Below are 56,569 nucleotides of genomic sequence, written 5' to 3'. Positions count from 1 at the left end.
ATGCCGGCCGCTTCGTCTTCGCCGGCAAGATCGTCAATTGCCACGGCCGCTCGATCTTCGATCTCGAGCCGCCGTCGGAGGATTGGGAGGTTGCGCTGCTCGGGTTCGGCTGGCTGCGCCATTTGCGCGCCGCCGACACCGCGCTGACGCGCGCCAATGCGCGCTCGCTGATCGAGGACTGGATCGGCAACCCTGCCAGCAAGCGCCGTCCCGTCGCGCGACGCGCCGACGTGCTGGCGCGACGCGTGATCTCCCTGCTGTCGCAGGCGCCGCTGGTGCTCAACGATACCGACAACAAATTCTACCGCCGCTATCTGCGCGCGCTGGCACGTGAAATCCGCTTGCTGCGCTACACCATGGTCAACATTCCCGACGGAGTGCCGAAGCTCCAGGTGCTGATCGCGCTGTGCTATGCGGCGCTGTGCCTCGCCAACCAGGCAAGTCACATCCGCAGCACCTCGAAAAAGCTCTCGGATGAATTGCAGCGGCAGATCCTGCCCGACGGCGGGCATGTCTCGCGCAACCCGGGCGCGCTGATCGAGCTCTTGATCGACCTGTTGCCGCTGCGGCAGACCTTTGCCGCGCGCAACATCGCGCCGCCGCCCGCGCTGCTCAACGCGATCGATCGCATGATGCCGATGCTCCGGTTCTTCCGCCACGGCGACGGCAATTTCGCGCTGTTCAACGGCATGAGCGCGACGCCCTCGGACCTGCTCGCGACGCTGCTTGCCTATGACGACACCCACGGCGCGCCGATGTCGAACATGCCGCATACCGGCTTCCAGCGCCTCGATGCCGGCCAGACCACGCTGATCATCGACACCGGTCCGCCGCCGGCGGCCGGCGTCAGCCACGACGCCCATGCCGGCTGCCTGTCGTTCGAACTATCCTCCGGCATCAGCCGCATCGTCACCAATTGCGGCATGCCGACCACGGGCCGCGACAATTGGCGGCCGTTCGCACGCGGCACGGCGGCGCATTCGACGCTGACCTATCACGACACCTCGTCATGCCAGTTCGTGGAGATGTCGGCGATGAAGCGGCTCTTGCACGGTGCTCCGGTCACCAGCGGCCCCGTCGAGGTCGAGAGCTATCGCGAAATCGTGCAGAACGGCACGCTGCTCACGACGTCGCATGACGGTTACCTGACAAAATTCGGCGCGATCCACCGCCGCGTGCTGATGATCGCCAATGACGGCGCACGCATCGACGGCGAGGACACGCTGTCGCCGCCGCAAGGCGGACGCTTCAAGGGTCCGGATGCCGACTTCGCGCTCCGATTCCATCTGCACCCGGCGGTGAAGGCGAGCCGGCTGTCCGATGCCCGCGGGGTCATGCTGGTGCTGCCGAACCGCGACGTCTGGACCTTCGAGGCGCTCGACGACAAGGTCGAGCTCGAGGACAGCGTATCCCTGGCCGGCAATGACGGCCCGCGCCGCACCGCGCAGATCGTGATCCGTCAGGATGCGCGGCAGGCGCCCTCGATCCGCTGGAGTTTTGTCCGCTCCACCGCCTCGCCGGCGATCACGAATGCCCGCAGAAATGCGCGGCGGGAGCCGGAACTTCCGCTGTAGACGCATGTGATTCGGCCCGATCTGAACGTTGTGAAAGCGATCGAAAACTGCTATCGAGCCCTCGCTCGCGCGACTGGCGACCTTGGATGGAGCACCATCGGGAAGCGCGAGACTGAGAAGCCGCGCGCCTGGGCATAGACACTCCTTCAGACAGAGGATCTTGCTCATGACTGACCATCCCCGCCGCGTCACTCGCGCCCTTCTCTCCGTTTCCGACAAGACCGGCCTGATCGAATTCGCGAAGGCACTTGCCGCGCACGATGTCGAGCTGGTCTCGACCGGCGGCACCGCGAAGGCGATCGCCGCGGCCGGCCTCGAGGTGAAGGACGTCTCCGAACTGACCGGCTTCCCGGAAATGATGGATGGCCGCGTCAAGACGCTGCATCCGAAGGTGCATGGCGGCCTGCTCGCGATCCGCGACAACAAGGACCATGCGGACGCGATGACGGCGCATGGCATCGCGCCGATCGATCTGCTCGTCGTCAATCTCTATCCGTTCGAGGCGACCGTCGACAAAGGCGCGGGCTTCGAGGATTGCATCGAGAACATCGATATCGGCGGCCCCGCGATGATCCGCGCCGCCGCGAAGAACCATGACGACGTCGCCGTCGTGGTCGAGGCGCACGACTATCAGGCCGTGCTCGACGAGCTCGCCGCCAACAAAGGTGCGACCACGCTGAAGTTGCGTCGGCGCCTTGCCGCCAAGGCTTACGCGCGCACTGCCGCCTATGACGCCGCGATCTCGAACTGGTTCAACCGCCAGCTCGAGATCGACGCGCCCGATTTCCGCGCCTTCGGCGGCCGGCTGCTCCAGTCGCTGCGCTATGGCGAGAATCCGCACCAGACCGCGGCGTTCTATGCGACCCCCGACAAGCGGCCGGGCGTCTCGACCGCGCGGCAGCTCCAGGGCAAGGAGCTCTCCTACAACAACATCAACGACACCGATGCCGCCTATGAATGCATCGGCGAGTTCGACGCCAAGCGCACCGCGGCCTGCGTCATCGTCAAGCATGCCAATCCCTGCGGCGTCGCGGAGGGCTCCGACCTCGTCAGCGCCTACCGCAAGGCGCTGGCCTGCGATTCCACCTCGGCGTTCGGCGGCATCATCGCGATGAACCGCGCACTCGATGCCGACACCGCGCGCGAGATCACGAAGATCTTCACCGAGGTGATCATCGCGCCCGACGCAAGCGAGGAAGCGATCGCCATCATCGGCGCGCGGAAGAACCTTCGGCTTCTGCTCGCCGGCAGCCTGCCCGATCCGCGCGCGCCCGGCCTCACCGCCAAGACGGTGGCGGGCGGTCTCCTCGTGCAGAGCCGCGACAACGCCGTGGTCGACGACATGACGTTCAAGGTCGTGACCAAGCGTGCGCCGACGGACGCGGAGATGCGCGACCTGAAGTTTGCTTTCCGTGTTGCAAAACACGTCAAGTCCAACACCATCATCTACGCCAAGGATCTCGCCACCGTCGGCATCGGCGCCGGCCAGATGAGCCGGGTCGATTCAGCGCGGATTGCGGCACGCAAGGCTCAGGATGCGGCCGCCGAGCTGAAGCTCGCCGAACCGCTCACCAAGGGCTCGGTGGTGGCGTCGGATGCGTTCTTCCCGTTTGCCGACGGCATGCTCGCCTGCATCGAGGCCGGCGCCACCGCCGTGGTGCAGCCCGGCGGCTCCATGCGCGACGACGAGGTCATCAAGGCCGCCGACGAGCACGGCATCGCCATGGTGTTCACGGGCACGCGGCACTTCAGGCATTGATTGATTGGCGGTAGCCCGGATGGAGCGGAAGCGAAATCCGGGTTCTCGCCTCTCGGAGAGACTTTCCCGGATTGCGCTTCGCTCCATCCGGGCTACGAAATTACTCCCGCACCCGCATCAACAACGCCAGCCCCGCGACGAAGAAGACCACCAGCACGGCCATACCGGCCTTCTGGCTTGCCGTCACCGCGGTGATCACGCCGATCAGCAGCGGGCCGATGAAGGACGTCACTTTCCCCGTCAGTGCGAACAGACCGAAATACTGCGCGATGCGGTCCTTCGGTGCGAGACGGATCAGGAGCGTACGTGAGGCGGCTTGCAGCGGACCGCCGGCTGCACCGATCAGGCAACCCAGCACCAGATAAGCGCGCTCTGACGCAGCGGCGAACATTGCCCCGCCGGGCGCGGGCGGCGCGACCTTGATGAAGAAGATCGAATCCTTGTCGACCAGCAGGATCGCCGCCAGCGCCAGCAGCAGGATGAGCATGCTGCCGGCGATCACGCGCTTCGGCCCGAAGCGATCGTCCAGCTTGCCGCCAAACCACGCGCCAAACGCGCCGGCGATCGCGAGCATGATGCCAAACGTGCCGATCTGGATCGTGTGCCAGCCGAACGTACCGGCAGCATAGATGCCGCCGAAGGCAAACAGCGACACCAGACCGTCGGTATAGATCATGTTGGCGAGCAGAAATGCCGCGAGCGATTTCTGCTGCGGCAGCCCCTTGATAGATTGCTTCAGCTCCGACAGGCCTTCGCGCAGCGCCTCGCGCACCGGACGCTTCGCCGGATAGTCCGGCGTGAACAGGAACATCGGCGTCACGAAAATGATGAACCAAAGTCCGGTCAACGGTCCGGCGGCGCGATCGCCCTGATGGCTGACCGGATCGAGCCCGAACAGAGGCGTGAGACCGAGCAACGTGCGGCCGGTCTCGGGATTCGCGGCGAGCAGGCCGAGCACGATGATCAAGCTGACGATGCCGCCGACATAGCCCGTTGCCCAGCCGGTGCCGGAGAGCCGCCCGATGCGCTCCGGCGGCACCAGCGTCGGCATCATCGCATTGTTGAAGAGAGTGGCGAATTCCGCGCCGACGCTGGCGAGCGCGACCGCGGTGAGCAGCGGCGGAATGATCGAGGGATCGCCGGGCTTGCCGATCCACAGCGTGCAGGATGCCAGCACCAGCACTGCGCCGAATCCGGCGATCCATGGCTTCCTGCGGCCCGAAGCATCGGCGATAGCCCCCAGCACCGGCGACATCAGCGCGATCGCGAGGCCCGCGGCAGCCATCGCAAAGCCCCACAGCGATTGCCCGGTCGCGGGATTCGGCGCAATGCCGGTGGCGAAATAGGGCGCGAACACGAAGGTCGTGATCAGGGTGAAATAAGGCTGCGCGGCCCAGTCGAAGAAGATCCAGCTGACGACGGCGCTGCGCGGCGGATAGGTCCGCTGCGCGCCGGCGATGCGCGCATCCGGGGCGATCGTCGTCACTGCACAATCCTCATCACGAACAGTTTTGCCTCTGTCAGGGCAAACCGTATAGCATTGCAGCGCTGCATGTGAACTGCCCATGGCCATTGCGGAAGTTTGATGATGTCGTCTTTCTCGACACGGCGGACATTTTTCGCCTTCCTTGCCACTCTGGCGGTCGGACTTCCGGCCGCGACCGCGCAGGATGCGCGGCGGGCCTATGTGCCGCCCGCGCTCGACACGGTGCATGCCGTTCCCGCCGAGCACGGCATGGTGGTGGCGCAGGAGAAAATCTCCGCGCAGGTCGGCGCCGACATCCTGCGGCGCGGCGGCAATGCCGTTGACGCCGCGGTCGCGACCGGCTTTGCGATGGCCGTGACCTATCCGCGCGCCGGCAATATCGGCGGTGGCGGCTTCATGGTGATTCATTCCACGGAGCGCAACGAAGACATCACGATCGACTATCGCGAGACCGCGCCGGCTGCGACCACGCCGCAGATTTTCCTCGGCGCCGACGGCAAGCCCGACGCGGCGAAGTCGCGGGATTCCGCGCTCGGCGTCGGCGTCCCCGGCACTGTCGCGGGACTTGCGCTGGCGCTGGAAAAATATGGCTCGGGCCGGTTCACGCTGGCGCAACTGCTCGAGCCCGCGATCGCGCTCGCCCATGATGGCTTCCTCGTCGGCGACGACATCGCCGACACGCTGCCGGGCTGGCACAAGCGGCTGGTGCGTTGGCCCTCCTCGGCCAGGATCTTCTCGCGGCCCGATGGCACGCCGCTCGGCGAAGGCGACAGGCTGGTGCAGAGCGATCTCGCCGAAACGTTGTCGGCTGTCGCCGCACAGGGCCCGCGCGGTTTCTATGAGGGGCCGGTCGCGGAAAAACTCGCCAAGGCCGTGACTGACGCGGGCGGCATCATGACGCCGGCCGATCTGAAATCCTATCAGGCGGTCATCCGCGCGCCGGTGCGCGGCACCTATCGCGGCTATGACATCGTGTCGATGCCGCTGCCGTCATCGGGCGGCGTGGTGCTGGTGGAGACGCTCAATATCCTCGAAGGTTTTCAGCTCGCCGAGCTGAAGCAGGGATCGCCGGCCTCGCTGCATCTGCTGATCGAGGCCATGAAGCGCGCTTATGCGGACCGGGCGCGCTATCTCGGCGATCCCGCCTTCGTCAACGCGCCGATCGGGACGCTCACCGCCAAAGACTACGCCGCGAAGCTGCGGGCAACCATCTCTGCCGATCGCGCCACGCCGTCGAAACAGCTCGTTTCCACCGCGACCTCACCGCATGAGGGCAGCAACACCACGCATTTTTCCGTCGTCGACGGCAGCGGCAACGCGGTGAGCAACACCTATACGCTGAACTTCAGCTACGGCCTCGGCCTCGTCGCCGACGGCACCGGCGTGCTGCTCAACAACGAGCTTGACGATTTCACAGCGGCGGTCGGCGCTTCCAATGCCTATGGCCTTGTCGGCTTCGAGGCCAATTTGCCCGGGCCTGGCAAGCGGCCGCTGTCCTCGATGTCGCCGACCATCGTCCTGAAGGACGGCAAGCCGGTGCTGGTGACGGGCTCGCCCGGCGGCAGCCGGATCATCTCGACCGTGCTCCAGGTGATCGTCAACGTCCTCGATTACAAGATGGACGTCGCGGCTGCCGTGGCCGCACCGCGGCTGCATCACCAATGGTTGCCCGACGAGGTCCGGGTCGAGGGCGGCTTCCCCGATCATGTGCTGCTCGAGCTGAAGGCGATGGATCATCTCATCGTCGCGCCGATGGGGCAGACATCGGCGAATTCGATCGCGGTGACCGCCAACGGTCCGCTTGGGGCGCCCGATCCGCGTAGCCGGGGTGCGGAAGCAGCGGGGCAGTAACTCTGTCCTTGCATGGCGCGAAGGCCGGCGGCCGGCTTGCGCGCGCCACCGCGCGTGCTACCACCGCGAGGCCAGAAGAAACTGCCAAAGAAAACACTGTCGGGAAACGCACATGACCACAGTTGATCCGAACCAGCGCATCGAGCGCGCCGAGATCGAGGACACCAGCCTTCTTGCCTTCTATCGCGACATGAACGCGCCGGAGCGGCGGACGTTCTGGGCCTGCGCCGCGGGTTGGGCGCTCGACGGCATGGACTTCATGATCTATCCGCTGGTGATCGGCACCATCATCGCGCTGTGGAAAGTCGATGCGGGATCGGCCGGACTCGCCGGCACCGTGACGCTGCTGGCTTCCGCGATCGGCGGCTGGCTCGGCGGCTATCTCTCGGACCATATCGGCCGGGTCAGAACGCTCCAGATCACCATCATCTGGTTCTCGTTCTTCTCACTGGTCTGCGCGGTCGTGCAGAATTTCGAACAGCTCCTGATCGCACGCGCGGTGCTGGGCCTCGGCTTCGGCGGAGAGTGGGCGGCGGGCGCCGTGCTGATGGGTGAAGCGATCCGGCCGCAATATCGCGGGCGTGCGGTCGGCTCGGTGCAGTCGGGCTGGGCGGTCGGCTGGGGCCTCGCGGTGCTGTCGCAGGCGATCCTGTTCTCGGCGTTGCCCGCGGAGACAGCGTGGCGCTGGATGTTCGTGATCGGCGCGCTGCCGGCGCTGCTGGTGTTCTACATCCGCCGCTCCGTGACCGAGCCGGAGATCGCGGCTGAGGCCCGCGCCAAGCAGGCCGCGAGCGGCAATCGCCCGGCGCTCTGGGAAATCTTTTCAGGCCGGATCCTGAAGACCACGATCCTGGCATCGCTGATGGCGACGGGCTGCCAGGGCGGCTACTACGCCGTCACCTTCTGGGTGCCGCAGTTTTTGACCAAGGAGCGGCATCTGTCGATCGTCGGCTCGACCGGCTATCTCTCGACGCTGATCATCGGCTCCTTCATCGGCTATCTCACCGGCGCCTGGCTCGCCGACCGGATCGGACGGCGCAATCTCTTTCTGACCTTCTCGATCGGCGCGATCGCGGTTGTGCTGCTTTACACACAGCTGCCGCTCACCAACGAAATCCTGTGGGTGCTCGGCTTCCCGCTCGGCTTTTTCGCCTCGGGCTATTTCTCCGGCGTCGGCGCGTTCCTGACCGAGCTTTATCCAACGCGACTGCGCGGCTCCGGCCAAGGGTTCTGCTACAATTTCGGCCGCGGCATCGGCGCGCTGTTTCCGTTCCTGGTCGGAGCGCTGTCGGCGACGACGTCGCTTGCGAATGCGATCGCGATGTTCGCGGTGGCGGCTTACGCGCTGTTCTTCATCGCCGCCTTCGCGCTGCCGGAGACGCGCGGGCGCGTGCTGCACGCGGACTGATGCAGGCTAGCTACCGTCCGACCTGATACGGCCCGCCCTTTTCGAGGGCGCGGCTGTACGCCGGCCGCGCGTGAATGCGCTCCAGGAACGCCATCGCCTTGGGATGGCCGAGCTCGAGCCCGCCGCGCGCCTGGGCTGCTTCGAGCGGAAAGCTCATCTGGATGTCGGCGGCGGTGAACTCGTTGCCGGCGAACCACTCGCTCTTCGCAAGCTCGCCTTCCCAATAATCCATGTGCTGCTTGAGCTGCGGATTGACCAGCGCGGTGAGCGCCTGGTTCGAAACCTTGCGCACCAGCGGGCGCAGCAACGCCGGGGCACGCTTCGGCATCAGCGTGAACAGCAGCTTGAGCAGCAGCGGCTGCATCGCCGAGCCCTCCGCATAGTGCAGCCAATAGGTGAAGCGCAGCCGTTCCGGCGTGTTCGGCGGCGGGACCAGCCGGCCGTTGCCGTAGGTGGCGATGAGATATTCGATGATCGCGCCTGACTCGGCGATGGCGTTGCCGTTGTCGGTGATGACGGGCGACTTGCCGAGCGGATGGATGGCGCGGAGCTCCTTCGGCGCGCGCATGTCCGGCTGGCGCTGATAGCGCACGATCTCGTAGGGCACGCCCAACTCCTCGAGCAGCCACAGCACGCGCTGCGAGCGGGAATTGTTGAGGTGATGAACGGTCAGCATCGCGTGGTCCCCGGGGCTAGGCATGGTCGATCGGCCGCGCGTTCGTGCCAGCCCGGGAACGCAATGTCGAGCCGTCCGGTCGGATATTTTCATCCGGGTATATTGACCTTTGTAATTCACCCGGGTATTAAAGTCGCCACCGTGACCAATATGGCAATGATTCCAATGCAGAAGACTTTCACCGCTTTCCAAGGGCATCGCCGCCTGGTCTCCGGGCCTGCCGGAGAGGTCGCGCTGGTCATCAAGCGGATGGCGGAGCGGCCGGACGAACCCATCGTCATCTTCGAGGACGCTACAGGCCGGTCGATCGACTTCGATCTGCGCGGCGGAGACCGCGAGGTGCTGGCGCGGCTGGCGAAGCTTGTGCCGCCCCCGGTTGAGGAGACCGCATCGCCGAGCGAGCCGCGCGGCCGCGGCCGGCCGAAGCTCGGCGTGGTCGCGCGCGAGGTGACGCTGCTGCCGCGGCACTGGGAGTGGCTCAGCGCGCAGCCAGGCGGCGCCTCGGTCGCGCTGCGGAAACTTGTCGAAGAGGCGCGGCGCGCCAGCGGCGACAAGGACCGCGAGCGGCAGGCGCGCGATGCGGCCTATCACTTCATGTCGACCATGGCCGGCAATCTGCCGCAGTTCGAGGAAGCTTCGCGCGCGTTGTTTGCGGATGACCGGCGGCGTTTCACCGGACTGATCGCAGACTGGCCCGCCGACATCCGCGACCACATCGTCAAGCTCGCCTACAGCGACCGCGCTTAGGCGCGCGCCTTCTCACAACCTATCGACGGCCGGGCCGCGCGCGCTTCGCGTGGCGACGGTTTCGCACGCCCTGATGAAAGGCCGATCCATGTCCGCCGCCAAGCCGCTCTGGAAGACTTTTCTGCGCTTCCTCGCACCGTTGATGCTGAGCAACGCGCTGCAATCGTTGTTCGGCACCGTCAGCAACGTCTATCTCGGCCAGATGATCGGGATCGACGCGCTCGCATCGGTCTCGGTTTTCTTTCCGGTGATGTTCTTCCTGTTCGCCTTCGTCATGGGCCTGAGCACCGGCTCCACGGTGCTGATCGGCCAGGCCTATGGTGCTGGCGAGCAGGGCCGGATCAAGCTCATTGTGGGCACGACGCTCGCGATCGGCCTGCTGCTCTCGATTCCAATTGCACTGACCGGCGGCATCTTTAGCCGGCAATTGATGATGATGCTCGCAACGCCCGCGGACATTCTCGACCAGGCCAGCGCCTATGCCCGCATCATGCTGCTCACCATGCCCCTCGGCTTCGTCTTCCTGCTGATGACGGCGATGATCCGCGGCGTCGGCGACGCGCTGACGCCGCTGCTGGCGCTGGCCTTGTCGACCGCGATCGGCTTGATCCTGACGCCGATGCTGATCCGCGGGTCGTTCGGATTTCCGGCGGCCGGCATCACCAGCCCGGCCTGGGCGGCGGCGATCGCCAACGCGCTGACGCTGGTCGCGCTGGCCGCCTATCTGCTGCGGAGAAAACATGCATTGGCACCGGACGCTGCACTGCTGCGTCATCTGCAGCTCAATCGTGTGGTACTGGGGCAAATTCTCGGCATTGGACTGCCGAGCGCAATCGGCATGGTGGTGATGGCGATCGCCGAGCTGGTGCTGCTCGGCCTCGTCAACGGCTTCGGCTCGAGCGCAACCGCAGCCTATGGCGCGGTCAACCAGGTGATGGGCTACACGCAGTTCACGGCGATGTCGATTTCAATCGCGGTCTCGATCCTCGGCGCGCAGGCGGTTGGCCGCGGCGACAGAACGGGGCTCGAGGGCATCGTGCGCACCGGACTTGCGTTCAACATCGTCCTGACGGGCGGGCTGGTGGCGCTGATCTATCTCGCGCCGCGCGCCGTGCTCGGTATCTTCATCACTGATGACGCCGTGCTCGATCTGGCGAAGGGCTTGATCAACATCGCACTGTGGAGCTCGGTGCCGTTCGGCCTGGCGACGGTGTTTTCCGGCGCAATGCGCGCCGCCGGCGTGGCACTGACGCCAATGCTGCTCGCGATCTTCGCCATTGGAGCAATCGAACTGCCGTCCGCGGTGATCCTGAGCCGCACGATCGGCCTTGAGGGTGTGTGGGCCGCCTATCCGATCGTGTTCTGCTCCATGTTCCTTTTGCAGATGGGCTATTACCTTCTGGTATGGCGCAAGCGAACGATCCGGCGTCTGACCTGACGACATCATCAAGAGATTATGACCGTCATTAAAAGGTGGACCCGCGGCGCGCGCTGCGCCACAATGCGAAAAAGCGACGTCAGGGAGGATGATTTTGACCCGCACAGCCCCGCAATTCCTGTTCGATTTCGGCAGTCCGAATGCCTATCTCAGTCATCTCGCGATTCCCGCGATCGAGCAGCGCATCGGCGTCAAGTTCGAGTACGTGCCGATCCTGCTCGGCGGCATCTTCAAGTCGACCAACAACAAGTCGCCGGCCGAGACGCTTGCCGGCGTCAAGAACAAGCGGGAATTCCAGGCGGTCGAGACCGAACGCTTCGTCAGGCGCTTCAAGGTGCAGCCCTATGTCTGGAATCCGTTCTTCCCGGTCAACACGCTGAACCTGATGCGCGCGGCGATCGCGGCGCAGCTCGAAGGCGTGTTCGAGACATACGTCGAGGCTGCCTTCCATCACATGTGGCGCGAGCCGAAGAAGATGGACGATCCGGAAATCGCGGCGAAGGCGCTGGCGTCCTCCGGCCTCGACGCGCAAAAGCTGTTCACCCGCGCCGGGGAACCCGAGGTGAAGGGCAGACTGATCAAGAACACCGAGGAGGCCGTTGCGCGCGGCGCGTTCGGCTCGCCGACCTTCTTCGTCGGTAACGAGATGTTCTTCGGCAAGGAGCAGTTGCGCGAGGTCGAGGAGATGGTATCGGGGAAGTGATTTTCGTATGATGGACGGATCGAGCCATCATCTCGGACGTCGTCCTGGCGAAAGCCAGGAGCCATAACCATCAAATCGCGTTTGGCGATAGGCTGGGGCTCCGACTTGTCCGACAAGAGGCAGTCGGGGTAATGGGTCCTGGCTTTCGCCAGGACGACGAAAAAGAACGAACAACAAGGACGATCCCATGCGTATCCTCGTGGTCGGCGCTGGCGCCATCGGCGGCTATTTTGGTGGCAGGCTGTTGCAGGCCGGTCGCGACGTCACCTTCCTGGTCCGGCCACGGCGCGCCAGCGAGCTCGCGAGCGCCGGCCTCGTCATCAAGAGCCCGAACGGCAACGTCACGCTGAAAAATCCGCCGACCGTCCAGGCCGACGCGCTCAAGGACAAGTTCGACGTCGTGCTGCTCAGCTGTAAGGCCTTCGACCTCGACGACGCCATCAAGTCGTTCGCGGCAGCAGTCGGGCCCGACACGGCGATAATCCCGATGCTCAACGGCATGAAGCATCTCGACATCCTCGACGACAAGTTCGGCAAGGAGCGCGTGCTCGGTGGCCTCTGCGCCATCGCCGCAACGCTCAACGAGAAGCGCGAGGTGGTGCAGCTCCAGCCGATGCAGTCGATCAATTACGGCGAGCGCGATGGCAAGCTGTCTGATCGGGTCAAGGCGATCGACGAGGCCTTCAAGAGCGGCATCAATGGGGCCACCGCCAGCCAGAACATCATGCAGGACATGTGGGAGAAGTGGGTGTTCCTGTCCTCGCTGGCGGCGTCCACCAGCCTGATGCGCACCTCTGTCGGCAACATCCTCGCCGCGCCCGGCGGCAGGGATTTCCTGCTCGGCATGCTGGACGAGACCAGCGCGATCGCCGCCGCCTCAGGCTACACGCCGGGCGGGCCGTTCTTCGAGCGCGTGAAGGGCAACCTCACCACCGAGGGTTCACCGATGACGGCCTCGATGTTCCGCGACGTCAAGGCGGGTCTGCCGGTCGAAGCCGATCACGTCATCGGCGACCTCATCGCCCGCGCCGACGCCGCCAAGGTGCCGGTCCCGAAGCTGCGCATCGCCTACACGCATTTGAAGGCGTATGAGAAGCAGCGGGCTAGCTGACGCAGCTTCCGCTATTTGAAATATGCGAGATAGTGCGAGACGGCGGTGATTTCCTCATCACTCATGTGATAGGCGACATCGGCCATCGCAGCGCCTCCACCGCCGACACGCTGGCTGCTCTTGTAGTCGTGCAGCGCCTTGACCAGGTATTCCTCGCGCTGGCCCGCGAGCCGCGCGACCGCCTTGGTACCGGCAAAATTATCCGTATGGCATGAGGCACAGCGGCGGCCGACGGCCACTTGCGCGCCTTTTTTCGACAGGTCCGGATCCTTGTCTTCCGCCGCCGTCGGCGGCGTCAGCGCAGCGAAATAGGCGCCGAGATTGCGGACGTCCTCGTTGGTGATTTCCTCGGCGATAGGCTGCATCTGGTCGTTCTTGCGCGAGCCGGCGCGGAAAAACACGAGCTGCCATTGCAGGAATTGATCGGGCTGGCCGGCGAGCGAAGGGATATTCTCGGTCTGCGAGATGCCGTTCTCGCCGTGACAGCCGGCGCAGACGGCGGCCTTCTCCTTGATCGCGGCATTGTCCGCGGCGCTTGTGGGGAGAGAACCGAGCGCGAGAAGCGCAACCGCGCTGATTGCGTGCGAGATGAACTGCCGGCGCATGATTGGAATTTCCGATCTGTCGAACGCTCATTCCGGGGCGGCGAAGCGCGTGCCCGGAGTTCGATAACCCCCGTTCGTCACTATGGGTTCCGGACTTCTACGTAAGCAGGAACGACAGCGTGCGAAATTGAAATGAGAAAGGCTGCGGCGCCCCTCGGCACCGCAGCCTCGTGTCGTCCTAGGCTACTTCTTGCTGTAGCTGATACGGTAGATCGCGCCGGCCCAATCGTCGGCGACGAGCATCGAGCCGTCCTTGGCGAGGATGATGTCGTCGGGACGGCCGAGATAGCCCTGGTCGCCCTCGATCCAGCCGGAGGCGAACACCTCCTGCTTGGCGTTCTTGCCGTCGGGACCGACGATCACGCGCATGATGCGGCCGCCCTGGTACTTGTGACGATTCCAGGAGCCGTGCTCGGCGATCAGGATGTTGTTCTTGTACTCGGCCGGGAATTGATCGCCGGTATAGAACTTCATGCCGAGCGGAGCGACGTGAGCGCCAAGGTTCAGCACGGGCGGCGTGAACTCGGAGCATTTGTGGCCCATCGCGAACTTGGTATCCGGCAGGTCACCCTGGTGGCAGTAGGGATAGCCGAAGTGCTCCCCGATCTTGCTGATCATGTTCAGCTTGTCCGAGGGCAGATCGTCGCTGATCCAGTCGCGGGCGTTCTCGGTGAACCAGAACTTGCCGGTGCGCGGATCGACGTCGCCGCCGACCGAGTTGCGAACGCCGAGCGCATAGATTTCCGCATTGCCGGTCTTGGGATCGACGCGGCGTATCTGCGAGACGCTGGTCGGGGGCACGCCGATGTTGAAGGGCGGTCCGAACGGAATGTAGAACCAGCCTTCCTTGTCGACCGCGATGTACTTCCAGCCATGCGCGGCATAGGACGGCATGTCGTCGTAGACCACCTTGCCCTCGCCGAGATTGTCGAGCTTGTTTTCGACGTCGTCGTAGCGGATCAGCTTGTCGACCGCGATGACGTAGAGCGCACCGTCCTTGACGGCCAGACCGGTGGGCATGTTGAGCCCCTTGAGGATGGTCTTGACCTCTTTCTTTCCGTTGTTGTCCTTGATGGCGTAGACATTGCCGAGGCCGAACGAGCCGACGAACAGGGTGCCCTTGTCACCCCAGGCCATCTGCCGCGCCGCCAGCACACCGGACGCGTAGACCTCCATCTTGAAGCCCGCCGGCAGCTTGACCTTCTTGACGATATTGGCGAGCTCGGAATCGGACGCGCCGGTCGGCGGCCCCGACGGCGGTGCCAGGCCCTTCTGCGCCTCGGTCTCGTCGCCGAGGAACCAGTCGTCCGGCGGATGGGTCCAGAACTCCTTGGTGCCGGATTCGTATTTCTTCAGCGGCTTGTTCTTGTCCTGCTGCTGCGCGTGACCGGCGCTTGTCCCCGCGAGAAGGGCAACCGCTGCAAGCGCCAGAACGGATTGAAAGACGGATCGATGGAATTTCATCGCGTCACTCCCCTAAGGCAGCCATCAGGGCTGCACATTTATTTTATTTTGCTATCGAGAGGCGAAGTTCGGACTGTCGAGAGGACAGGCGCGGAAGGTTAGCACATCTGCGAGCCGTGAGAAGCGCGCCGCGTGCGCTGCGATAGCGCTCAGTAAAAATTGAGACGGAAAGTCAATGATGGCGAATGCCGCGACGACAACGCTCTCGCTGCAGCGCGGAATCAAGATCACGCGCGGCTAATTTGCAGGCAGCGGGAGGTCCGGAACAAAAAAACGCGAAAACAACCCCATGCACAGTAGAAATGCTCTGGCCATCTTGCTGCCGGTGACGCCGGGTAGACATCTGACGTGTCGAGCGAATTAGCAAAGGTGGCGACTACGGGGCGACGGGGTAGGGACCGTCGTCGAAAATCGACTCATGATAGCCTTTCGAGCCGACAGCGCGCGCCAGCGTGCTGCGAAAATCGCGCTCATCGCGAAGACATTTCAGGACATGCGCGAAGTCGAATTCGGGCTGCCAGCCCAGTTCGCGCCGCGCACGCTCATTGACATAGACGCGGTCGATCGCGGGGAATAGCCGCCAGCCGCGCGCCGCATAGAGCTCCGCACAATCCGGATAGAGCTCGCGCACGACGCCGGCCGCGTCACGTGCCAGCGCCGCGAGATGGCGCTGCTCGAACGGGCTCGTGGCCGACACGATGTAGCGGGCAAACCGGATGTCCGGCGCGCGCTCGGCGGCGAGCAGATGGGCGCTCACCGCGTCCGCGATATCCAGCCGGCGATAGAGCAGCTCGTTGGCCTGCGCATTCTCCGGCGCGTAAGCCGACCGCATCGCCGGATCGTCATCGTCTTCCGGAAAGAAGCGCGAGGTCCTCAAGACCACGACAGGCAGGCCGCGCTCGCGATGGAACAGCTCGCAGAGAGTTTCGGCCATCAGCTTGGTCGTGCCGTAGACGTTCTTCGGAATCGGCGGCAGATCCTCGGTGACCCACACCGCGGCCTGTCCCGCCTCGGAGCGGAGTTGCGAGCCGAACGCGCTGGTGGTGCTGGTGAAGACAAAACTGCGCACGCCGGCGGCCATGGCTGCTTCAAGCAGGTTGAGCGTGCCGGTGACGTTGGTGTCGATGAAGGATTGCTTGCTGTGGGTCGCCACATGCGGCTTGTGCAGCGTCGCGGTGTGGATCACCGCGGTGACACCGTCCATCTGGCCCCGCACGAAATTTGGATCGACGATCGAGCCGACGGCATCGGTGAAGGGCGATGGCTTCAGGTCGATCCCACGCGCAGGCGACCCGCGCCCGCGGAGCGTGCGGAGAAGGGCTTCACCGAGATGGCCCGCGCTGCCTGTGACCAGAATTGTCATTCGCGACCCAATACAGCCGCCAGCCGCGTGGAAGACACGTGCCCGTCCGGTCCAGCTGGATGCTTTGGGAGAAAATTGGAGCGGGCGAAGGGGCTCGAACCCTCGACCCCGACCTTGGCAAGGTCGTGCTCTACCACTGAGCTACACCCGCATCCTGTGTCGGTCGCATGACTGCGCCGGCAACGGCTGTCGTATGCCAAAAGCGGGAGGGGAATGCAACAGCTACCGGCGGCATAGATTTGCAATCGGAGGCCCGATATCGACGCGAACGCGGCCAAATGACCCAAAAACGCCCCGGAACCGGCGAATCGGCCCGCATGGATTGAAATTCGGCCGTCCCGGCCCAATTTAGGGCCAACAGCGAAGCATATGAATTGGCGACGTGCTAAAGACCCGCCAATTCCAGACATCAGACGAGGGGATGCCGTGACGATCATCGACCAGGGTAACGGAGCAGCGGGCCCGGCTGCCGCCGATCTGATCAAGGACACGACCACCCAGACCTTCGTGAAGGACGTCATCGAGGAATCGAAGCGCCAGCCGGTGCTGATCGACTTCTGGGCGGAGTGGTGCGGCCCCTGCAAGCAGCTCACGCCCTTGCTGGAAAAAGCGGTCAAGGCCGCCAAGGGCAAGGTCAAGCTGGTCAAGATGAACATCGACCAGCACCCGGCGATCCCGGGCCAGATGGGCATCCAGTCGATTCCGGCGGTGATCGCCTTCGTCAACGGCCAGCCGGCCGATGGCTTCATGGGTGCGGTCCCGGAGAGCCAGCTCAACGCCTTCATCGAGAAGCTGACCAAGGGCGTGACCGCGCCGGGTGAGCCGAATATCGCGGAAATCCTCCAGGAGGCCGAGGCCGTGCTCGCCGAGGGCGATGCCCCCGCCGCCGCCCAGATCTACGCGGAAGTGCTGCAGCTCGAATCGACCAACATCGCAGCCCTTGCCGGGCTGGCGAAATGCTACGCCGTCTCCGGTGCGATGGAGCAGGCCAAGCAGACGCTCGCCATGGTCCCGGAATCCAAGCGCAACGACCCGGCCGTGAAAGCCGTGCAGACCGCGATCGATCTCGCCGAGCAGGCTGAGCAGCTCGGGCCCGTCGCCGAGCTGGAACAGAAAGTCGCCGCAAACCCGCTCGATCATCAGGCCCGATTCGACCTCGCGATCGCGCTCAACGCCCAAGGCAACCGGGCAGCGGCCACCGAGCAGCTGCTCGCGATCATCAAGCGCGACCGCAAATGGAACGACGACGGCGCCCGCAAGCAGCTGGTGCAGTTCTTCGAGGCCTGGGGCGGCACGGACGATGCAACCGTCGAGGGACGCAAGCGCTTGTCGATCATCCTGTTTTCCTGACGCGCGCTGGCAAGGCCAGGGGACCGGGCAGATGCCGATCAACATCGAATATCGCGGGCCCGCCGACCTTCCGGAGATCCTTCCGGTGTTTCCGTTGCCGGGCGCGCTGCTGCTGCCGCGCGGGCAGATGCCGCTCAACATCTTCGAGCCGCGCTACCTCGCGATGATCGACGATGCCTTCCGCGACGGCCATCGTCTGATCGGCATGATCCAGCCCGACATCGCGCATTCGGCCAAGAACTCCGACAAGCCCTCGCTGTTCAGCGTCGGCTGTGTCGGCCGCATCACCCAGCTCGCCGAATCCGGCGACGGCCGCTACATCCTCGAGCTCACCGGTGTCTCGCGCTTCAAAGTGCTCGAGGAGCTCGAAGTGCTCACCGCCTACCGCCAGTGCAAGGTGGATTTTTTCGCCTTCGTCGACGACTTCACGCCGCGCATGGGCGAGGACGAAGTCGATCGCGAGGCGCTGCTGACGGTGCTGGCGGATTTTTTGAAGGCCAATAACCTCAAGGTCGACTGGGAGGGCGTCGAGACCGCCCCCAACGAAGCGCTCGTCAACGCGCTGGCGATGATGTCGCCCTACGGCGTGGCCGAGAAGCAAGCGATGCTGGAAGCGCCCGACCTGAAAACCCGCGCCGAAATTTTGATCGCGGTCACCGAGATGGATCTCGCGAAGAAGCGCACCAGCGGCGATCCGCCGCTGCAGTGACAGGTGCCTGCACGCTCACGAATGACCGCGGATGCGCTTCCGTCCGGTAATCATCGCGCTGATCAGGTTCTCGCGCTGGAGACGCCCCATCATCAGCACGCCCAAGACGTGCAGCACGACCAGGACGATGACCGCGTCCGACGAATAGTGGTGGGTGTCCTCGACCCACCAGACGCCGAAAAAGGTCACCGTCACCGACATCGCGCCTGATATCGTCGAGACCGCGAGCGAGACCAGCAGCGCCACCAGCATCAACGTGCCGGCGGGATTGAGCCCGATATAGCGGCCGGTGATGCCGCGGCGCAGATTCCAGAGATAATTCGGCGCGGCCCGAAGCCTGACGCCGACCATGCGGAAGCGCGAATAGCGGCTTCCCCAAAGACCCCAGACCAGACGGAACGCAACAAGCCCGAGTACGGTATAACCGACGATGCGGTGAAGTCCGTCATAGACGGTCGGCGTGAACCACGCGGCCAGGACGCAAGCCGCGAGCGCCCAGTGCCACAGCCGCAGCGGAAGGTCCCAGACCGCGACTGTCCGCGAAGCGGTTCGATCCGCGGGGGTCCGGTTGGACTCCCCGCGTGCGTGCGGCACCGTTTCTTCGATCAAGCGAGGACCACCCTCAGGCATGACTTTGCGCAGACCATTTGCGCGCAGACCATCTGGCGCGGTCTACTTCGCAATCGTGTGCTTCAGGCTGAGATCTTCGGGGCTGTAGAACAGCTCGTAAAGCTTGCCTTCCTTGACGCCGTAGACCTCGTAGCACGAGCCTTCGATCTTTGAGCGCCGCACCTCGTAGCCGAGCGCCTTGGCCTTGGCTTCGGCGTCGCTCGCCGGCTTCCACGACGCCTTGTCGAGCTTGGTGCAGTCCTTGAAACCGTCGGCCAAGGCTGCCGATCCCATGCCAATTCCGATCGTCAATGCAACGGCAACAACACGAATAACCTTCACGAACGTCTCCTCTTCTGTCGTGGGCGCTACGCCCTGAGGCGAAGCGGGACCGAAGGAAGCAAAGCACATGATGAAGTCAATGCGGTTCGCGGCCGGCTCGCTTTAGAGTTATTCTAACGATCCGAAAAAGCTCAGCGCTCTCCGTATGCAGCGCGCATTTGAGACGACACTGCGGCCTTACGTCTCACGGTTTGATGGCAAGCTGATCGGGCGCGTCGCTCAGTAGCCGGCGATCGCCATGACGACGACGGCGCTGAGCGCCATCCATCCAAAATGCCGGCCGCGCGTGGCCCATGCGTTGGCGAGAGCGGAGAAGCCGAACACGCCGGCCATGGTGACGACGATCCAGTGGCGCGCCGGCTCCGATTGCATCCAGGGCGCCGCGATCAGGAGCACGCCCCCGCCGATCCAGGCGACGGTCGAGGCCTGCCAGACCAGGCGGATCAGGGTGCGGAGCCGTTCCGGCTCGATGCGGGCGCGGGCAAAGACCTTGGTCTCGCCGAGAATGCCATGAATGAGGGCCACGGCAATGGTCACGCCCCCGGCACACTGGAGCAAGAGATCACGCATCGTCAAAGCTCCTCGCAAATATGGTCCATACAGTTCTGTATGGGGAGATAGGCGCTGGCCTGTCGGCTGTCAATACACTAGTGTATGTTTGGAATCCGGAACCCCGACATGGCCGAACAGCTGACCGCCGACGACTGGATCAAGCAGGGCCTGAAGGCGCTCGCGAGAGACGGCTTCACCGCGCTGAAGGCCGATCCGCTGGCGAAAGCCATGGGGGTCTCGCGCGGCAGCTTCTATTGGCATTTCGTCGATCTCGGCGCGTTCCATGCTGCTCTCTTGAAGCGCTGGCGCGAGATCGCGGCCGAGCAGATCATCGCCGATGTCGAGACGGACAGCGACGAGCCCCTGAAAGCGCTGCTGCGCAGGACTTTTGGCGCGCGGCTCGACCTCGAGCGCGCGGTGCGGAACTGGGCGGCGTTCGATGCGGCGGCACAATCGGCGGTGCGTGCCATCGACCGGCGCAGGCTCGACTATATCGAGGAGCTGCTGAGGAAGCGCAGGTTCGAGGCGGCGACCGCGCGAGCCCGCGCGCAAATCCTGTACTGGACGTTTCTCGGCTTCGCCCTGTCGGGCCCGCCATCGCCGGCCGCGCGGCTCGAGGGCCTGCTCGACGAGATCCTGCGGATGGTTTCAGCTTAAGCGACGCGATGGGCTGCTACGATTTTCTATGCTAGAGGCAACCGACCGCCGGAGACCCCCATGAACGCGCCCACCGAACGCCCCGAAGCCAGCGTCGATCCCAAATTGCTGGAGATTCTGGTCTGCCCGCTGACCAAGGGTCCGCTGGAGTTCGATTCTGCAAAGCAGGAGCTGATCTCGCGCAGCGCCAGGCTGGCCTATCCGATCCGCGACGGCATCCCGATCATGCTGCCGGAAGAGGCCCGCAAGATCGATTGAGAGACTTGTGGCCCGTTGAGAGACTTGTAGCCCGGATGGAGCGCAGCGAAATCCGGGGTTCTTCGTGTGACGCAGCAGCCCCGGATTACGCTGCGCTCCATCCGGGCTACCGAAAATTCTACAACGCCTCGCCCTTCAACAACCGCGGGATCTCACCGGTCAGACCCGCGGCCTGGCGGATGAACAGGTTCTTCAGCGGCGGGGCGCGGTCGACCAGGCCGAGGCCGATGTCGCGGACCGTGCGCAGCAAGGTCGACTGATTGGAGAACAGGAAGTTCAGCGAGTTGGTGGCAACGCCCATTGCCATGGTGTCGAAGCGGCGCCAGCGCTGGTAGCGCTCGAGCACGTCCGCGGCGCCGAGATCCATGCCGAGCCGCGCGGCATCCACGACGACCTCGGCCAGTGCGGCGACGTCCTTCAGCCCCATGTTGAGACCCTGTCCCGCGATGGGGTGGATGACGTGGGCGGAATCGCCGACCAGCGCGAGGCGCTGGGCAATGAAGGAGCGTGCGACGAAATAGGACAGCGGAAACGCGCGCGGCTTGTCGAGCGCCTTCACCTCGCCGAGATGCAGGCCGAAGCGCTGCTCGAGCTCGCCGTGAAATTCCTCGTCGCTCAACGCAACGATACGCGCGGCTTCGCTGCGGCGCTCGGTCCACACCAGCGAGGAGCGCTTGCCTGAAAGCGGCAGGATCGCGAACGGGCCTGCCGGCAGAAAATGCTCTTCGGCGCGGCCCTCGTGATCGCGCTCATGCCCGACGGTGACGACGATGCCGGATTGATCATATTCCCAGCCATGGGTGGCGATGCCGGCGCGCTCGCGCAGTTTCGACTTCGCACCGTCAGCCGCAACCAGGAGGCTCGCTGCAATCACACTGCCATCACCGAGCGTCACGTCGATGCCTTCGGCCCGCGCGTCGTAAGACGACACGGTGGTCGCGCGGAGATCGATGCCCTCGGCCTCGGCGCGCACCACCAGCGCATCGATCAGGCGGCGGTTCTCGACCATATGCGCGAAGGGCTCGCCCGGCGCGACATTGCCGGCAAAGTTGAGGAACGCCGGGCGGGTGGCGTCTTCCAGCTTGGAATCGGTGACGACCATGTCGAGGATCGGCTGCGCCTCGCCCCTGACGTCGTCCCAGGCGCCGATCGCCTCGAACAGGCGGCGGCAGGCCGCCACGATCGCGGTGGCGCGCGGGTCCCGGCTCGGACGTGTGGAGAGCGCGGGGTCGGCGACGATGACGGGGATCTCGGGGCCGAGCCCCTGGCGCAGCGCCAGAGCTAGCGCCAGGCCCGCAAACGCGCCGCCACCGATGACAATGCTACCCTGTACCGACATACCCAATTCCCGGCTAAGTCTTCGCGTTTTCTTGGTCTTGCTACCAGACTTGAGGTGGGCGAAACAGTGCAGTGAAACAAGGGCGGAAAGCCCCCATTGTGTCATTCCGGAGCAGCGAAGCCGGGGCGGCAAGGCGAAAGCTGAATTCCATGTCCAAGAGCCTGATCGATCTCATCTCGGTCCTCGACCTCGAACAGCTCGAGGTGAATCTGTTCCGCGGCAACAGTCCGAAGACCAGTTGGCAGCGGGTGTTCGGCGGCCAGGTGATCGGGCAGGCGATGGTTGCAGCGTGCCGCACCGTCGAGGGCCGGCTGCCGCATTCGCTGCATTGCTATTTCATCCTGCCGGGCGATCCGCAGATTCCGATCATCTACCAGGTCGAGCGCCTGCGCGACGGCAAGAGCTACTCGACGCGCCGCGTCACCGCGATTCAGCACGGCAACGCGATCTTCTCGATCATGGTGTCGTTCCATACCGAGGAGGAGAGCGCGTTCGATCACCAGGACAAGATGCCCGACGTGCCGCCGCCGGAAAAGCTGACGGCGGAGGAGATGGCGAAGCAGCCGATGTTCAAGGAGATGCCGGAGTTCATCCGCCGCTACTATGAATCCGACCGTCCGATCGAGCTGCGCCCGGTCGAGCTCGGCCGCTATTTCGGTGAGAAGATCGAGGACGGCCGCATCCATGTCTGGATCAAGACCGCGGCAACGCTGCCGGACGATCCGGCGCTGCACATGTGCGCGCTGGCCTACGCGTCGGACTTTTCACTGCTCGATGCGATCATGGCGCGCTACGGCCGCACCCTGTTCGACAAGCGCATGATGCCCGCGAGCCTCGACCACGCGATGTGGTTTCACCGCCCGTTCCGCGCCGACGAATGGCTGCTCTACGCACAGGATTCGCCGAGTGCCCGAAGCGGCCGTGGCTTGACCCGTGGCTCGATCTTCAAGCCGGACGGCACGCTGGTGGCTTCCGTCGCGCAGGAAGGCTCGGTGCGCGAACGGAGAGCCTAGGAGGCATAAGCACGATCGATCGCGCGCTTATGCCTCTCGAGGTCATGCCCGGAGCGATCCTCGCGGAGCCAGGACGGTCTCCGACGCGAACCAGTTCATGATCCAGCGATACACCCACGGGATCGGGATGATGAAGCCGCACAGGAATGCGGCTACGATGCCCCGCCAGAGAATCCCGAGACCGCTGCCGTTGAAGACGATCTCCCGCCGCGTGCCTTCGATGCTGCGGCAGAACCAGCGCATCTGAGCCGCGGCGACCCAGGCCCAGCCGATGATGGTGATGATGGAGATCGCAAACAGCAGGCTATAGCCGACATAGGCCCAGACCGTGCCGGTGAAGCTCAGGCCGAGCGGCTGCCCGTTGGAGGCGAGGTTCGCGACCATCCATTTGATCAGGAGCCAGTAGAGAGCGATCTGGGCGAAGAACAGCAAATTGCTCAGCAAGGGGACGCCGATCAACCCGATCACGATCGCCAGAACGATGAAGCCGAAATACCAGGGCACCAGCGCCATCGCATTGCCGGTGAAGCTGAGATTGGGCCGCCCGGGGACCTTCACGCAGGACACGATCCATTTCGTGTACCAGACGAACACCCACGGCACCGGGATGATGAAGCACATGCCGATCAGCATCACGATGCTGCGCCAGGTGAACTCGAGGATGCCGAAATCGACCGCCAGCGATCCGCCGCCGCCTCCGCCGCCGTAACCTCCGGAGCCCATCATCGGCGGTCCGCCGGCGGGCATCATCGGGGGCGCACCGCCGCCGCCGATCAGGCCGGGGATTTCGGCGGCCTTCTGCCAGCCGGCCATGCCCTCCGACCACACCAGCGTATCCGGACGCACGACACCCTGGGCGACGAGGTCGCGGAATTGCCCTTCCTGATAGGGCCCCTGCTGCTTACCCTCGGATGCGTAGAACCAACTCGCCATGAAACGTCCCCCTCGAACATAGTTTTGTACCGGCCGCGACGCTTGGGTTCATCGCATCCATTCCAAAAACGCATTGTGGAGGATGAACGGCTGCCCTGTACAGAGGCGGTCGTTCACATCGCCCAACGATTTTCCGCTTCAATCTGCAACATTTTTATGCCATTTGCCCGGAAAGATGCCAGATTGACGCTGCGCCGGGGACATACGGCGCAGCGCATCCCCGGGGAATAGGCCTGACCATGAAACTCGTCGTCGCGATCATCAAACCCTTCAAGCTCGATGAAGTCCGCCAGGCGCTGACGGCGATCGGCGTCCACGGCATGACCGTGACCGAAGTGAAGGGCTATGGCCGCCAGAAGGGCCACACCGAGATCTATCGCGGCGCCGAATATGTCGTGAATTTCCTGCCGAAGCTGCGGATCGAGATCGCGGTTGCCTCCGATATCGCCGAGAAGGCCGTCGCCGTGATCACCGCGACCGCGCGCACCGGCCAGATCGGCGACGGCAAGATCTTCGTCACGCCGATCGACCACGCCACCCGCATTCGCACCGGCGAGACCGACAGCGACGCGCTCTAGATTTTTGCTTTGACGCGTTTTCCTTTCGCGAACCGGTATCCGCTTCGCTCGAAAACGCTCTTCTTCGATCGCACCGGGCAACGGCGCCACAGCGTGCGACGCAATCAATAGCTGGGGGAAACGACATGGCGGGATTGTTGCGCCGCGCGGCTGCTATCGCCGCGCCGATCGGGCTTGTGTCGATCATGGTCTCGCCGGCGCGCGCCGCGGGCTCGGAGATCAACACCGCCGACACCGCCTGGATGATCGTCGCCACCGCGCTGGTGCTGATGATGACGATCCCGGGGCTCGCGCTGTTCTATTCCGGCATGGTGCGCAAGAAGAACGTGCTCGCGACCATGGCGCAGAGCCTCGCCGCGGTGACGATCATCTCCATTCTCTGGGTCGCGTTCGGCTATTCGCTGTGCTTCGTCGGCGACGGCCCGTGGATCGGCACGCTCGATCGCTGGTTTCTCGCCGGCATGACCATGGACAGCGTCAACCCGGCGGCGAAGACGATCCCGGAAGCGCTGTTCATGCTGTACCAGATGACGTTTGCGATCATCACGGTGGCGCTGGTCGCGGGCGCGGTCGCCGATCGGATGCGGTTCTCCGCCTATCTCCTCTTCTCGGTCGCATGGTTCATCTTCGTCTACATTCCGCTGGCGCATTGGGTGTGGGGCGGCGGCTTCCTCGCCAGCATGGGCGTGCTGGATTTCGCCGGCGGCCTCGTGGTGCATCTGTCGGCCGGCACCGCCGGCCTCGTTGCGGCGAAGGTGATGGGACGCCGTCACGGCTACGGCACTGAAAATCTCTCGCCGTTCGATCTGTCGCTCGCGGTGATGGGCACCGGCCTGTTGTGGGTCGGCTGGTTCGGCTTCAACGGCGGCTCGGCGGGCGCAGCCAATTCGCGCGCGGTGCTGGCGATCATTGCGACCCATCTCGCAGCCTGCTCCGGCGCGCTGACCTGGGGTGCGATCGAATGGTCGACGCGGCGCAAGCCATCCGTGCTCGGCATGATCTCCGGCGCGGTCGCCGGCCTCGGCACCATCACGCCGGCCTCGGGTTTCGTGGCGCCCTGGCACGGTATCGTCATCGGCGTGATCGCAGGCCTTGTCTGCTACTGGGCCTGCACCTGGCTGAAGCACCGCTTCGACTATGACGATTCGCTCGACGTGTTCGGCGTCCACGGCATCGGCGGGATGACCGGGACCCTGCTGGCCGGCGTGTTCGCAACCAGCGCGATCGGCGGCACTGCCGGCCTGATCGAGGGCCATCCGCAGCAGCTTCTGATCCAGCTGTATGGGGTCGCCGTCACCTTCGCCTGGTCGGCCGGCGTGAGCTTCGTCCTGCTCAAGCTGGTCGGCCTGTTCGTACCGTTGCGCGTCTCCCGCGAGCACGAGCTCGAAGGACTGGATATTTCGCAGCACGGCGAGGCGCTGCAGTAATTGGGCTTGCGCAACACATAAGCACATGCTTATGTGTTGCCATGATCGAAGCCGACATCTTCAAGGCGCTGGCCGACCCGACCCGCCGCAAGGTCTTTGAGAAGCTTGCCGGCGGAAGCCTGAATGCCAGCGCCTTGCGCGACGGATTGGAGATCAGCCAACCGGCGATGTCGCAGCATCTTGCGGTGCTGCGCGGGGCGGGCCTGGTGCGCGAACAGCGGCAGGGCCGCTTTGTGAATTACGAGGTCGATCCCGAAGGAATCTCCGCCATCGGGACCTGGCTTGCGCGCTACCGCGCCTATTGGCCGAAACGCATGGATGCCCTCGCCGATCTCTTGAAGGAGATGGATCAATGAGTGACGCCGTGAAGCCTGATCCCTCCGACGCAGCGCTCGTGCTCGAATATGAATTCGATGCGCCGCCGGCCAAGGTCTGGCGCGCGGTGACCATTCCGGCTTTGCGCGAGCGCTGGCTGCCGGATTGCGATCTTGCGGGCGCCGAGCCGGAGACGTCGATCCCAGGCCAAGAGGTGCGCTACCGGCTTCGCGATTCCGAACCGCCGTTTCGCGAAAGCCATGTCATCTTCCGGATCGAGCCGAACGAAGACGGCGGCACCCGCTTCCGCATCATCCAGCAAGCCTGCGAGATCGGCATGAAGCTGCCGCAGCCGGCCAACAGCAATGGCTGCCTGATGCGCGCGGCCGCCTGACACCGACACCACTTCATCACCCCGCAGAAACGGAGGTCGCCGATGCGCGACATGCTTCAGCTCGTCCCCATGGTCGTCGAACAATCCGCCCGCGGCGAACGATCGTTCGACATCTATTCGCGCCTGCTGCGCGAGCGCATCATCTTCCTCAACGGCGAGGTCAATGATGCGATGTCAGGACTGGTCTGCGCGCAGCTATTGTTTCTGGAGGCGGAGAATCCGAACAAGCCGATCAATCTCTACATCAACTCCTATGGCGGCGTGGTCACCAGCGGCCTCGCGATGTACGACACCATGCAATTCATCAAGGCGCCGGTGCATACGCTGTGCATGGGCACCGCGCGCTCAATGGGCTCGTTCCTGCTGATGGCGGGCGAGCCCGGTCACCGCGCCGCCCTGCCCAATGCGAGCCTTCACGTGCATCAGCCGCTCGGCGGCTTTCAGGGCCAGGCGTCCGACATCCTGATCCATGCCACCGAGATGCAGGAAACCAAGCGCCGCATCATCCGGCTCTATGCCCAACATTGCGGGCGCCCCGAGCCGGACGTGGAACGGACCCTGGACCGCGACCACTTCATGACCGCGCAGCAGGCGGTCGACTGGGGGCTGATCGACCGGGTATTCGCGGAACGCAGCGCCGCCTGACGGTCTCTGCCTGCAACCATTCGGCGAGCCTCGCCCCGCTTAAGCTGTTTGGCCGGTTGCGCGCATTCCGTGAGCACACGAGGCAGAGGTCTGATATTTCGCCGCACGACAAGCCCTGCAATAGGCGTCCGCCGTACGGAAATACCATTCTGATGCCCGACGCATGAGCACCAATGTGTCGGCAGCTTGTCGTGCCTTTATTTTAATCAGGCATGGTCAGGTATTGAGCGCGACGTAATGGCGCACTGCACCGCAATACGCGTCAAACGCGAAAACACCCGTTTTCATAGTCCGTTAGGCAACACGCCCGATCTGGCACGGCATTTGATTCTATGGGTCCTGGCTGTGCCCGCGTAGTGAACTTTCTCCCTCGTGGCGAACCAGTCGAGAAACGCCCGGCCACGTCCGGACCGGGCCCAAGCGGGGATAGGACCCATGAAAATTGTTATGGCGATTATTAAGCCATTCAAGCTGGAAGAAGTCCGTGACGCCCTGACCGCCATCGGCGTTCACGGTCTCACGGTGACGGAAGTCAAGGGATATGGCCGCCAGAAGGGCCATACGGAAATCTATCGCGGCGCCGAATATGCCGTGAGCTTCCTGCCCAAGATCAAGATCGAGGTCGCTGTCGCCTCCGACCAGGTCGACAAGACCATCGACGCCATCACGACCGCCGCGAAAACCGGGCAGATCGGCGACGGCAAGATCTTCGTCATCAATCTCGACCATGCGGTTCGTATCCGCACCGGCGAGGCCGATGCTGCGGCCCTTTGATTTCGCGCTCAATCAAAATTCAATCAGGAGTAAATGAAATGACGTTTAAGCGTCCCTATGGCGCGGGATTGGCGGCTCTCGCAGTCGGCCTGTTCGCTGCGACCGCAGCCTACGCCGAGCCAACGGTCAACAAGGGAGACAACGCCTGGATGCTGACATCGACAGTGCTCGTGCTGTTGATGACGATCCCCGGCCTCGCGCTGTTCTACGGCGGCCTCGTCCGCTCCAAGAACATGCTCTCGGTCCTGATGCAGGTGTTCTACACCGTCTGCGTCGTCACCGTGATCTGGGCCGTGTACGGCTACAGCCTCACCTTCACCGGCGGCTCGGACTTCATCGGCGGCTTCTCCAAGGCCTTCATGATGGCCGTCACCACCGACTCGAAGGCCGCGACCTTCTCGGTCGACGCCAACATCTCGGAGCTCATCTATATGTGCTTCCAGATGACCTTCGCGGCGATCACGCCCGCCCTCATCGTCGGCGCCTTCGCCGAGCGCATGAAGTTCGCGGCGCTCGCGCTGTTCGTTCCGCTCTGGGTCACGCTGATCTACTTCCCGATCGCGCACATGGTCTGGTACTGGCCCGGCCCGGACATGATCCAGGACGCAGCCAAGGCTCTGGCTGCTGCGGCTGATGGCGCAGCGAAGACCGCGGCGCAGGCCAAGCTCGACGAGATCAACGCCGACGCAGGCTGGATCTTCAAGAAGGGCGCGATCGACTTCGCGGGCGGCACCGTGGTGCACATCAACGCCGGCATCGCAGGCCTCGTCGGCGCTCTGCTGATCGGCAAGCGCGTCGGTTACGGCAAGGAGCTGATGGCTCCGCACTCGCTGACGATGTCGATGATCGGCGCCTCGCTGCTCTGGGTCGGCTGGTTCGGCTTCAACGCCGGCTCCAACCTCGAAGCCAACGGCGGCGCAGCCCTGGCCATGACCAACTCCTTCGTCGCCACCGCAGCCGCCGCGCTGTCGTGGATGTTCGCGGAGTGGATCATCAAGGGTCACCCATCGGTGCTCGGCGTCATCTCCGGCGCTGTCGCGGGCCTCGTGGCCGTCACGCCTGCCGCCGGCTTCTCCGGCGTGATGGGTGCGATCGTCCTCGGTCTCGTGGTCGGCGTGGTCTGCCTGTTCTTCTGCACCGTCGTGAAGAACGCGCTCGGCTACGACGACAGCCTCGATGTGTTCGGCGTGCACTGCGTCGGCGGCATCATCGGCGCCCTCGGCACCGGCATCCTCGTCAATCCGGCGCTGGGTGGTGCGGGCATCATCGACTACACCGCGATCCCGCCGAAGGTTGCCGATTACGACTTCGCAGCGCAGATGATCTCCCAGATTTGGGGCGTCGGCACCACGCTGGTGTGGTCGGGTATCGGTTCGGCGATCCTCTACAAGGTCGTCGATGTGATCGTTGGCCTCCGCGCCAATGTCGAAAGCGAGCGTGAAGGCCTCGACATCACCGAGCACACCGAGCGCGCCTACAACATGTAAGTCTCCTCCCGGGCGTGGCCTCCTCGGAGGTCGCGCTCACAACTACGGTTTGGGGCACATACCCGGCAATGTCCCGACCGTTGAGGGGCTCCAGCGCAAGTTGGAGCCCCTTTCTTTTTGTCCGGCTAGACGGGAAGAAACGCGAAGAAAAGGATTGCCATTCCGGACAACCGGCGCAGAAATATCGACCACAACAAACAACAAAAGGGAGGTCGTCATGCGGTTGGAAGGCGGATGCTATTGCGGCGAGGTGCGCTATGTCGCCGAGGGCGACCCGATGATGCAGGCGCAGTGTCATTGCCGCGAGTGCCAGTACATCTCGGGCGGTGCGCCCAACACATTCATCGCGATGCCGGCGGCCGGCTTCAGCTACATCACCGGGCAGCCCAAGCAGTTCACGCGCAAGGACCTCGAACGCGCCGTCACGCGCGAATTCTGCGGCGAATGCGGCACCCATCTGGTGACCAAGGTTCCGGGACTGCCGGCCGCGATCCTGAAGGTCGGCACGCTGGACGAACCTGCGCAGTTCCATCCGCAGATGGCGATCTACACCTGCGACAAGCAGGACTTCCACGCGATCCCCGCGGGCATGGCGACATTCGAGAAGTTGCCGGCGCACTAAGACCGCGATGACGGCGCGCTCCCTCCCCCGCATGCGGGGGAGGGCTGGGGAGAGGGTGCCTCAACATCGGGACAGTCCCTGGATGGAGAGAACCCTCACCCGCGCCTCCGGCGCGACCTCTCCCGCAAGCGGGAGCGGCAAGAACCGCGGCGCATCCCCTTGTTATCCGGCCTCATTATTCCTGCTGTGGACGGAGCCGACGGCCGATGGTTAATCGCGTCTTAACCTCGCCCTATCTATGGTGAACTGAACCGCTTCCCGCCGGCGCCTTGGTCGCGACCGGCTGTTCCAAGAGTGCTGGCGTCCAGAATGGCTATGACCGCTTCATCCCGTGCGCCGCAGGACAGCGGAAGCTCCGATAGCGAACGCTCTCCCTTCGTTCGGCTGAACGAACTGCTGGCGCCGCATCAGCCCGGCAAGCCTTTGATTTCGCTTGCCGTCGGCGAGCCGCAGCATCCCGTGCCCGACTTCGTCGGCCCGGTGCTGGCCAAGCACATCGCCGATTTCGGCCGTTACCCCGCGAACAAGGGCACCGACCCGTTCCGCAAGGCTGCGGGCGCGTGGCTGTCGTCGCGCTTCAAGCTGCCGCGCACCCTCGATCCCGAGAGCGAGATACTCGTCCTCAATGGCAGCCGCGAAGGCCTGTTCCTCGCCGCGATCGCGGCGGCGCGCTATGTCGGCCCGCGTCCCGGCAAGCCTGCGATCCTGATGCCGAACCCGTTCTATCCGGTCTATGGCGCCGGCGCCCGCGCCGCCGCTTGCGAGCCGGTCTACCTGCCGACCACCGCCGAGAACGGCTTCCTGCCCGATCTCGACGCCATCGACGAGGCGACGCTGGCGCGTACGGTGGCGTTCTATCTGGCTTCGCCCGCCAACCCGCAGGGCTCGGTCGCCTCGCGCGATTATTTCACGCGCCTGAAGCAGCTCGCCGACCGCTACGGCTTCGTGATCCTCAGCGACGAGTGCTATTCGGAGATCTACACCCGCGAAGCGCCCGGCAGCGCGCTTGAATGCGCCGGTCCTGATTTCACCCGCGTGGTGGCGTTCCAGTCGCTGTCGAAGCGCTCGAACCTGCCGGGCCTGCGCGTCGGCTTCGCCGCCGGCGACAAAAAACTCATCGGCATGTTCCTCGAGCTGCGCAACATCGCGGCGCCGCAGGTGCCGGTCCCGCTGCAGCATGTCGCGACCGTCGCTTACGGCGACGAGGCGCATGTCGAGGAGAACCGCAGGCTCTACCGGATCAAGTTCGATCTCGCCGACCAGATCATCGGCGGTCGTTACGGCTATCGCCGGCCCGACGCCGGCTTCTGCGTCTGGCTCAACACGTCCGAAATCGGCGATGACGTGTCTGTGTGCCTGAAACTCTTCAAGGAAGCAGGCGTGCGCGTGGTGCCCGGCAGCTATCTGGCGCGGCTCCAGCCCGACGGCTTCAATCCCGGCGCAGGCTACATTCGCCTTGCGCTGGTGCAGGATGGCGAGACCACGGCGCAGGCGCTGCACCGCCTGGTCGAGACTCTGGGTTAGGCGGGGCCCGTGAGCATGTCGACAATCGAACGTGTCATTCCCCTGGTCGGCCATCTGCCGCCCTCGATCCGCGAGGGGCTGGCGCGGCGCGTGCGCGAGCTCAGCGGTCTCGGCCTGATCGCATTGTCGGGCGTCGCCTCGGCGGCGCTGATGACCTGGTCGGTCCAGGATCCCAGCCTCAGCCACGCAACGTCGCGGCCGATCCGCAACATTCTCGGCTATGCCGGCGCGATCGGCGCCGACCTTGCGATGCAGATCCTCGGGCTCGGCGCGATCATGCTGGTCCTGACGGTCGCGGTCTGGGGCTGGCGCATGCTGACCCACCGCCCGTTCGACCGCGAGGCGCTGCGGCTCGGCTCCTGGGTTCTCTGCACGGTGATCGCGGCGGGCTTCGTCAGCTGCTGGCCACATGGCGGCGCCTGGCCGCTGCCGACCGGCCTCGGCGGCGTGGTCGGCGATGCCTTGGTTCGCGCGCCCGCGGTGATCTTCGGACCGCCGGGCATGATCTATCGCGTCGTGCTCGGCACCATCCTGTTCGCCGCGATGGCGGCGACCTTCCTGATCGCCTGCGGCCTTGGCGCACGCGAGCATGACGACGAACTCGCGGAGATCGAGGACGACGACAAGCCGCTCGACCAGGACGATGAGGGCGATCGCGGTTCGGTATCGCTGGGCTGGCTATTCCACGCCTTGATGAGCACGAAGGCGCGGCTGATCTGGTTGCTTGGCGCTGCCTACCGCTCGCTGGTCTCGAGCGGACCGAAGACCAAGGCCGTTGCATTCAGCCGCCAGGAGCCGAAGCTCGGTGGCGGCCGCGCCGCGCCATCGATCTCGCCGCAGGCCCAGGACGAGGACTACGACGACGAGCACGAAGAGGTCGAGGAAGACGAGGAAGAGGAGGAGGAGCCCGCCGCCCGCGCGCCGCGCAAGAAGGCCGCGCCCAAGGCCGCTTCCAAGAAATCCTCCGACAAGTTCGAGCTTCCGTCCGTGTCGGTGCTGGCCGCGCCGAAGGCCGGCGATCGCCAGCCGCTCAGCAAGGCCGAGCTGGAAACCAATTCGCGCGCGCTCGAAGGCGTGCTGCAGGATTTCGGCGTTCGCGGCGAGATCGTGAAGGCCCATCCGGGTCCCGTGGTCACGCTGTACGAGCTGGAGCCGGCGCCGGGGATCAAGTCTTCGCGCGTGATCGGACTGTCCGACGACATCGCGCGTTCGATGAGCGCGCTGTCGGCGCGCGTCGCCGTCGTGCCCGGACGCAATGCCATCGGCATCGAGCTGCCGAACGCGCATCGCGAAAAGGTCTATCTGCGCGAGCTGCTGGTCGCCAAGGAGACCGTCGATTCGGTTGCGAAACTGCCGCTCTGCCTCGGCAAGACCATCGGCGGTGATCCCGTCATCATCGACCTCGCACGCACACCGCACATGCTGATCGCCGGTACCACCGGCTCCGGCAAATCGGTCGCCATCAACACCATGATCCTCAGCCTGGTCTATCGGCTGCGCCCGGACCAGTGCCGCCTGATCATGGTCGATCCGAAGATGCTCGAACTCTCCGTCTATGACGGCATTCCCCATCTGCTCACGCCCGTCGTGACCGACCCGAAGAAGGCGGTCGTCGCGCTGAAATGGGCCGTGCGCGAGATGGAAGAGCGCTACAAGAACATGGCCAAGCTCGGTGTGCGCAACATCGACGGTTACAACACGCGCTTGCTCGAATTGAAGGCCAAGGGCGAAGAGCCCACGCGCACGGTGCACACCGGCTTCGACAAGGAAACCGGCAAGGCAATCTACGAGGAAGAGAAGCTCTCGCTCGACCCGCTGCCCTACATCGTCATCATCGTCGACGAAATGGCCGACCTGATGATGGTCGCCGGCAAGGACATCGAAGGCGCGGTGCAGCGCCTCGCGCAGATGGCGCGCGCCGCCGGCCTGCACGTGATCCTCGCAACGCAGCGTCCATCGGTCGACGTCATCACCGGCACCATCAAGGCGAACTTCCCGACCCGCATCGCCTTCCAGGTGACGTCCAAGATCGACAGCCGTACGATTTTGGGCGAGATGGGCGCCGAGCAGCTGCTCGGCCAGGGCGACATGCTCTACATGGCCGGCGGCGGTCGCATCAGCCGCGTGCACGGACCTTTCGCGTCGGACGAGGAAGTCGAGAAGGTGGTGCGCCACCTCAAGACGCAGGGACAGCCGGAATATCTCGAAGCCGTCACGGCCGAAGAACCTACCGAGGACGAGGACGGCGCAGTGTTCGACGCCTCCGCCATGGGCGCGGATGGCGGCGGCGATTTGTTCTCGCAGGCCGTTGCGATCGTCAAACGCGACCGCAAGGCCTCGACCAGCTACATCCAGCGCCGCCTGCAGATCGGCTATAACCGCGCCGCATCGTTGATGGAGCGCATGGAACTCGAGGGCATCGTCGGACCCGCCAACCACGCCGGCAAGCGCGAGATTCTGGTCGAGGAAGAAGACAGCCATATGTGAGGCGAGCCGCCTCAGACCGCCATTTCACGCAAAAACGTTATCTGCTTTTGGCCGAAATCACGCTAAAAGGGCGCCCAGCCACACAGGACGACGCGTTGATCAGACATAAGGACATTCGATTCGCTGCCATCATCGCCGCGCGGAGCGCGCGCATGGCCGGCGTGATTCTCGTCACCGCCGCGATGGTGACCACGGCGTCGTTCGCGCAGACTGTTCCCGTGCCGAAGCCTGCACCGAAGGGCCGCGATGGCGGTCCGGCCGGTGGCGGGCCCGCGGTCACCGGCGCGACCCAGACGCCGCCCAATCCGGTGATCCCGGATCCGCGCCGCAACGTGCCGAGCAGCATCTTCCAGACCTTCGATGCGAACCAGAAGGCCCAGGCCGCCAAGGTCAGCGCCTATTTGTCGTCATTGTCGACGCTGGTCGGAAATTTCGTCCAGGTCGGCCCCGACGGCAGCAAGACGCAAGGTGACTTCTACATCCAGAAGCCAGGCAAGGTGCGCTTCGAATATGACGCGCCGAGCCCGATCGACATCGTCGCCGACGGCTCGTCGCTGGTGGTGCGCGACCGCAAGCTCGCGACGCAGGACGTCTATCCGCTGTCGCAGACGCCGCTGCGTTTCCTGCTGTCCGACCGCATCGACCTGATGAAGGACACCAACGTCGTCAACGTCTCGGCCGACGACGTCTTCGTCAGCGTCACCATCGAGGAGAAGCAGGCGCTGGTCGGCACCAGCCGGCTCCTGCTGATGTTCGGCGCCAAGGACGGCCAGTTGAAGCAGTGGACCGTCACCGACCCGCAGGGCTACGACACCACGATCGCGGTCTATAATCTGGATACGAGCAAGAAGCTCGATCCCGGCATGTTCAAGATCGACTTCACCAATTACGGCCCGTCGCCGGGCTGACGGTGCGTAGGGTGGGTTAGCGAAGCGTAACCCACCATCTCGGTCCGCAAATGTGGAAGCATGGTGGGTTACGCTACGCTAACCCACCCTACGATTCCACTCCTGTGGACAAGCATTTTCCCCACGCCAATCCATGCTAAGACGCATCCCTCATGCGTTTTTCCCTGACAACCTGGAACATCAATTCGGTGCGGCTGCGCATCGATCTGGTGGCAAAATTTCTCAAGAGCGCGCGGCCGGACGTGCTGTGTCTCCAGGAGACCAAGTGCATCGACGACGCCTTTCCGCTGAAGCGCTTCAAGCGGCTCGGTTACGAGCATGTCGCGCTGAACGGGCAGAAGGGTTATCACGGCGTCGCCATCGTCTCGAAAATTCCGTTCGAGTCAAAGGACATCCGCACCTTCTGCGACAAGGTGGATTCACGCCACATCTCAGTGTCGTTCGGAGAGAAGGCCGGGATCGCAAAGCCGCTGGTCATACATAATTTCTACGTGCCGGCCGGCGGCGACATTCCCGATCCCGCGCTGAACGAGAAATTCGATCACAAGCTCCGCTTCCTCGACGAGATGAAGGCGTGCGAGCCGTTGCATCCACGCGGCGAGGATCGCCACATCCTGGTTGGCGATCTCAACGTCGCCCCGCATGAGAACGACGTCTGGTCGCACAAGCAGCTTCTGAAGGTGGTGTCGCACACGCCCATCGAAACCGAGAAGCTGCAAGCCGCGCTCGCCGCCGGTGAGTGGGTCGACGTCGCGCGCGAGCGCATTCCGATGTCGGAAAAGGTCTACACGTGGTGGAGCTACCGCTCCGCCGACTGGACCGTCGGCGACCGCGGCCGCAGGCTCGACCACATCTGGGTCTCGCGCGCGCTGAAAGATGCGGTCAGTGATTTCAAGATTTTGCGCGAGGCGCGGAGCTGGGAGCGTCCGTCGGACCATGTGCCCGTGACCGTGACGCTCGATGTATGATCTTGTAGCCCGGATGGAGCGAAGCGAAATCCGGGGCAGTTTTTCCGTAGGCGAGAATCCCGGATTGCGCTTCGCTCCATCCGGGCTACGACAGTCATGACGTCAGCTTCGCGCCCGCCATCAATATATCACTGGCGATCTGGCTGGAGCGCACCGCGAATTCATCGCGCAGACGAACGGCGGCGGGGGGGTCGCTTTCGAGCACGCGCTGAAACAGGCTGCGCGCGACGCGGATGACGGAGGCGTGCTCGATCGCAATCGCGCTCGACGGCCGCTTCATCGGCACGATCAGCGCGAGCTCGCCGATCAGCGCACCGGGACTTGCGATCATCTCCGCGCCGGCGCCGTCGTCGACCCGGAAGGCGCCGCGCTGGACCACGAAGCCGGCATCGGCATCGTCGCCAAGATTGAACAAGACGTCGCCGCGGACGAAGTCACGCTGCTCGGAACCGATCGCCAGCATGCGCAACGAAGCGTCTCCCAACAGGCGCAGTGTCGGGACACGCTCGAGAAGCGCTACATCGTCGTCGATTGACATTCAGGTCCGGAGCTCAAGGGCACGCAATCTAAAACGATTCGCACGCCCCAGAAGCGTATCACGGCACCAGCTTGTAGCCACCGGCTTCCGTGACCAGGATTTCCGGGTTCGCGGCATCCTTCTCGATCTTCTGGCGAAGGCGGTAGATGTGGGTTTCCAGCGTGTGGGTGGTAACGCCGGAATTGTAGCCCCAGACCTCCTGGAGCAGGGTCTCGCGTGAGACCGGCATCTGGCCGGCCCGGTAGAGGAAGCGGAGGATCGCGGTTTCCTTCTCCGTCAGCCGGACCTTGCGCGCGTTGGCGGCGGTCAGCATCTTGGAGCCGGGCCGGAAAGAGTAGGGGCCAACCGAGAACACCGCGTCCTCGCTGGCTTCGTGCTGCCGGAGCTGGGCGCGGATGCGCGCCAGCAGTACGGCGAAGCGGAAGGGTTTTGCGACATAGTCGTTGGCGCCGGATTCCAGCCCCAAAATCGTGTCGGAATCGGTGTCATGCCCGGTGAGCATGATGATCGGAGCCTTGAACCCGCCCTTGCGCAATGAACGGACCACTTCGCGGCCATCCGTGTCGGGCAGGCCAACATCCATCAGGACGAGATCGGGGGCATTGGCCTTCGCGGCGCTGGCGCCCTTGGCGCCGGTATCGACCGCGGAGGCTTCAAATTCTTCGTGCAGCGACAATTGCTCCACCAACGTATCGCGCAGATCGGTATCGTCATCCACGATCAGGATCTTGCGGGCATTGGCCATAGGGGGTCATCCTTTTGGGGTCCGGCGCGGCGCGCATCCATGCTGCACCCAGCCGAGAGGGAAGTTTAGGGGTCGCAATTATTATTGTTGTTCGTCTTGAAGTAGTGGGCTGTTACCGATTCACAAGCCAGAACCACTCTAACCCAGAATAGCAGGCCGTTTTGATGAATGTCCTGTAATGAATTCGACATCGCACGTTCACATGAAAAATAAAGCTGCGTCAGCTAGTTACACCATGAACCGGAGGGCCGGGCCGCTGTCGGCGATCCGCGTTAAGGCTGCCGCCGGGAATCCGCGCCGGGGCTGGCTGACCGCGGGAGCGCTGACGATTCCGGTGGCGCTCGGACGCGGCGGCATTCTGGCGAACAAGCGCGAGGGCGATGGCGGCACCCCGAGGGGCAGCTTCCGTCCCAGGCGATTGTGGTGGCGGGGCGACCGGCACAGCCGCCCGCAGACCTTCCTGCCGGCCCGGATCATCACCGGCGAGGACGCCTGGTGCGAGGATCCCAAGGACCGTCACTACAATCAGGGAATCCGCCTCGGCGAGGGGCAGGGCGGTGACCGGCTCAAGCGGGCCGACCATCTCTATGACTTCATCATCGAAATCGACCACAACACGAGGCCGCGGATCGCCGGCCGGGGCAGCGCGGTGTTCTTGCATCTCGCGCGCGACAATTTCGGCCCGACCGCGGGCTGCGTCTCGATGACCAAAGCGGCGATGCGACAATTGCTGCGGCGGCTGGGACCAAAAACAAAAATCATCATCGGGTGAGGACACATGCTCGACAAGGATCAGATCGCCGCCGCTTCGCAGGTCCTGGTCAAACATTGGCGCGACGGCATTAAGCTTGATGCGCTGGAGCCTCGCTTGCAGCCACAGAGCCGCACCGAGGGATACGCCGTGCAGGCGGCGCTCGGCGGGACATTGTTCGGCTGGAAGATCGCGGCGACGAGCGAGTCCGGACAGAAGCACATCAATGTCACGGGACCGCTGGCCGGTCGGATCATGAGCGACACCGTGATCGCCGATGGCGGCACAGCCTCGATGAAGGGCAACGCGATGCGCGTCGGCGAGCCCGAGTTCGCTTTCCGCATGGGACGCGATCTGCCGCCGCGCGCGGCGCCGTATACTGTCGACGAGGTGCTCGCCGCCGTGGACAGCTTGCATCCTGCGATCGAGATTCCCGATTCGCGCTTTGCCGATTTTGCCAGCGCCGGCGAGGCGCAGCTGATCGCCGACAACGCCTGTGCGCATCTGTTCGTGCTGGGCGCAGCGACGAATGCGAACTGGCGCGCCATGGATGTCGTCGAGGAGCGGCCGCAGATCACGCTGCGCGGCCAGCGTTATCTCGGCCACGGCAAGAATGTGCTCGGCGATCCCCGAATTGCCCTGGCCTGGCTGGCCAACGAGCTGCATGGCCTCGGCATCACCTTGCGGGCAGGCGAGGTGGTGACCACGGGCACGTGCCATCCGCCGCTGCCGATCCAGGCCGGTGATCATTTCACGGCGGATTTCGGCGTGCTGGGGACGGTGTCGGTGGGGTTCTCTTGAGCCGCCCCATACACCGCCGTCATTGCGAGCGAAGCGAAGCAATCCAGAATCTTTCGGCGGAGGGACTCTGGATTGCTTCGCTCCGCTCGCAATGACGAATTCGAGAGTTCGTATGGGCCCTGCGTCAATGACGACGCTCACCGGTGCCCGAAGATCGCACTGCCCACGCGCACATGGGTGGCGCCGAGCATGATCGCGGTCGCATAATCCGCGCTCATGCCCATCGAGAGCTTCTTCAATCCATTGCGCGCGGCGATCTTGGCGGTCAGCGCGAAATGCGCGGCCGGCGGCTCGTCCACCGGCGGGATGCACATCAACCCCGAGATCGTCAGCCCGTAGGTGTCGCGGCAGCTCGCGATGAAAGCATCGGCCTCGCCGGGGGCGATGCCGGCCTTCTGCGGCTCCTCACCGATATTGATCTGGACGAACAATTCCGGGTGCTTGTTCTGGGATTCAATTTCCTTGGCTAACGCCTGGCAAATGCTCGGGCGGTCGACCGAATGAATGGCATCGAACAGCGCGACCGCCTCTTTCGCCTTGTTGGATTGCAGCGGCCCGATCAGATGCAGCGCGATATCGGGGTAAACAGAAGTTAACGCGGGCCACTTGCCTTTGGCCTCCTGCACGCGATTCTCGCCGAATACGCGCTGTCCGGCGTCGATGACCGGGGTAATTGCATCCGCGGCGAAAGTTTTCGACACCGCGATCAGCGTCACGGAGCCACGTTCGCGCCGCGCATCCTTGCAGGCGCGCGCGATTTCGGCTTCGACCGCGGCGAGCGCGTTTGGTGAATGGCCGGTTAGCGGCGCGGCGTTGGCTTCGGTCATGATGTCGCATCGGAGCTGATTGTTGCGGAGCTAGTTCTAATTTTACCGAGTTCAAGAAAGAGTTTTTGAACCCTTTGCTTTACCTTAGCCGCGGGGTGGGCAGCGAAGATGGCAAACGTCAGTTTCAACCGCAAACGAGCGAAACTCAAGCAGGTTCTCGGAATCCGGGCGCGGCTTGCGTTGCTCGCGGTAATTCTGGTGACGCCTTTGATGTTCGAGCGCATCCGATCGCTCGAAGACACGCGCACGCGGCAGATCGCGCAGGCCACGACCGAATTCACCACCGTTGCAAGGCACAGCGCCGATGCGCAGCGCGAGGTGATCTCGTCGGTCGAGACCATCCTGAAATCGGAAGCTTTCATCCGCGCCTCGGCCGGCGGCATCAGCAAGAGCTGTGACGTGCTGCGCGCGAGCCTGCCGTCGAATCTCCCCTGGATCCGCACGCTTCTGATCGCCGGCCAGGACGGACGCATCCAGTGCGCCACCAACAACATGTATGTCGGCCTCGACCTCAGTGACCGGCCGTACTTCCAGCAGGCGCAGGAAACCGGCCGCTTCGTGCTGAGTGACTTCATCCTGTCGCGCCCCGTGCCGACACCGACCGTCATGGCGGTTTACCCGGTGTCCGCCTTCAGCGGCGTAGCGGATGCCGTCGTGCTCGCCACCGTCAACCTCGACTGGATGTCGAAGGTCATGAGCAATCTGGGTGGCCGCGCCGGCATCACGGCCGTGCTGGTCGACAGCGCGGGTACCGTGCTGGCCGCACCGGCCGACCAGCACAGCGCGATCGGACGTCCGCTTGACAACATGCCGCTGATGTCCGCGATCGCGGACAAGGCGCTGAGGTCTGACCAGGACGAAGGTTCACTCTCTTTCCTCGCAGCCGACGGCTCCCGCCGCGCGGTCAGCTTTATCCGCATCGCCGGGACCAATGCCCGCCTGATCGCCAGCATCGACGAGGACAAGGTGTCCGCAGCCGTGAGCCGCGACATCCGCACCGCCTATCTTCAGCTGGCCTTCGTCGTGCTGTTCGTGCTGCTCGGCGCACTGATCGCAGCCGAGAAACTGGTGATCAAGCCGATCAGGATGCTCGCCGACATGGCCAAGCGTCTGGGCGAGGGCGATCTGTCGGCACGCGCCGCGCGCAATCGCCTGCCATCCGAGTTCGTGCCGCTGGCCCGTGCGTTCAACGCGATGGCCGCGCAGCTCAGCCAGCGCGAACGCGAGCTGATGGCCAGCAATGACCGACTCACGGTGATGGCCTCGATCGACATGTTGTCGGGACTCGCCAACCGCCGCGGCTTCCAGAGCCGGCTCGATTTCGAATGGATGCGCGCGCAGCAATATGGCAGCGACCTCGCGCTTCTGATGATCGACGTCGACCATTTCAAGCTGTTCAACGACACCTATGGCCATCTCGAAGGCGATTCCTGCCTGACCAGGCTCGGCGAGTCGCTGTCCGGCATCGCCGCCGACACGATGGGCTTCGCGGCCCGCTACGGCGGCGAGGAATTCTGCTTGTTGCTGCCGAACACCGACGTCGCGCGCGCCGTCGAAATCGGCGAACAGGCGCGCGCGGCCGTGCTGAAGCTGTGCCTGCCGCACATCACCTCCGACCACATGATCGTCACCGTCTCGATCGGCGTTGCAGCGACAAAGCCCAACGAGAGCCTGCGTCCGGGCGATTTGATCGAAGCCGCCGATGCCGCGCTCTACGCCGCCAAGCACCGCGGCCGCAACAACGTCGTCGAACACGGCATCACGGTCATCGACAACGGCGCGGCGGAAATGATGATGGCGGGTTGAGGGGCTAACCCGCAGCCCCGATGGCGTCGAGTTCGCTCTCGGTGACCACGCGATTGCGGCCGCTGTTCTTGGCGAGATAGAGCGCGCGATCGCAGCGCTCGATGAAATCGGTGATCGCTTCGCCGGGCCGGTACTGCGCAACACCGATCGATACGCTGATATGGGGCAGGACCTCGCCGGTCGACCGGCGCGTGATCCTGCATTCCGCGATCGCGTGCCTGATGCGCTCGGCGATCTCGGCGCAGGCGGCGAGATCGGCATCCGGCAACACCGCGATCAGCTCCTCGCCGCCATAGCGGGCCGACAGGTCCTGCTCGCGGACCTTTTCGCACAGCACCTTGGCCATCAGGCGCAGCACCTGGTCGCCGACGCCATGGCCGAAACTGTCGTTGAAAGACTTGAAGTGGTCGATGTCGAGCATCAGCATGCTGAGCGGCTCGCCCCAGTCCGCAGTCGCCTGCGCCTTGCGCAGGAATTCATCGAGCGCCCGGCGGTTGGCGAGGCCTGTGAGCGTATCGGTCCGGGCACGCTCCTCGGATTTGGAAAGGGAGGCGCGGATCACGTCGAGCTCGCGGGTCTTTTCCGCAAAGCCTGCCTCGAGTCGCGTCGCGCGGGTGGCGGCGCGTCCCAGCTCGTTCATAAGCTGGGCGACCAGCGCTTTGGGATCGACACCGGCCTTGCCCTGGTCCGCCACCTCGTTGATGGCCTGCATCTGGGAGTGATTGTCGGCAATCGCAGTCGCAAGAAAATCCTTCGCCGCGCCCATAAGGGTGTGGAGCCGCTCGGACGTGTCGACAACGATAGCACTCACCTGGGGCGCGACGTAGGTCTCGAACAGATCCTGATTGGTCCTGACGTCGAAGGGCCGATTGTGATCGATCAGGAGATCGATCGCATTGCGCAGATCGTCATGGCTTCCCGCGAAATACTGGAACCAGACGGCGAAATTGGCCGGCGTGGCAGGGATCCGCTGTTCGGCCATGCTCCGCATCGCCCGTTCGGCAACGGACGCGGCATAGTCGTAATCGGGATCGTCGAAGCTGGCGTCCATCACAAGTCTTGAGAATTCTGGTTGGTCGCAAACTCGCATCGCCCCCTTAATCCCACCCCAACGCGGCCTCAGTAGTTATGCGGTGCAGCACCGATGGTTCCCAAATTGCGGCAACCCATTGACCCCTTGAGGACTTCTATGGCCTAGTCCGCCGTCTTTAGACGGCCCAAATCCACGAAAACCCAACGATTCCATGACCTCCGAACGCTACAACGCCCGCGACGCCGAACCGCGCTGGCAAGCCGCCTGGGACCAACAGGCGATCTTCGTCTCCAGGAACGACGATCCGCGGCCGAAATACTATGTGCTGGAGATGTTCCCCTACCCGTCGGGGCGCATCCATATCGGCCATGTCCGCAATTACACGCTTGGCGACGTACTGGCCCGCTTCATGCGCGCCAAGGGTTTCAACGTGCTGCATCCGATGGGCTGGGACGCTTTCGGCCTGCCGGCCGAGAACGCCGCGATCGAGCGCAAGGTGGCGCCGAAGGCCTGGACCTACGACAACATCGCCGCGATGAAGAAGCAGCTCCGCTCGATCGGGCTGTCGCTGGACTGGAGCCGCGAGATCGCGACCTGCGATCCCAGCTACTACAAGCACCAGCAGAAGCTGTTTCTGGACTTCCTGCGCGAAGGCCTCGCCGAGCGCGAAAAGCGCAAGGTGAACTGGGACCCCGTCGACATGACCGTGCTCGCCAACGAGCAGGTGATCGACGGCAAAGGCTGGCGTTCCGGTGCCGTTGTCGAGCAACGGGAAATGAACCAGTGGGTCTTCAAGATCACGAAGTACTCGCAGGAGCTGCTGTCGGCGCTGGATACGCTGGATCGCTGGCCCGACAAGGTGCGGCTGATGCAGCGCAACTGGATCGGCCGGTCCGAGGGGCTGTTGATCCGCTTCGCGCTCGACGCGGCGACGACGCCGGCCGGCGAGAGCGAGCTGAAGATTTTCACGACGCGCCCGGACACGCTGTTCGGCGCGAAGTTCATGGCGATCTCGGCCGATCATCCGCTGGCACAGGCGGCCGCCGTCAAAAACCCTGCGCTCGCCGCGTTCATCGGCGAGATCAAGCGGATGGGCACGGCGCAGGAGATCATCGACACGGCCGAGAAGCAGGGTTTTGACACCGGCATCCGCGCGGTCCACCCCTTTGATCCCTCCTGGAAGCTGCCGGTCTATGTCGCCAACTTCGTGCTGATGGAATACGGCACCGGCGCCATTTTCGGCTGCCCCGCCCACGACCAACGCGACCTCGATTTCGTCAACAAGTACGCTCTCGGCAACACGCCGGTGGTGTGCCCCGAAGGCCAGGATCCCAAGAGCTTTGTCATCACCGATACCGCCTATGACGGTGACGGCCGCATGATCAATTCGCGTTTCCTCGACGGCATGACCATCGATCAGGCCAAGGACGACGTCGCGAAGCGTCTCGAGACCGAGCTGCGCGGCAACGCGCCGGTCGGCGAGCGTCAGGTCAATTTCCGCCTGCGCGACTGGGGCATTTCACGCCAGCGTTATTGGGGCTGTCCGATCCCCGTCATCCACTGTCCGAAGTGCGACGTGGTGCCGGTGCCGGATGCCGACCTCCCCGTAGTGCTGCCGGAGGATGTGAGCTTCGACAAGCCAGGCAACGCGCTCGATCATCACCCGACCTGGAAGCACGTCATCTGTCCGCAATGCGGTGGCAAGGCGCAGCGCGAAACCGACACCATGGACACTTTCGTGGATTCGTCCTGGTACTTTGCGCGCTTCACCGATCCCTGGAACGAGAACGCGCCGACGACGCCAGAGGTCGCCAACCGGATGCTGCCGGTCGATCAGTATATCGGCGGCGTCGAGCACGCGATCCTGCATCTGCTCTACAGCCGCTTCTTCACGCGTGCGATGAAGGCGACCGGGCACATCGCACTGGACGAGCCGTTCGCCGGCATGTTCACGCAGGGCATGGTGGTGCACGAGACCTACCAGAAGGCCGACGGCACCTACGTCCAGCCGGTCGAGGTGAAGGTCGAGACCGGCGCCAATGGCCGCCGCGCGACGCTGCTGACGTCAGGCGAAGACATCCAGATCGGCCCGATCGAGAAGATGTCGAAGTCGAAGAAGAACACGGTCGACCCCGACGACATCATCGAGACCTACGGCGCCGACGTCGCGCGCTGGTTCATGCTGTCGGATTCCCCGCCCGAGCGGGACGTGATCTGGAGCGATGAGCGCGTCCAGGGCGCCTCGCGCTTCGTGCAGCGGCTGTGGCGGCTGGTGAACGATTCCGTGGAACCCGGCAAGAGTGCGCCGGCGGCCCGGCCGGCCAGCTTCGGCCCGGACGCCATCGCCTTGCGCAAGGCCGCCCATGGCGCGCTGGACAAGGTCACCACCGGAATCGAGCGGCTGCACTTCAACGTCTGCCTCGCCCATATCCGCGAATTCAGCAATGCGTTCGCAGAGATATTGCAGCGTCCCGGCCAGCCGGCCCCAGATTTGGCCTGGACGATCCGGGAGGCCAGCCAGATCCTGGTCCAGCTGTTCTCCCCGATGATGCCGCATCTGGCCGAGGAGTGTTGGCAGGTTCTCGGCCACAGCGGGCTGGTTTCCGAGGCCGATTGGCCCCAAATCGAACGCGATTTGCTGGTTGAAGACCGTGTGACCCTGGTGGTTCAGGTCAACGGCAAGAAGCGGGGTGAGGTCACAGTTGCAACAGCGGCCGAGAATCCGGAAATCGAGGCTGCCGTTTTGGCCCTCGATGCGGTAAAACTGGCCCTGGACGGCAAGCCCGTCCGCAAGGTGATTATCGTCCCCAAGAGGATCGTGAATGTTGTCGGCTAGGATCCGCATCGCAGCCCGCTTGCTGGCGGTCGCCGCACTGGCGGCCATGACGGCCGGCTGCTTCCACCCGATGTATGCCGAGCACACCGACGGCACGCCTGGCCTGCGCGAGAAGCTGATGGGGGTCGATCTACCCCCGATCGCCAAGTCCAATGCCTCGCGCGAAGCCCGCGTCGGCGTCGAGGTCCGCAACGCTCTCGCCTTCAAGCTCTATGGCACCGCCACCGGCATGCCGCCGACTCACCGCCTGGAGATCCGCTTCTCGAGCGGCAAGTCGTCGCTGATCGTCGATCCCAACACCGGCCTGCCGAGCAGTGAAAACTACGGCCTCGACGCCCAGTACAATCTGATCGAGGTCGTCAGCGGCAAATCGGTGATGACCGGCACCACCTTCTCCCGCGTGACCTACGACATGCCCGGCTCCTATCAGCGTTTCAGCCGCAACCGCGCGGTACGTGATGCCGAGGATCGTGCCGCCAACGAGATCGCCGAGAACATCACGACTCGCCTCGCCTCGTTCTTCACCGCGGGCACTTAATTCATCCCGTCATCCCGGTTCGCCCGGACTGACGAATCCCAGGCACCATGGTCGCGCTGCGCGGAAAAGAGATCGACGCCTATCTCGCCCGCCCCGATGCGGGCCGTCCGATCATCCTGCTCTACGGTCCTGACGCCGGACTGGTCCGCGAACGCGCGGATGCGCTGATCGCCTCGGCTGTTGACGATCCCAACGATCCCTTCTCGCTGGTCAAGGTCGATGGCGACGAGCTCTCCGCCGAGCCGTCGCGCCTCGTCGACGAGGCCATGACGGTGCCGCTGTTCGGCGGCCGCCGCGCCATCCGCGTGCGCGCCGGCTCGCGCAGCTTCGCCAGTGCTATCGACACGCTGGCGGAGATGGGCGTCAGGGATTGCCGCATCGTGATCGAGGCCGGTGAGCTGCGCCCGGAATCGCCACTGCGCAAGGCCTGCGAACGCGCCAAGGCGGCCGTCGCGATCGCTTGCTATCCCGATACCGAGCGCGACCTCGCCAAGCTGATGGAAGACGAGCTCCGCATCGCCAATTTGCGCATCGCGCAGGACGCCCGCGCGGCGCTGATGTCGTTCCTCGGCGGCGACCGCCAGGCCTCGCGCAACGAGCTGCGCAAGCTCACGCTCTATGCCCACGGCAAGGGCGAGATCACGCTGGATGACGTGATGGCCGTGGTCGCCGATGCGTCGGAGCTGAAACTCGATCCGATCGTCGATGGCGCCTTCGCCGGCCGGCCCGAGATCGTCGAGAACGAGTTTGCCAAAGCCATGATCGCCGGCACCTACCCCGGCGTGATCATCTCCGCGGCGCAGCGCCAGGCGGCGTGGCTGCACAAATCGGCGCTCGCGATCGCCGACGGCACGCCCGCTTCCGCCGTGCTCGACAGCGGTTATCCGCGCCTGCATTTTTCGCGAAAGCCCGCGGTCGAAACCGCACTGCGTAATTTCAGCGTGGCGCGGCTCGCCGTCATCATCGAGCAGCTCGCGACCGCCGCGCTCGACACCCGCAAGCAATCCACTCTCGCCGCCGCCATCGCCCAGCGCACGCTGATGGCGATCGCCGCAAACGCGAAGCGGCGGGGCTGAGCGTCCCGCTCTGTCCACATCATTGCGAGCGAGTCTCTCTCCACACGTCATTGCTTCGCTGCGCTCGCAATGACGTGTGGATCGGCATGAGGTCCTGGCTTTCGCCAGGACGACACCAAGCGGCTACAGCGCGCCCTTCGCCAGCCGCCGCATCACCTCGTCGAGCTGATCGAGGTTGCGGTAGTTGATCTGGACCGAGCCGCCGGGGTCGCGGTGGCTCACCGTGACCTTGAGCCCGAGCGCGTCGCTGACGCGCTTCTCGAGGTCGACCGTGTCGGGGTCCTTTTCCTTCGCCCCCGTGCGTGCCTTCTGCGGCTTGCGCTCCGGCACGCCCTCTTCATGCGCCAGTGCCTCGGTCTGGCGGACGTTGAGGCCTTCGTCGACGATGCGCTTGGCGGCCGCGAGCGGATCAGGCACGCCGATCAGCGCGCGGGCATGACCTGCGGTCAGCTCGCCACTCGTGATCAAGGCCTGCACCTCGGCTGGAAGCTTCGTCAGCCGCATCATGTTGGCGATGTGGCTGCGGCTCTTGCCGACGACTTTGGCAATGTCGTCCTGGCTGCGTTTGAACTCATTGGCGAGCGCGTGATAGCCGAGCGCCTCTTCCATCGGGTTGAGATCTTCGCGCTGCACGTTCTCGACGATCGCGAACTCCAGCGCATCGCTGTCGCTGATGTCGACGGGAACGATCGGCACTTCGTGCAGCCCGGCTATTTGCGACGCGCGCCAGCGCCGTTCGCCGGCGATGATCTCGAAGCGGTCCTGCGCACCCTTCACCGGGCGCACCACGATCGGCTGGATCACGCCATGCTGCCTGATCGAATCGCTGAGCTCCCTGAGCTCGCTTTCCGAAAAGGTACGGCGCGGGTTGCGCGGATTGGGCTTGATGAATTCGATCGGCACCTTGCGCTGCGCGCGCGGACGATCGACGTGCTGAGCCTCGCCGCCGACGTCACCGATCAGACTCGCAAGACCCCGGCCCAATCGCGAACGCGCTTCGTCGGCCATTGCCAGCTCCCTTGGATTCACGCTGCAGCACTCCAGAACTGAATTGTAGTAGGGTGGGCAAAGCGAAGCGTGCCCACCAGTTAGTCATGTGCGGAAGATGGTGGGCACGGCGAAGACGCCTTTGCCCACCCTACAGCACCTCTCTAATGCGTCGTCCGCAGCTCGCGCTCGCGCTGGATCACTTCGGTGGCGAGCCGCAGATAAGCTTCGCTGCCGACGCATTTGAGATCGTAGACCAGCACCGGCTTGCCGTAGGACGGCGCCTCCGAGATGCGCACGTTGCGCGGGATCATGGTCTTGTAAACCTTCTCGCCCATGAACTGCCGGACGTCGGCAACGACCTGGTTCGAGAGATTGTTGCGCGAGTCGAACATGGTCAGCACGATGCCGTGGATCGACAGGTTCGGATTGAGCGTCGAGCGCACCTGCTCCACCGTCTGCAGCAATTGCGACAGACCTTCGAGCGCGAAGAACTCGCACTGCAGCGGCACCAGGATTGCGTCGGAAGCCGCCATCGCGTTCACGGTGATCAGATTGAGCGAGGGCGGACAGTCGATCAGCACGTAGGTGTAATCGGCTTCGGGCGAGACGTTGTTGTTGAGCGCGCTGATCGCGTCGCGCAGCTTGTACGCACGACCGGGCGTGGTGCCGAGCTCGAGCTCGAGGCCGGAGAGATCCATGGTCGAGGGCGCGATATGAAGCCGCGGCACTGCCGTCGACACCACCGCTTCTCGCAGGCTCGCCTCGCCCACCAGAACGTCATAGGTCGAGCAGGAGCGGTTGCGGCGATCGATGCCGAGTCCGGTCGAGGCGTTGCCCTGCGGATCGAGATCGACGATCAGAACACGTTCGCCGATCGCAGCGAGCGCCGTGCCGAGATTGATCGCCGTGGTTGTTTTTCCCACGCCGCCCTTCTGATTCGCCAGCGCCAGGATGCGCGGATGGCCCTGCGGGACGGCGGCGGTCTGTTCCTGCTGCGGTTCGTCAATCACGCTCATCGCAAATTCCCCACTCGGCCCCTGACGCCTCACCCGCGCCGTTCGACGGAAGCCAGCTCGACGATCCAACCGTCGCCTGTACGGCTTTGGTGCAGCTGCGCCTGAATATTCCAATATTTAGTAGCTTCGGTCAATTCAGACTCTACATCTTGACCCTTGAGAAACAACGCTTTTGCGCCCTGGCGCATCAGCGGCTCCGCAAAGCCGATGAGTTGATGTAGCGGAGCCAGTGCACGCGCGGTGACGCAATCGACCGGGCCGGTGATTCTATCCACATTATCCCCGATCTCAGCGAGATGTACGACTCCCGGAGATGTAGTGACGCGGATGGCTTCGCGCAGGAAGGCTGCCTTCTTGGCGATTCGCTCAACCAGATGGACGCTCGCCCCGGCGGTCCCCGCCATGGCGCAGGCCAGGACGACACCCGGAAAGCCGCCGCCGCTGCCGAGATCGGCCCAGCGTTTGGCCGATGGGGCGAGAGCGACGAGCTGAAGCGAGTCGGCGATGTGCCGGGTCCAGAGATGCGGCAGTGTCGAGGGCGCGACGAGGTTGGTCTTGGCCTGCCACTCCCGCAGCAGTGCGATGTAGCGATCGAGCCGAGTTTCGGTTTCATGTGAAACGGGCGCAAGCTTGAGCGCTGCAATCTTGTCGGCCGCGATGACGGCGTCCAACGATCGATCGTTGGCGCTGGCCTTGTCGATCTTCGGCCTGGTCGGCGCCGGTTCGGAGCGATCACCGGCGCCCTCACTCGCCGAAGGTTTTCCTGATGACGATCTGCCGCCGCCCGGCCCGCGCTGTTTCACGTGAAACCTATGCGATTGCTTTGGAAGTCTTCCGCGCTTCGCGGCGGAGATAGGCCGCAAGGATGCCGAGTGCGGCCGGTGTCATGCCGTCAATTCGACCGGCCTGGCCAACGGTGAAGGGCCGCGCCTTCTCCAGCTTGGCCCTCACCTCGTTGGAGAGACCGGGGACCCGCTGGTAATCGACGTCCGACAGCACCATCCCCTCGTCCCGCCTGAAGGCTTCGACGTCGGCGCTCTGGCGCTCCAGATAGACGTCGTACTTCGCGTCGATCTCGAGATGGGTGGCAATGACGGGATCAATGGCAGCGAGCTCCGGCCAGATCGCACGGACCTGGCTCCAGCCGATGTCGGGATAGGCCATCAGCTCGAAGGCCGACCGCCGCTGACCGTCCCGGTTCAGGGTGAGACCCTGCTTGATGGCCTCGTTCGGGGTGATCGTCAGCGACTTCGAGAGCGCTCGAGCCGCATTCAAGGCGTCCATCTTGGCGCGATGATGCACCGTCCGGGCGCTCCCGACGCATCCCAGTGCGATGCCCTTCTCGGTCAAACGCTGATCGGCATTGTCCGCCCGCAGTGTCAGCCGGTACTCGGCCCGCGAGGTGAACATCCGATAGGGTTCACTGATGCCGCGGGTGACGAGGTCGTCGATCATGACGCCGAGATAGCCGTCGGCCCGGTCGAACACCGTCAGCGCGGCGCCGCTCGCAGCCAATGCTGCGTTCAACCCTGCAACGATGCCCTGGCCGGCGGCTTCCTCGTACCCGGTGGTGCCATTGATCTGCCCGGCCAGGAACAGGCCGCGCAAACGCTTGGTCTGAAGGGTCGGATCGAGCTCACGGGGATCGATGTGATCGTATTCGATAGCATAGCCCGGCCGAACCATCTTCACTCGCTCCAAGCCGGGAATGGTTGCGAGGATGGCGAGCTGGACGTCCTCCGGCAGCGAAGTGGAGATGCCGTTGGGATAGACGGTGCCGTCGTCGAGCCCTTCCGGCTCCAGGAAGATTTGGTGACCGTCGCGATCGCCGAAGCGCACGATCTTGTCCTCGATCGAGGGGCAATAGCGGGGTCCGGAGCTCTTGATCTGGCCCGAGTACATCGGAGAGCGATGGACATTGGCCCGGATCACGTCATGGGTGGCGGAATTGGTCCGGGTGATCCCGCACTGGATCTGTGGCGTCGTGATCCGCTCGGTCATCACCGAAAACGGCTCCGGAGGCTCGTCCCCCGGCTGCATCTCGACCGCGGACCAGTCGATCGTCGAGCCATCCAGCCGCGGCGGAGTGCCCGTCTTGAGCCGTCCAAGGGTGAATCCGGCGCGCTCGAATGAGGTCGAAAGGCCCATCGCAGGCGCCTCGCCAACCCGGCCGGCCGGCCAGTTCTTCTCGCCAAGATGGATCAGACCGCGGAGGAAGGTGCCAGTGGTGACGACGACAGCCCCTGCCCGAAGTTCGCGGCCATCCGCCAGCCGCAGGCCGATCACCCGTCCCTCGACCACGATCAGCTCGTCTGCCTCGCCTTCGACGACGGAGAGACCCTCAGTCTCCAGGATCGCCGCCTGCATCGCGGCGGCATAGAGCTTCCGGTCGGCCTGCGCTCGGGGGCCACGGACTGCGGGGCCCTTACGTCGATTGAGGACGCGAAATTGGATGCCGCCGGCGTCGCCGACCCGGCCCATCAGACCATCGAGGGCGTCGACCTCGCGAACCAGATGGCCCTTGCCGAGACCGCCAATGGCGGGATTGCAGGACATCGCGCCGACCGTGGAGAAACGGTGCGTGACAAGAGCGGTCGCCGCGCCCATCCGGGCAGAGGCAGAAGCGGCCTCACAGCCGGCGTGGCCGCCGCCAATCACGATGACGTCGAAGCTCTCTCGCTCTGTTCGCATGGGCGGACTTCTAACTCAGAGGCGGGAAAGCCGGAAGCGGAAACTGGGCGAGGCGGTTGTTTCACGTGAAACCGGGCGAAGCCGACCCAAGGTATTTTCGCGAAACAACCCCATGCACAGTAGAGTGGTCCTTGGAAACGTTGTCGTTTTTGGGAGAGAAAAACGGGCCACGAGGGGAAAAGGCGTGGTCCGAAGGCCAAGACGGGTCGGCGATCGGACCACGACGGCAGGACCGTACCCCAAGGCCCCCTGCGAGCGGCCCGACGCAATCCAAGATCCTTCCGCGCACCCGCTCCTAAGGTGTTACCGCTTGCAGCGGTCCCCCGGCGCGCAAACCAGCAACTTAGTCGATAAGTGTTTCACGTGAAACCTCTCGGAACCGAGGTGGCCCTGTTTCACGTGAAACACCAAGAAGTGGAACAAGGGCTAGTTCTACAATGAAGAACTAGCCTTACTTTCCAATACAGAATTTCTGGAAAATGGCCCCCAGGACATCTTCGACATCCACGCGACCCAGTAGCCGGCCCAAGGCATAGGCGGCAGCCCGCAGCTCTTCGGCGGCAAGCTCCTCGCCCTCTTCTACTAGCTCAAGACTCCGGCGCAAGCTGTCCGCTGCCCGGCGCAGCAGATCCCGCTGGCGGGCCCGGGTCACCAACGCCCCCTCGGTCGTTCCGAAGAAGTCGGCAGCGAATTTCACCATGGCATCGACCAGCTCGGGAATGCCGTCCCCCCGGCTCGCCGCGATTCCGAACTCACCGCGCAGGCCGACGTCCTTGAGCCCGCCGAGATCGATCTTGTTGCGCACGATCCAGACCGAGCCGCCGGAGCGACCGCCTGCGTTGTCGGACTTTCCCAACAACGGCATCGCGGCCGGATCGACAGCGCGCCCACCCTCCACCAGCCACAACACGAGATCGGCATCTTCGGCTCGCGCTCGCGCCCGGCGAACACCCTCCTGCTCGACCGGATCGTCGGTCTCGCGAATGCCGGCGGTGTCGATCACCGTGACGGGATAGCCATCGAGATCGAGCTGCACCTCGATCACATCGCGCGTCGTGCCGGCATGCGGCGAGACGATCGCCACGTCGCGGCGCGCGAGCTGGTTGATCAGCGTCGACTTGCCGACATTCGGCTCACCCGCGATCGCAACCACCAGGCCGTCGCGCAAGCGTTCAGCTTGTCCCTGTGCCGCAAGGACTTCTGCGATTTCGGCATGCAGCGCGCCGATCGCCTTCACGGCAGGTGCCATCAACTCGGCGGGCACATCGCCCTCGTCGGAGAAATCGATGCCGGCCTCTATTAAGGCCGAGGCCTCGATGATGCGCTCGCGCCAGTCGCGCGCGCGATTGCCGAGGAGACCCTGCAACTGCCGTAACGCCTGGCGGCGCTGGCGGTCGGTGTCGGCATGAATGAGATCGTCGAGGCCCTCCGCCTCAGTCAGGTCGAGCTTGCCGTTCTCGAAGGCGCGCCGCGTGAATTCGCCGGGCTCGGCGGCGCGCATGTTCGGAATTACGGAAATTGCGGCAAAGAGTGCGGCCAGCACCGCGCGGCCGCCATGGACATGAAATTCGGCGACGTCCTCGCCGGTCGCGCTGGCGGGGCCTGGAAACCACAACACCACCGAATCGTCGATCGGCTGGCCCGCGGCATCATGAAGGAGCCGGCGGCTGGCCTGTCTCGGCGCCGGCAGCTTGCCGGCCAGCGCCGTCAGCACCAGGCTGGCGCTTAGCCCGGAGACGCGCACCACCGCGAGCGCGCTCGGCGGACGGCCGGACGACAGCGCAAAGATGGTCTGGTCTCGCGGATGCATGGCCTATTTGTCCGGCTGAAAGAGAAAAGGCAAACATCCGTTTCGGCAGACAAATCGCGCGATTTGCTGCACCAATTCTCGCAGCAAAGCCGATGTTGCGATGCAATAAATTCGCGAGCGTCTGCTGCAAAAACCACTTCCAACGGAATGGGATATGTCCCTCGATTTCGATATTTTCAAATCATATCAATATGTTAGGCGAGGTCCACTCCAAGCGGAAAACACCCCACAATGCTGCACCTTCGCTGCAGCAAAGCCGCACAACGAAAAAGGGCGCCCGAAGGCGCCCTTTGATCATGCTGCACTGCAATCAGGTGTTCATCGAGTCGAAGAACTCGGAATTGCTCTTGGTCGAACGCAGCTTGTCGAGCAGGAAGTCGATTCCGTCCATCGTCCCCATCGGGTTCAGGATGCGGCGGAGCACGTACATCTTCTTCAGAACGACCGGATCGGTGATCAGCTCTTCCTTGCGGGTGCCGGAGCGCGAAATGTCGATCGCCGGGAAGGTCCGCTTGTCCGACACCTTGCGATCGAGGATCAGCTCGGAGTTGCCGGTGCCCTTGAACTCTTCGAAGATGACTTCGTCCATGCGGCTGCCGGTATCGACCAGCGCGGTCGCGATGATCGTCAGCGATCCGCCCTCTTCGATGTTGCGGGCGGCGCCGAAGAAGCGCTTCGGCCGCTGCAGCGCGTTGGCATCGACACCGCCGGTCAGCACCTTGCCCGATGACGGCACCACGGTGTTGTAGGCGCGGCCGAGGCGCGTGATGGAGTCCAGCAGGATCACGACGTCGCGGCCATGCTCGACCAGACGCTTGGCCTTCTCGATCACCATCTCGGCGACCTGGACGTGGCGCACCGCCGGCTCGTCGAAGGTCGAGGACACCACCTCGCCCTTTACCGAGCGCTGCATGTCCGTGACTTCTTCCGGACGTTCGTCGATCAGGAGCACGATCAGATAGCACTCGGGATGGTTATGCGCGATCGAGTGCGCGATGTTCTGCATCAGCACGGTTTTACCCGTGCGCGGCGGCGCGACGATCAGCGCGCGCTGGCCCTTGCCGATCGGCGCGACGATGTCGATCACCCTTGCAGACAGGTCTTTCCGCGTCGGATCGTCGATTTCCATGCGGAAGCGCTGATTCGGAAACAGCGGCGTGAGGTTGTCGAAATTGACCTTGTGCTTGGCCTTTTCCGGGTCCTCGAAATTGAGCGTGTTGACCTTCAGCAGCGCGAAATAGCGCTCGCCCTCTTTCGGGCTGCGGATGTGGCCTTCGATGGTGTCGCCGGTGCGCAGGCCAAAACGGCGGATCTGCGAGGGCGAAACGTAGATGTCGTCCGGGCCCGGCAGATAATTCGCATCGGGCGAGCGGAGGAAGCCGAAGCCGTCGGAGAGAACCTCGACGACGCCTTCGCCGACAATGTCGGTCTCGGCGAGCGCAAGCTGCTTGAGGATAGCGAACAGCAGCTCCTGCTTGCGCATGGTGCTGGCATTCTCGACCCCATTCTCTTCCGCGAACGAGACGAGCTCGGCCGGCGTCTTCGACTTGAGGTCCTGGAGTTTGATTTCCCGCATTGGGGTGGTCCTGTGGGGTAACCTGGGAGGGGGGTGCGAGGAGGCTCTGAAATGCGGACGCGAAAAGGTAAGGTCCGCAGGTCTGGCAAGGAGAGCGCCGGTGAGGCTTCAAACCTGATGGGGTGTCCGGCCTCTGGAAAGCTCAGACACGACCACATCCGCCTGCGTTGGGTGGGATATCGCTAATATAGAAAATCGCCTCACACTCCGCAAGCAGAAGCACTGAGCGATTGTTGGCGACCGCTGCCTAGAACGGCTTCACGATCACCATGATGACGATCAGAATCATCAGGGCAGTCGGTACCTCGTTGATAATACGATAAAATTTCTGGCTTCGGGGGCGCCGGTCCGCCGCGAAATCCTTCAACCAGCGCGAAAAAAAGCCGTGGACCGCGGACATCGCCAAGACCAGTGCCAGTTTTACGTGCAGCCAGCCGAAAGTGAACCAGTGTCCAGCCCAGGCGAGATAAAGCCCGGCGAGCCAGGTCACGATCATGGCGGGGTTGATGATCGCCTTGAACAGCCGCCGTTCCATGGTCTTGAACGTTTCCGACTGCTTCGAGCCGATTTCGGCCTCGCAATGATAAACAAACAGCCGCGGCAAATAGAGCATGCCCGCCATCCAGGAGATGACGGCGATCACATGCAGCGCCTTGATCCAGAGGTAGACGTCTTCAAACATGTCTGAGGTCCGGATTCCTGCCCAGCCGAGGTGGAACGCTGGGGATAGTAAGGAGTCGTTAAGGTCTTGCCTGCACACATATCCGTCCGTAGCGCCCTTCTCCAATAAGAATCTTAGATTCTTAAGGTTTGAGTCTATGTGACGGTGAATTGGACTCACACATTTCCGTCCGCCCGTTCACACGCGCTTGTTCACATCCATCAACATATCCCTGATCGCTCTGGCCGCTTTCGATAAGTCGGTCAGCTTCAAAGGCTTGCGCGTTTCTGTCGCCAGCTTATCAAGAGGGTTATCGACGCAATCCCGTTTCCCTTTCGGCAGGGCGTCGAAGTTGTTCTCAGGGGCAGTGGTGTGAAGAAAATTGGCACTTGTCCCGCCCCCGGTGTCGCACATCCCTTTCCAAGGGGTTAAGCTCCACAGAAATCCACAAACCACACCGGTTTCATACAAAGGGCTTTTGTGCCGACCTCGAGCAATTATTTCCATCTGCACCTCGTCTCCGACTCCACCGGTGAGACGCTGATCACGGTGGCGCGCGCCGTTGCCGCCCAGTACGCCAACGTGACCCCGGTCGAGCACGTCTATCCGTTGGTGCGCAGCCAGAAACAGCTTGATCGCGTGCTCGACGAGATCGAGGAAGCACCGGGAATCGTGCTGTTCACGCTGCTCGAGAAGGATCTGGTCGCCAGGCTCGAGGACAAGTGCAAGGGGATCAATGTTCCGAGCCTGTCGATCATTGGCCCGGTGATGCAGTTGTTCGAGGCCTATCTCGGAGCC

54 protein-coding genes, 1 tRNA gene and 1 riboswitch (2 of these 56 only partly in view) are annotated in these 56,569 nt (G+C 64.0%); of the genes, 32 read left to right on the top strand and 23 right to left on the bottom strand.

Annotated elements, in window-relative coordinates; genetic code table 11:
• A protein-coding gene (locus AC0L3J_RS04005) for a heparinase II/III family protein (RefSeq protein ID WP_247285459.1) crosses the window boundary here: on the top strand, nt 1–1,574 show its 3' portion. 145 nt of this gene lie to the left of the window's left edge; only the last 1,574 of its 1,719 coding nucleotides appear in the window; its start codon lies off the left edge, out of view; it ends in the stop codon at nt 1,572–1,574.
• A 59-nt stretch (nt 1,575–1,633) separates the two neighbouring features.
• Nucleotides 1,634–1,715, top strand: a riboswitch (ZMP/ZTP riboswitch).
• Nucleotides 1,716–1,740: 25 nt separating this feature from the next.
• Entirely contained in the window at nt 1,741–3,333 is a 1,593-nt protein-coding gene (gene purH, locus AC0L3J_RS04000; protein WP_473346030.1) for a bifunctional phosphoribosylaminoimidazolecarboxamide formyltransferase/IMP cyclohydrolase, read from the top strand.
• 100 nt (nt 3,334–3,433) lie between these two features.
• Here the strand turns inward: purH and AC0L3J_RS03995 are convergent, their stop codons facing one another.
• Complete coding sequence (locus AC0L3J_RS03995; RefSeq protein WP_473346029.1) at nt 3,434–4,819, bottom strand: MFS transporter; 1,386 nt, start codon at nt 4,817–4,819, stop codon at nt 3,434–3,436.
• Between the two features lie 99 nt (nt 4,820–4,918).
• Here AC0L3J_RS03995 and ggt point away from each other — a divergent pair, with 99 nt between their 5' ends.
• Entirely contained in the window at nt 4,919–6,670 is a 1,752-nt protein-coding gene (gene ggt / locus AC0L3J_RS03990) for a gamma-glutamyltransferase (RefSeq protein ID WP_473346028.1), read from the top strand.
• A gap of 112 nt (nt 6,671–6,782) precedes the next feature.
• A complete protein-coding gene (locus tag AC0L3J_RS03985) occupies nt 6,783–8,078 on the top strand; it encodes an MFS transporter (protein ID WP_473346027.1) in 1,296 nt (431 codons plus the stop codon).
• Between the two features lie 10 nt (nt 8,079–8,088).
• Here AC0L3J_RS03985 and AC0L3J_RS03980 read toward each other — a convergent pair whose 3' ends face one another.
• On the bottom strand, nt 8,089–8,754 hold the full coding sequence (locus tag AC0L3J_RS03980) for a glutathione S-transferase family protein (RefSeq protein WP_473346026.1): 666 nt from the start codon (nt 8,752–8,754) through the stop codon (nt 8,089–8,091).
• Between the two features lie 150 nt (nt 8,755–8,904).
• On the opposite strand from AC0L3J_RS03980, the gene AC0L3J_RS03975 reads away from it, so the two are divergent.
• From AC0L3J_RS03975 to panE, 4 genes are all read left to right on the top strand, one after another.
• Nucleotides 8,905–9,501: a DUF2239 family protein gene (locus AC0L3J_RS03975; RefSeq protein WP_473346025.1), complete on the top strand. Its 597-nt coding sequence runs from the start codon at nt 8,905–8,907 to the stop codon at nt 9,499–9,501.
• An 88-nt stretch (nt 9,502–9,589) separates the two neighbouring features.
• Complete coding sequence (locus tag AC0L3J_RS03970; protein WP_473346024.1) at nt 9,590–10,939, top strand: MATE family efflux transporter; 1,350 nt, start codon at nt 9,590–9,592, stop codon at nt 10,937–10,939.
• Between the two features lie 88 nt (nt 10,940–11,027).
• Nucleotides 11,028–11,642 (top strand): 2-hydroxychromene-2-carboxylate isomerase, encoded by a 615-nt coding sequence (locus AC0L3J_RS03965; protein WP_473346023.1) that lies wholly within the window; start codon nt 11,028–11,030, stop codon nt 11,640–11,642.
• 187 nt (nt 11,643–11,829) lie between these two features.
• Nucleotides 11,830–12,753 carry a 2-dehydropantoate 2-reductase gene (gene panE, locus AC0L3J_RS03960; RefSeq protein ID WP_473346022.1) on the top strand — a complete coding sequence of 308 codons (924 nt, stop codon included), beginning with the start codon at nt 11,830–11,832 and terminating at the stop codon, nt 12,751–12,753.
• Nucleotides 12,754–12,764: 11 nt separating this feature from the next.
• On the opposite strand, the gene AC0L3J_RS03955 is transcribed toward panE, so the two are convergent.
• The 4 genes from AC0L3J_RS03955 to AC0L3J_RS03940 form a co-directional block, all read right to left on the bottom strand.
• Entirely contained in the window at nt 12,765–13,358 is a 594-nt protein-coding gene (locus AC0L3J_RS03955; RefSeq protein ID WP_473346021.1) for a c-type cytochrome, read from the bottom strand.
• Nucleotides 13,359–13,541: 183 nt separating this feature from the next.
• On the bottom strand, nt 13,542–14,822 hold the full coding sequence (locus AC0L3J_RS03950) for a PQQ-dependent sugar dehydrogenase (RefSeq protein ID WP_473346020.1): 1,281 nt from the start codon (nt 14,820–14,822) through the stop codon (nt 13,542–13,544).
• Between the two features lie 376 nt (nt 14,823–15,198).
• Nucleotides 15,199–16,185: an NAD-dependent epimerase/dehydratase family protein gene (locus tag AC0L3J_RS03945; RefSeq protein ID WP_473346019.1), complete on the bottom strand. Its 987-nt coding sequence runs from the start codon at nt 16,183–16,185 to the stop codon at nt 15,199–15,201.
• Nucleotides 16,186–16,261: 76 nt separating this feature from the next.
• Nucleotides 16,262–16,336, bottom strand: a tRNA-Gly gene (locus AC0L3J_RS03940).
• Between the two features lie 275 nt (nt 16,337–16,611).
• On the opposite strand from AC0L3J_RS03940, the gene trxA reads away from it, so the two are divergent.
• Both trxA and AC0L3J_RS03930 read left to right on the top strand, forming a co-directional pair.
• Complete coding sequence (gene trxA, locus AC0L3J_RS03935) at nt 16,612–17,535, top strand: thioredoxin (protein WP_473346018.1); 924 nt, start codon at nt 16,612–16,614, stop codon at nt 17,533–17,535.
• Between the two features lie 31 nt (nt 17,536–17,566).
• Nucleotides 17,567–18,244, top strand: a complete 678-nt coding sequence (locus AC0L3J_RS03930; protein ID WP_027514858.1) for an LON peptidase substrate-binding domain-containing protein — start codon at nt 17,567–17,569, stop codon at nt 18,242–18,244.
• Nucleotides 18,245–18,259: 15 nt separating this feature from the next.
• Here AC0L3J_RS03930 and AC0L3J_RS03925 read toward each other — a convergent pair whose 3' ends face one another.
• The 3 genes from AC0L3J_RS03925 to AC0L3J_RS03915 all read right to left on the bottom strand — a co-directional run bounded on the left by AC0L3J_RS03925 (nt 18,260) and on the right by AC0L3J_RS03915 (nt 19,765).
• Entirely contained in the window at nt 18,260–18,853 is a 594-nt protein-coding gene (locus AC0L3J_RS03925) for a cytochrome b/b6 domain-containing protein (protein ID WP_473346017.1), read from the bottom strand.
• Between the two features lie 63 nt (nt 18,854–18,916).
• Nucleotides 18,917–19,195 carry a PepSY domain-containing protein gene (locus tag AC0L3J_RS03920; RefSeq protein ID WP_007598654.1) on the bottom strand — a complete coding sequence of 93 codons (279 nt, stop codon included), beginning with the start codon at nt 19,193–19,195 and terminating at the stop codon, nt 18,917–18,919.
• A 219-nt stretch (nt 19,196–19,414) separates the two neighbouring features.
• The gene (locus AC0L3J_RS03915; protein WP_473346016.1) at nt 19,415–19,765 is read right to left on the bottom strand and encodes a hypothetical protein; all 351 of its coding nucleotides are present in this window, start codon (nt 19,763–19,765) and stop codon (nt 19,415–19,417) included.
• A 108-nt stretch (nt 19,766–19,873) separates the two neighbouring features.
• Between AC0L3J_RS03915 and AC0L3J_RS03910 the strand changes: the two genes are divergently transcribed.
• Nucleotides 19,874–20,404, top strand: coding sequence for a TetR/AcrR family transcriptional regulator (locus AC0L3J_RS03910; protein ID WP_473346015.1), 531 nt, complete (start codon nt 19,874–19,876; stop codon nt 20,402–20,404).
• Nucleotides 20,405–20,464: 60 nt separating this feature from the next.
• Entirely contained in the window at nt 20,465–20,662 is a 198-nt protein-coding gene (locus AC0L3J_RS03905) for a Trm112 family protein (protein WP_027514851.1), read from the top strand.
• A gap of 118 nt (nt 20,663–20,780) precedes the next feature.
• Here the strand turns inward: AC0L3J_RS03905 and AC0L3J_RS03900 are convergent, their stop codons facing one another.
• On the bottom strand, nt 20,781–22,001 hold the full coding sequence (locus AC0L3J_RS03900) for a ubiquinone biosynthesis hydroxylase (RefSeq protein ID WP_473346014.1): 1,221 nt from the start codon (nt 21,999–22,001) through the stop codon (nt 20,781–20,783).
• A 149-nt stretch (nt 22,002–22,150) separates the two neighbouring features.
• Between AC0L3J_RS03900 and tesB the strand changes: the two genes are divergently transcribed.
• Entirely contained in the window at nt 22,151–23,014 is an 864-nt protein-coding gene (gene tesB / locus AC0L3J_RS03895) for an acyl-CoA thioesterase II (protein ID WP_473346013.1), read from the top strand.
• Nucleotides 23,015–23,056: 42 nt separating this feature from the next.
• Here the strand turns inward: tesB and AC0L3J_RS03890 are convergent, their stop codons facing one another.
• Entirely contained in the window at nt 23,057–23,947 is an 891-nt protein-coding gene (locus AC0L3J_RS03890; RefSeq protein WP_473346012.1) for a DUF4339 domain-containing protein, read from the bottom strand.
• A 239-nt stretch (nt 23,948–24,186) separates the two neighbouring features.
• On the opposite strand from AC0L3J_RS03890, the gene AC0L3J_RS03885 reads away from it, so the two are divergent.
• The 12 genes from AC0L3J_RS03885 to xth all read left to right on the top strand — a co-directional run bounded on the left by AC0L3J_RS03885 (nt 24,187) and on the right by xth (nt 36,076).
• Complete coding sequence (locus AC0L3J_RS03885) at nt 24,187–24,525, top strand: P-II family nitrogen regulator (protein WP_007598647.1); 339 nt, start codon at nt 24,187–24,189, stop codon at nt 24,523–24,525.
• 125 nt (nt 24,526–24,650) lie between these two features.
• A complete protein-coding gene (locus AC0L3J_RS03880) occupies nt 24,651–25,952 on the top strand; it encodes an ammonium transporter (RefSeq protein ID WP_473346011.1) in 1,302 nt (433 codons plus the stop codon).
• 41 nt (nt 25,953–25,993) lie between these two features.
• Nucleotides 25,994–26,308, top strand: a complete 315-nt coding sequence (locus tag AC0L3J_RS03875) for an ArsR/SmtB family transcription factor (protein WP_247285017.1) — start codon at nt 25,994–25,996, stop codon at nt 26,306–26,308.
• Entirely contained in the window at nt 26,305–26,661 is a 357-nt protein-coding gene (locus AC0L3J_RS03870) for an SRPBCC family protein (RefSeq protein ID WP_456766903.1), read from the top strand. Before AC0L3J_RS03875 ends, AC0L3J_RS03870 begins: the two co-directional genes overlap by 4 nt.
• A gap of 42 nt (nt 26,662–26,703) precedes the next feature.
• On the top strand, nt 26,704–27,306 hold the full coding sequence (locus tag AC0L3J_RS03865) for an ATP-dependent Clp protease proteolytic subunit (protein ID WP_018459663.1): 603 nt from the start codon (nt 26,704–26,706) through the stop codon (nt 27,304–27,306).
• A gap of 435 nt (nt 27,307–27,741) precedes the next feature.
• Complete coding sequence (locus AC0L3J_RS03860; RefSeq protein ID WP_007598642.1) at nt 27,742–28,080, top strand: P-II family nitrogen regulator; 339 nt, start codon at nt 27,742–27,744, stop codon at nt 28,078–28,080.
• Between the two features lie 38 nt (nt 28,081–28,118).
• A complete protein-coding gene (locus AC0L3J_RS03855; protein WP_473346010.1) occupies nt 28,119–29,567 on the top strand; it encodes an ammonium transporter in 1,449 nt (482 codons plus the stop codon).
• A 217-nt stretch (nt 29,568–29,784) separates the two neighbouring features.
• Nucleotides 29,785–30,189: a GFA family protein gene (locus tag AC0L3J_RS03850; protein ID WP_007604095.1), complete on the top strand. Its 405-nt coding sequence runs from the start codon at nt 29,785–29,787 to the stop codon at nt 30,187–30,189.
• 309 nt (nt 30,190–30,498) lie between these two features.
• Nucleotides 30,499–31,713, top strand: coding sequence for an aminotransferase class I/II-fold pyridoxal phosphate-dependent enzyme (locus AC0L3J_RS03845; protein ID WP_456766905.1), 1,215 nt, complete (start codon nt 30,499–30,501; stop codon nt 31,711–31,713).
• A gap of 9 nt (nt 31,714–31,722) precedes the next feature.
• Complete coding sequence (locus AC0L3J_RS03840) at nt 31,723–34,200, top strand: DNA translocase FtsK (RefSeq protein WP_473346009.1); 2,478 nt, start codon at nt 31,723–31,725, stop codon at nt 34,198–34,200.
• 152 nt (nt 34,201–34,352) lie between these two features.
• Nucleotides 34,353–35,108: an outer membrane lipoprotein carrier protein LolA gene (locus AC0L3J_RS03835; RefSeq protein WP_473346008.1), complete on the top strand. Its 756-nt coding sequence runs from the start codon at nt 34,353–34,355 to the stop codon at nt 35,106–35,108.
• 152 nt (nt 35,109–35,260) lie between these two features.
• Entirely contained in the window at nt 35,261–36,076 is an 816-nt protein-coding gene (gene xth / locus AC0L3J_RS03830) for an exodeoxyribonuclease III (protein ID WP_473346007.1), read from the top strand.
• Nucleotides 36,077–36,170: 94 nt separating this feature from the next.
• Here xth and AC0L3J_RS03825 read toward each other — a convergent pair whose 3' ends face one another.
• Together AC0L3J_RS03825 and AC0L3J_RS03820 are read right to left on the bottom strand one after the other, a co-directional pair.
• Nucleotides 36,171–36,614: a cyclic nucleotide-binding domain-containing protein gene (locus AC0L3J_RS03825; protein WP_456766908.1), complete on the bottom strand. Its 444-nt coding sequence runs from the start codon at nt 36,612–36,614 to the stop codon at nt 36,171–36,173.
• 58 nt (nt 36,615–36,672) lie between these two features.
• Nucleotides 36,673–37,359 (bottom strand): response regulator transcription factor, encoded by a 687-nt coding sequence (locus tag AC0L3J_RS03820; RefSeq protein ID WP_007598630.1) that lies wholly within the window; start codon nt 37,357–37,359, stop codon nt 36,673–36,675.
• A gap of 235 nt (nt 37,360–37,594) precedes the next feature.
• On the opposite strand from AC0L3J_RS03820, the gene AC0L3J_RS03815 reads away from it, so the two are divergent.
• Together AC0L3J_RS03815 and AC0L3J_RS03810 are read left to right on the top strand one after the other, a co-directional pair.
• A complete protein-coding gene (locus AC0L3J_RS03815; RefSeq protein WP_473346006.1) occupies nt 37,595–38,131 on the top strand; it encodes a L,D-transpeptidase family protein in 537 nt (178 codons plus the stop codon).
• Between the two features lie 6 nt (nt 38,132–38,137).
• Nucleotides 38,138–38,911, top strand: a complete 774-nt coding sequence (locus AC0L3J_RS03810) for a 2-keto-4-pentenoate hydratase (RefSeq protein ID WP_473346005.1) — start codon at nt 38,138–38,140, stop codon at nt 38,909–38,911.
• Between the two features lie 137 nt (nt 38,912–39,048).
• On the opposite strand, the gene AC0L3J_RS03805 is transcribed toward AC0L3J_RS03810, so the two are convergent.
• Nucleotides 39,049–39,738 (bottom strand): YggS family pyridoxal phosphate-dependent enzyme, encoded by a 690-nt coding sequence (locus AC0L3J_RS03805; protein ID WP_007604086.1) that lies wholly within the window; start codon nt 39,736–39,738, stop codon nt 39,049–39,051.
• 108 nt (nt 39,739–39,846) lie between these two features.
• On the opposite strand from AC0L3J_RS03805, the gene AC0L3J_RS03800 reads away from it, so the two are divergent.
• Entirely contained in the window at nt 39,847–41,544 is a 1,698-nt protein-coding gene (locus AC0L3J_RS03800) for a diguanylate cyclase domain-containing protein (protein WP_027566259.1), read from the top strand.
• A gap of 4 nt (nt 41,545–41,548) precedes the next feature.
• On the opposite strand, the gene AC0L3J_RS03795 is transcribed toward AC0L3J_RS03800, so the two are convergent.
• Complete coding sequence (locus AC0L3J_RS03795; protein WP_473346004.1) at nt 41,549–42,595, bottom strand: GGDEF domain-containing protein; 1,047 nt, start codon at nt 42,593–42,595, stop codon at nt 41,549–41,551.
• A 193-nt stretch (nt 42,596–42,788) separates the two neighbouring features.
• Here AC0L3J_RS03795 and leuS point away from each other — a divergent pair, with 193 nt between their 5' ends.
• The 3 genes from leuS to holA are packed head-to-tail and all read left to right on the top strand — an operon-like array spanning nt 42,789 to nt 47,027.
• Nucleotides 42,789–45,413, top strand: a complete 2,625-nt coding sequence (gene leuS, locus AC0L3J_RS03790; RefSeq protein ID WP_473346003.1) for a leucine--tRNA ligase — start codon at nt 42,789–42,791, stop codon at nt 45,411–45,413.
• Complete coding sequence (lptE, locus tag AC0L3J_RS03785; protein WP_456766914.1) at nt 45,400–45,951, top strand: LPS assembly lipoprotein LptE; 552 nt, start codon at nt 45,400–45,402, stop codon at nt 45,949–45,951. The genes leuS and lptE overlap by 14 nt, the downstream gene beginning before the upstream one ends.
• Nucleotides 45,952–45,998: 47 nt before the next feature.
• Complete coding sequence (gene holA / locus AC0L3J_RS03780) at nt 45,999–47,027, top strand: DNA polymerase III subunit delta (RefSeq protein ID WP_473346001.1); 1,029 nt, start codon at nt 45,999–46,001, stop codon at nt 47,025–47,027.
• A gap of 123 nt (nt 47,028–47,150) precedes the next feature.
• Here the strand turns inward: holA and AC0L3J_RS03775 are convergent, their stop codons facing one another.
• From AC0L3J_RS03775 to AC0L3J_RS03740, 8 genes are all read right to left on the bottom strand, one after another.
• A complete protein-coding gene (locus AC0L3J_RS03775) occupies nt 47,151–48,035 on the bottom strand; it encodes a ParB/RepB/Spo0J family partition protein (RefSeq protein ID WP_473346000.1) in 885 nt (294 codons plus the stop codon).
• A gap of 143 nt (nt 48,036–48,178) precedes the next feature.
• Nucleotides 48,179–49,033, bottom strand: a complete 855-nt coding sequence (locus tag AC0L3J_RS03770; RefSeq protein ID WP_473345999.1) for a ParA family protein — start codon at nt 49,031–49,033, stop codon at nt 48,179–48,181.
• Nucleotides 49,034–49,062: 29 nt separating this feature from the next.
• Complete coding sequence (gene rsmG / locus AC0L3J_RS03765; RefSeq protein WP_473345998.1) at nt 49,063–49,704, bottom strand: 16S rRNA (guanine(527)-N(7))-methyltransferase RsmG; 642 nt, start codon at nt 49,702–49,704, stop codon at nt 49,063–49,065.
• A gap of 139 nt (nt 49,705–49,843) precedes the next feature.
• Nucleotides 49,844–51,724, bottom strand: a complete 1,881-nt coding sequence (gene mnmG / locus AC0L3J_RS03760; RefSeq protein ID WP_473345997.1) for a tRNA uridine-5-carboxymethylaminomethyl(34) synthesis enzyme MnmG — start codon at nt 51,722–51,724, stop codon at nt 49,844–49,846.
• A 451-nt stretch (nt 51,725–52,175) separates the two neighbouring features.
• Nucleotides 52,176–53,534 carry a tRNA uridine-5-carboxymethylaminomethyl(34) synthesis GTPase MnmE gene (mnmE, locus tag AC0L3J_RS03755; RefSeq protein WP_473345996.1) on the bottom strand — a complete coding sequence of 453 codons (1,359 nt, stop codon included), beginning with the start codon at nt 53,532–53,534 and terminating at the stop codon, nt 52,176–52,178.
• Between the two features lie 310 nt (nt 53,535–53,844).
• On the bottom strand, nt 53,845–55,110 hold the full coding sequence (rho, locus tag AC0L3J_RS03750; protein WP_007598612.1) for a transcription termination factor Rho: 1,266 nt from the start codon (nt 55,108–55,110) through the stop codon (nt 53,845–53,847).
• Nucleotides 55,111–55,357: 247 nt separating this feature from the next.
• Complete coding sequence (hemJ, locus tag AC0L3J_RS03745; RefSeq protein ID WP_027566249.1) at nt 55,358–55,792, bottom strand: protoporphyrinogen oxidase HemJ; 435 nt, start codon at nt 55,790–55,792, stop codon at nt 55,358–55,360.
• A gap of 177 nt (nt 55,793–55,969) precedes the next feature.
• Nucleotides 55,970–56,278 (bottom strand): hypothetical protein, encoded by a 309-nt coding sequence (locus AC0L3J_RS03740; RefSeq protein ID WP_473345995.1) that lies wholly within the window; start codon nt 56,276–56,278, stop codon nt 55,970–55,972.
• On the opposite strand from AC0L3J_RS03740, the gene AC0L3J_RS03735 reads away from it, so the two are divergent.
• Nucleotides 56,252–56,569: the beginning of a pyruvate, water dikinase regulatory protein gene (locus tag AC0L3J_RS03735; protein WP_027514822.1), read on the top strand. It continues 522 nt past the right edge of the window; the window shows 318 of its 840 coding nt (coding positions 1–318); the start codon lies at nt 56,252–56,254; the stop codon falls past the right edge of the window. The two genes, AC0L3J_RS03740 and AC0L3J_RS03735, sit on opposite strands and share 27 nt — an antisense overlap.

It is taken from the genome of Bradyrhizobium sp. Kon37, from assembly GCF_055807535.1.
The sequence above is the reverse complement of the archived record's forward strand: the minus strand, read 5'-3'. Positions and strand labels throughout refer to the sequence as shown.

Coding starts and splice junctions, on each gene's coding strand:
- AC0L3J_RS03945 (WP_473346019.1), bottom strand. CDS start 16,185: ATGACAATTCTGGTCACAGGCAGCGCGGGCCATCTCGGTGAAGCCCTT.
- AC0L3J_RS03860 (WP_007598642.1), top strand. CDS start 27,742: ATGAAAATTGTTATGGCGATTATTAAGCCATTCAAGCTGGAAGAAGTC.
- AC0L3J_RS03965 (WP_473346023.1), top strand. CDS start 11,028: ATGATTTTGACCCGCACAGCCCCGCAATTCCTGTTCGATTTCGGCAGT.
- AC0L3J_RS03915 (WP_473346016.1), bottom strand. CDS start 19,765: ATGCGTGATCTCTTGCTCCAGTGTGCCGGGGGCGTGACCATTGCCGTG.
- AC0L3J_RS03880 (WP_473346011.1), top strand. CDS start 24,651: ATGGCGGGATTGTTGCGCCGCGCGGCTGCTATCGCCGCGCCGATCGGG.
- xth (WP_473346007.1), top strand. CDS start 35,261: ATGCGTTTTTCCCTGACAACCTGGAACATCAATTCGGTGCGGCTGCGC.
- AC0L3J_RS03970 (WP_473346024.1), top strand. CDS start 9,590: ATGTCCGCCGCCAAGCCGCTCTGGAAGACTTTTCTGCGCTTCCTCGCA.
- AC0L3J_RS03740 (WP_473345995.1), bottom strand. CDS start 56,278: ATGGAAATAATTGCTCGAGGTCGGCACAAAAGCCCTTTGTATGAAACC.
- AC0L3J_RS03890 (WP_473346012.1), bottom strand. CDS start 23,947: ATGGCGAGTTGGTTCTACGCATCCGAGGGTAAGCAGCAGGGGCCCTAT.
- purH (WP_473346030.1), top strand. CDS start 1,741: ATGACTGACCATCCCCGCCGCGTCACTCGCGCCCTTCTCTCCGTTTCC.
- panE (WP_473346022.1), top strand. CDS start 11,830: ATGCGTATCCTCGTGGTCGGCGCTGGCGCCATCGGCGGCTATTTTGGT.
- AC0L3J_RS03885 (WP_007598647.1), top strand. CDS start 24,187: ATGAAACTCGTCGTCGCGATCATCAAACCCTTCAAGCTCGATGAAGTC.
- AC0L3J_RS03930 (WP_027514858.1), top strand. CDS start 17,567: ATGCCGATCAACATCGAATATCGCGGGCCCGCCGACCTTCCGGAGATC.
- AC0L3J_RS03810 (WP_473346005.1), top strand. CDS start 38,138: ATGCTCGACAAGGATCAGATCGCCGCCGCTTCGCAGGTCCTGGTCAAA.
- AC0L3J_RS03795 (WP_473346004.1), bottom strand. CDS start 42,595: ATGGACGCCAGCTTCGACGATCCCGATTACGACTATGCCGCGTCCGTT.
- AC0L3J_RS03825 (WP_456766908.1), bottom strand. CDS start 36,614: ATGTCAATCGACGACGATGTAGCGCTTCTCGAGCGTGTCCCGACACTG.
- AC0L3J_RS03850 (WP_007604095.1), top strand. CDS start 29,785: ATGCGGTTGGAAGGCGGATGCTATTGCGGCGAGGTGCGCTATGTCGCC.
- AC0L3J_RS03845 (WP_456766905.1), top strand. CDS start 30,499: ATGGCTATGACCGCTTCATCCCGTGCGCCGCAGGACAGCGGAAGCTCC.
- AC0L3J_RS03835 (WP_473346008.1), top strand. CDS start 34,353: ATGGCCGGCGTGATTCTCGTCACCGCCGCGATGGTGACCACGGCGTCG.
- AC0L3J_RS03875 (WP_247285017.1), top strand. CDS start 25,994: ATGATCGAAGCCGACATCTTCAAGGCGCTGGCCGACCCGACCCGCCGC.
- lptE (WP_456766914.1), top strand. CDS start 45,400: ATGTTGTCGGCTAGGATCCGCATCGCAGCCCGCTTGCTGGCGGTCGCC.
- AC0L3J_RS03975 (WP_473346025.1), top strand. CDS start 8,905: ATGGCAATGATTCCAATGCAGAAGACTTTCACCGCTTTCCAAGGGCAT.
- AC0L3J_RS03775 (WP_473346000.1), bottom strand. CDS start 48,035: ATGGCCGACGAAGCGCGTTCGCGATTGGGCCGGGGTCTTGCGAGTCTG.
- leuS (WP_473346003.1), top strand. CDS start 42,789: ATGACCTCCGAACGCTACAACGCCCGCGACGCCGAACCGCGCTGGCAA.
- tesB (WP_473346013.1), top strand. CDS start 22,151: ATGTCCAAGAGCCTGATCGATCTCATCTCGGTCCTCGACCTCGAACAG.
- AC0L3J_RS03980 (WP_473346026.1), bottom strand. CDS start 8,754: ATGCTGACCGTTCATCACCTCAACAATTCCCGCTCGCAGCGCGTGCTG.
- AC0L3J_RS03905 (WP_027514851.1), top strand. CDS start 20,465: ATGAACGCGCCCACCGAACGCCCCGAAGCCAGCGTCGATCCCAAATTG.
- AC0L3J_RS03950 (WP_473346020.1), bottom strand. CDS start 14,822: ATGAAATTCCATCGATCCGTCTTTCAATCCGTTCTGGCGCTTGCAGCG.
- AC0L3J_RS03870 (WP_456766903.1), top strand. CDS start 26,305: ATGAGTGACGCCGTGAAGCCTGATCCCTCCGACGCAGCGCTCGTGCTC.
- AC0L3J_RS03955 (WP_473346021.1), bottom strand. CDS start 13,358: ATGCGCCGGCAGTTCATCTCGCACGCAATCAGCGCGGTTGCGCTTCTC.
- AC0L3J_RS03820 (WP_007598630.1), bottom strand. CDS start 37,359: ATGGCCAATGCCCGCAAGATCCTGATCGTGGATGACGATACCGATCTG.
- AC0L3J_RS03805 (WP_007604086.1), bottom strand. CDS start 39,738: ATGACCGAAGCCAACGCCGCGCCGCTAACCGGCCATTCACCAAACGCG.
- rho (WP_007598612.1), bottom strand. CDS start 55,110: ATGCGGGAAATCAAACTCCAGGACCTCAAGTCGAAGACGCCGGCCGAG.
- AC0L3J_RS03900 (WP_473346014.1), bottom strand. CDS start 22,001: ATGTCGGTACAGGGTAGCATTGTCATCGGTGGCGGCGCGTTTGCGGGC.
- mnmE (WP_473345996.1), bottom strand. CDS start 53,534: ATGCATCCGCGAGACCAGACCATCTTTGCGCTGTCGTCCGGCCGTCCG.
- ggt (WP_473346028.1), top strand. CDS start 4,919: ATGATGTCGTCTTTCTCGACACGGCGGACATTTTTCGCCTTCCTTGCC.
- mnmG (WP_473345997.1), bottom strand. CDS start 51,724: ATGCGAACAGAGCGAGAGAGCTTCGACGTCATCGTGATTGGCGGCGGC.
- AC0L3J_RS03770 (WP_473345999.1), bottom strand. CDS start 49,033: ATGAGCGTGATTGACGAACCGCAGCAGGAACAGACCGCCGCCGTCCCG.
- hemJ (WP_027566249.1), bottom strand. CDS start 55,792: ATGTTTGAAGACGTCTACCTCTGGATCAAGGCGCTGCATGTGATCGCC.
- AC0L3J_RS03985 (WP_473346027.1), top strand. CDS start 6,783: ATGACCACAGTTGATCCGAACCAGCGCATCGAGCGCGCCGAGATCGAG.
- AC0L3J_RS03800 (WP_027566259.1), top strand. CDS start 39,847: ATGGCAAACGTCAGTTTCAACCGCAAACGAGCGAAACTCAAGCAGGTT.
- AC0L3J_RS03815 (WP_473346006.1), top strand. CDS start 37,595: ATGAACCGGAGGGCCGGGCCGCTGTCGGCGATCCGCGTTAAGGCTGCC.
- AC0L3J_RS03855 (WP_473346010.1), top strand. CDS start 28,119: ATGACGTTTAAGCGTCCCTATGGCGCGGGATTGGCGGCTCTCGCAGTC.
- holA (WP_473346001.1), top strand. CDS start 45,999: ATGGTCGCGCTGCGCGGAAAAGAGATCGACGCCTATCTCGCCCGCCCC.
- AC0L3J_RS03865 (WP_018459663.1), top strand. CDS start 26,704: ATGCGCGACATGCTTCAGCTCGTCCCCATGGTCGTCGAACAATCCGCC.
- AC0L3J_RS03910 (WP_473346015.1), top strand. CDS start 19,874: ATGGCCGAACAGCTGACCGCCGACGACTGGATCAAGCAGGGCCTGAAG.